Source organism: Xanthomonas sp. WHRI 8932A (genome assembly GCF_035012785.1).
Taxonomy (GTDB): Bacteria; Pseudomonadota; Gammaproteobacteria; order Xanthomonadales; family Xanthomonadaceae; genus Xanthomonas.
Map to the genome: position 1 here is coordinate 171,816 of NZ_JAYGQQ010000003.1, position 57,671 is coordinate 229,486.

A 57,671-nucleotide genomic window follows, 5' to 3' on the forward strand; every position below is an offset into this window, starting at 1 on the left:
CGCTGCAAGTACGTGTGTAGGCTCTATTGCGGCATCCATGCGCAGCAGCACGCTTGCGCAGGCGTACCGTGCGCATGCTGCTGACAATCACGCGACGCCCTCAGAAATCCAGCGAATACCCCAGCGTCAGCGTGCGGCCGCGCCCGGCGAAATAGCGCAGCGGCTCGACCAGCGCCGATTGCGAGTAGTAGGTGATGTACTGCTTGTCGAACAGGTTGGACACACCCATGCGTAGCGCACCACGCGGCAGCGCGTAGTTGAAGGTCGCATCCACCAGCGTGTAGCCGCTGAAGCGCTTGTCCGCTTCGTCGAAGGATTGGCTGAAGGCATGCTGGGCCTGCACGAACGATGAAAGCTTCGGCGTCCACTGCGCCGACCATGAAGCGATCACGCGATTGGGCGCCACGTTGAGCCCGTCCAGGCGCGCATCCAGTTGGCCATCGTTGTCGCTGTCGTAGCGGCCGCGCGTGTACGCGTAGGACAGGCGCAGGCGATGTGCGGCATCCAGGCGATAACCCAGGCTGGCGTCCACGCCCTGCACGCGGGTCTTCTCGCGGCTCATCATGAAAGCGCCGTTGATCGGCACCACGCGCGTGCCCAGATCCGAATTGGACTGGAAGTAGCTCAGATCCGCATCGAACGCGCCACGCGTGAGGCGGGTGCCGGCTTCCACGCTCTTGGTCAGGATCGGCTCCAGCGTGCTCAGGTTGGCCACACGCGTGCCCGGCGTATTGATTGCACGCAGCACCCGGCCCACATCCGGCATGCCGAAGCCTTCGGAATAGCTGGTGAAAAAGCTCACGCCTTCGACTGGTGTGTAGACCAGCCCCGTGTTGTAGAGGGTCTGGTTGAAGTCGAGCGTGCCGCCTTCGACATCGACACGGTTGTAACGCCACAAGCTCTGGTAGCTGTCGATCTTCAACTCGGCTTCTTCGCGGCGCACGCCGGCGTGCAAGGTGAGTGTGGGCAGCAGCTTGTATTCGCCCTGCACGAACAGCGACAGGTTGCGGTAGTCCGACTCGGGCACGTAGGTGCGTCCAGTGCCGTAGAGATCCTGCTTGCCGGTGTCGGCGAGCAAGTCGATGCCGCCGGTGAGTTTGAGCCGGCTGTCGAACAGATCGTCCTTGGTCAGGCTGACCTTGCTGCCCCACTTGGAGGCGACCGACCGCGATTGGTCGTACAGCGTACCGACCGGTGCGATACGCGGGTCCTGAAACGTGGACGAATTATCCGCGCCGAACAGCCCTTCGAATTCCTGGTTGAACACCATCGCGCTCAGCTGCATGCCGGCCAGGTCGTCATCGGTGTAGGACAGGCTGGAGGTCAGCACGTCGTTCCATGGCGCGGTGCCCTGCGGCGTACCGCGCACGGAGGTGGTGGGAAGGCCTTGCGCGCGGTTGCCGGCGATGCCGATGTAGTCGTTGTCGTTCTTGATGCGGTAGCGGTTGACGCTGACGCTCAGGCGCTGCGCATCGGTGAGCGCGTAACCGAGCTTGGCCAGCACGTCGTAGCTCTTGGAGGTCATCAGGTCGCCCTGGGTGTTGTCGGCACCGATCGGCCGGCCCTGTCCGTCCACATACAGGCCTTGATCGCTGTAGCTGGCCGAGAACAGGTAATCGAGCTTGTCGGTGCGGCCGTCCACGCGGTAGCGGGTCTCGACGCTTGCGGTTTCTGCACGCGTTTCCGCGGTGGGTGCGGTGGCCTGCACGTCGATGTGCTGATTGAGCTCACCGTCCTGCGGACGCCGGGTGATGATGTTGATGGTGCCGCCAGTGGCGCCCAGCCCGTTGATGGCGTTGGCGCCCTGGATCACCTCGATCCGCTCGACCATCGCGTAGTCGATGGTGTGCGCCTCGCGCCCGGTGGGACGGATCGGATTGGACTGCGGCACGCCGTCGATCAGGATCAACGGTGTGCGCCCGCGCAGGGTTTCGCCGCTACCGTTCATCTTGCCGCGGCTGGGCGTGTACGACGGAATCAGGTTGGCGAGCACGTCGGACGAGTTGCTGGAGATGGTCAGCTGCTGCTGGATCTGCGCCTTGTCGATGATCAACACCGTTTGCGGCGACTCGGCCACGGTCATGTTGGAGCGCGAGGCGGCCACCGCCACCGTATCCAGCGTATCGGCGACATCCGATTGTGCGGATGCGCTGGCAGACGCGAGCAGGCAGAGGGTCGCAACGAGCGGCACGCCGGCCGATCCGGAGAGGGGAGATTTCATGGGGCAAAGCACTCCAAAACGCGCTCGGCATCGATGCAGCAGAGGCAGGGCGACGCAAAAAAGACGACAGTCAAATGGGAATCATTATCGATAGTCTAGCAGGCGTGAGCCTCGCCGTTTGGCGCGTCAGTCCAATGCGATGTGTACATGCGCGTGCGTCGGCAGCACTGCTGCGGTGCCGGAGCGAGGCGATAGCAGTGCACGCATCGCGCATGTCCAGGCCTTTCGCATGCCCACGCATGCGGCTGCCTGCATCAAAGGGCGACGTACCGAACATGGGGTGAACACGCGCGCGATGGATTCCGCACGATCACGCGCGCGCCCGCGGCGCTTTCCGTACGAACACGCAGGTCTCTGCAGCGCGATGGGTCAGCTGCTGGCGTCCTTACCGACGCACGAAGCCCGTCACCGAATCACCCACGCCGCAGCAGCATCTGTGTCATCAGCGCGCGCAGCGCAGGCGGGCGGACCGGCTTGGACAGAAAGCCCCAGCCCAATTCCTGTGCGTGTTCGCGCAGGGCCGGGTCGGGCTCGGCGGTGACCAGGATGATGCGTGGCTCGCGCTGCCAGCGGCTCACCAATTGCGGCAGCAGCATCGGGCCGTAGTGCGTGCCCATACGCACATCCAGCAGCAGCAATTCCGGTGCTTCGTCGGCGCTGGCATGGGCCAGCGCTTCGTCCGGGCCGCCGGAAAAATCCACGCGGCATTCCCAGCGTTCCAGCAAGGCGCGGGTGGCCTCGCAGACACGCGGGTCGTCGTCCACGCACCACACCCGGCAACCGTGCAGGATGGGGTCGTTGCCGTGCTCGGCGGTGGGCGGCGGCAACTGCGTGGCGATGGCGGCGCGTTCGCCGATCGGCACGGTGACCGAAAACACGCTACCGCTGCCAAGCGTTGAATGCAGGCCGATGCGGTGGCCCAGCAGGCGGCCGATACGTTCAACAATCGCCAGCCCCAGCCCGGCGCCGCGGTCGTTGGCCACGCCATCGTCCAGACGGCGGAATTCTTCAAAGATTTCGTGCTGCAAGGCATCCGGAATGCCGGGGCCCTGGTCATGCACTTCGATGCGCAGCCAGCCACCGCGCCGACGGCAGCCGATCAGCACGCGCCCGCGCGGCGTGTAGCGGATCGCGTTGGACAGAAAATTCTGCAGGATGCGGCGCAGCAGGGTTGCATCGCTCAACACCACCGCCGATGTCGGCACCCACTCCAGCACCAGGCCGCGGTCTTCGGCCAGGATGCCGAACTCGCGCGCCAGCGTTTCCAGCAAGGGTGCCAGTGCGAAGTCGCGCACCTGCGTCTTCAGGCTGCCGGCTTCCAGGCGCGAGATGTCGAGCAGGCTGTTGAGGATGGCGTCCTGCGCGGCGAGTGCGCCGTCGATGTTGTCGACCACGCGCGCACTGCCGGGCTCGCGCACCTGCCCGCGCAACACCGACACGAACATGCGCGCGGCATTGAGCGGCTGCAGCAGGTCGTGCACCGCCGAGGCGACAAAGCGGGTCTTGTAGCGGTTGGCGCTTTCGGCCTCGCGTTTTGCGGCGGCCAGATCGCGGGTGCGCTCGGCCACGCGATGTTCCAGTGCATCGGCCAGCGAGCGCAGTTCGCGGGCGGCGTTCTTGTAGCTGGTGATGTCGGCGTAGCTGGTGACGAACCCGCCATCGGGTAGCGGGTTGCCGCGGATTTCCAGCACCGTGCCGTCTTCTTTCTCGCTTTCGCGCATGTGCGGCTTGCCGCTGCGCAGGTGATTGAGCCGCCGCTCGATGGCCGCCTCGATCGGCCCCGGCCCCAACAGGCCACGGCGGGCATTGAAGCGGAACAGGTCTTCGATCGGGCGGCCGATCTTGAGCAACTCCGGCGGGAAGCGGAACAGCTCCACATAGCGCGAATTCCACGCCACCAGATTGAGCGCCTCGTCGATCACCACTACGCCTTGCGGCAGATGTTCCAGGCTGCGGCTCAGGCCTGCGTTGGACTGTTGCGCGGCGGTGACCACGCCGTCCTGGGCGGTGCGCAGTTCTTCGGCATGCTGTTGCAACAGGGTTTCCAGCTCATGCCGGCTGCGCTGACGCAGTGCCGACAGCCGCCGGCGTTGTTGCACGAACAACCACAGCAAGGCCAATGCCAGCCAGGCACCCGCAGCGGCGATGGCTGCGGCGCGCCCGGCGGCGGCGCTGGCACGGGTGTCGTGCAGCAGATGCAGGCGCCAGCCGCTGTCCGGGACTTCCAGCGTTTGCCACAGCACTGGCGCGCCGAGTGGCGGGTCGCGCACCTCGGCCAGGACGCCACCGTTGCCGGTCTGCTCGATCAAGCGCCGACGTAGTGGCAGCAGCCCTTGATTGGCGTATTGGCGGGTGGTCTGCAGTTCGGTGCGGTCGCGCGGGGTGAGCGGCGCCAGCATGCGATAGCGCCAGCTGGCGCGGCTGGCCAGAAACACCACGCCATGCGCATCGGAGGCCAGCACGATGTCCGGCGTCTGCAGCCATTCGCGCTCCAGTGCGGCCAGCGCAATCTTGATCACCACCACGCCCTGCACCTGGCCGGCAGCATCGACGATGGCCTGCGAGAGGAAATAGCCTGGCTCGCTGGTGGTCATGCCGATGCCGTAAAAACTGCCGCTGCCGGTGGCCAGCGCCTGCTGGTAATACGGGCGGAAGGCGTAATCCACACCGACATTGCTGCGCACCGCGCGCCAGTTGCTGGCCGCCAGCGCAATGCCGCTGCGGTCGATCAGCGTCAGCGTGGACGACTGGGTGACATTGTTGGCACGTTCGAGTTTGCGATTGAGCTGCTGTACCTGTGCGGGCGACAGCGGGCCGGATACTGCGGCGCGCAGCTCCGGGTCCAGCGCCAGAATCTGCGGCAGCGTGCGATAGCGGTCGATGCGTTGTTGCAGCGCTTGCGCATACAGGCGCAGCTGCCGGCGCACGGTGGCGCTTTCCTCGCGCAGCGCGTTCTGTTCGACAAAGTGCCTGGCCGCCAGCATGGCCACGACCATTCCGCCCAGCACGATGACCAGGGTGAGCAGCAGACGGCGGCGATGCGAGACATACATGCGGCAAGTATGGCGTTCCGCTCCCGCACGCGCAGCCATCGCCCGATCGCGCGACAGATACGCGCGCCAAAACGACAACAGCCGCACCCGTGCCAGGATGCGGCCGTATCGGAACACCGGCTGCTGTCTAAGACGACAGCAGCGCGTGGATCACACCAGTGCGCGGCAGTAGATTGCCCGCGCGCTGGGTTGCGTCAGCGATGCTTAGAACTGCACCTGTGCGCGCAGCTCCATCACGTGCGGGGTTTCATGCACGCCATTGCGCGAGGAATCCACCCAGCTGTAGTTGGCCTGGAACTTGAAGTGGCTGGTGAGGTACCAGTTGGCGCCGATGGTGGTGTCGTGCTGACGGCCGCCGTGGATGTTGTTGTCTTCCAGATTCAGGCGGCTGTAGCGGGCAGTCAGTTCGACCGCGCCGTAGTCGTGTGCAGGCTTGATGTTGCCCGGCACGCCACCGGCATAGCTGCGCGACTCGCCGGTCAGCGACCAGGTGCCGTAGACGTACTGGCCCTGGGCGATGAAGTGCGGCTGGCCGGCATTACGCGCCACTTCGGCACGCAGGGCTTCGCTCTGCAGCGAGAACGGGCCGTGGATCCAGACCGCTTCCACGCCGGTGCGGATCACGTGGTCCACATCGAGGATGGTGCCGGTGTCGATCAGGCGCACGTCGGTCAGGCCGGCTTCCGGGCGGGCACGCAGGCGCACACGCGGGCTGAAGGACACGCCGCGGCCATCGCTGAAACCGCGCGGGTTTTCGACCGAGCCGGCGATGCCTAGATGCAGCACGTCGCCTTCGGCCTTGAACGGGGTCCATGCCGCATGCACGGCCTGGGTGGTGCCCGGGTTGTCGCCCTGCAGATCCTTGCCGCCATACGCGCCGGCCTGCAGCAGGTACTGCGGACGCTCCAGGGTCCATTCCACGCCGGTCCGGCGACCCTGGAACACTGCCTGCACCGGCAGGCCCAGTTCCATGAAGCTGCCCGCGCGCGAGCTCTGCACCGCTTCCAGACCCACCGGCACCTTCATGTAGCCCAGGCGCACGCGGCCGTAATCCTGGCCCAGCAGCGCCTTGGTCTCGACGCGGAAGAACACGTCCAGCCACAGCTTGGCTTCGAAGTCGAAATACACCATGGCGTCGTAGACGCCCTTCTTCTTGATGGTGGCGCCGAATTCCTTGCGGCGGAAATCGTTGCGGTCTTCCAGGCGATCGTCGCCGGAGAAGTTGTTGTCGTCGTAGGCGTAGTTGCCGGTCAGACCCAGCTCGGTGCCATCACCGAAGGTGTACTTGGTCGGCCAGTTTTCGATCGAGGTGGCTGCATTGGCAGCGGCGGGGACGATGGCGATAGCCAACGCCAGAACAAGCAGATTGAGGCGCATATGGAATGGTCTTCGGCAATGAAAGGGGTCGGGCGTCCTGCCATGGCGATCGCGGTGAACGGCTTCAGCAAGCGCGCAGGTCCGGGCTGCGACTGCACAGAAACGTCGGTGTCTGCGTTAAATGGAATTAACGGCCGGCGGCGGCGCGGCTGAAGTGTAAGGCGACGTTCAGCCCGCCGACAGTGCGTAGTACCAATGGGTTATCGGCCCTGCCTGTGACGTGCGCCCAGAATGCCTGCACCGGGTGCCTGCTCAGGCACCCTCCAGTTCCTTCGGAGTGGTGTCATGCACATCAGCAAGCCTGCCGGCCCGGTGCCGGCGTCCGTGCCCTTCTACCGCCAGCTGTATTTCCAGGTGGTGGTGGCGATCGTCCTCGGCGCCCTGTTGGGCCACTTCGAGCCGGCCTTCGCCGAAAGCCTCAAGCCGCTGGGCGACGCCTTCATCAAGTTGGTGAAGATGATCATCGCCCCGGTGATCTTCCTGACCATCGTCACCGGCATCGCCGGCATGACCCACCTCAAGACGGTGGGCCGGGTCTTCGCCAAGTCGATGACCTACTTCCTGTTCTTCTCCACGCTGGCGCTGATCGTCGGCATGATCGTCGCGCACGTGGTGCAGCCCGGCGCCGGCATGAACATCAACCCGGCCGAGCTGGACCAGAGTGCGGTCAACACCTACGTGCAGAAATCGCACGAGCTGAGCCTGGTCGGCTTCCTGATGGACATCATCCCGGCCACGCTGATCAGTGCGTTCGTCGATGGCAACATCCTGCAGGTGCTGTTCGTGGCGGTGCTGTTCGGTATTGCGCTGGCGCTGGTGGGCGAACGTGGCCGCCCGGTGCTGAGCTTCCTGGAAGCGTTGACCGCCCCGGTGTTCCGCCTGGTACACATGCTGATGAAGGCCGCGCCGATCGGTGCGTTTGGTGCGATCGCCTTCACCATCGGCAAGTACGGTGTGGAATCGCTGGTCAATCTGGCCTGGCTGGTGGGCTCGTTTTACCTGACCTCGCTGTTCTTCGTGCTGGTGATCCTGGGGATCGTCTGCCGTCTGTGCGGCTTCTCCGTGCTCAAGCTGATCCGCTACCTCAAGGCCGAGTTGCTGCTGGTGCTGGGCACCTCCTCGTCGGAGTCGGCGCTGCCGTCGCTGATGGAAAAGATGGAAAAGGCCGGCTGCGAGAAGTCGGTGGTGGGCCTGGTGGTGCCGACCGGCTATTCGTTCAACCTGGACGGCACCAATATCTACATGACCCTGGCGGCGCTGTTCATCGCCCAGGCCACCAACGTGGACCTGACCCTGGGCCAGCAGATCACCTTGCTGGCGGTGGCGATGCTCAGCTCCAAGGGTGCGGCCGGCGTGACCGGTGCCGGCTTCATCACCCTGGCGGCCACGCTGTCGGTGGTGCCGGACGTGCCGGTGGCCGGCATGGCGCTGATCCTGGGCGTGGACCGCTTCATGAGCGAGTGCCGCTCGCTGACCAACTTCATCGGTAACGCGGTGGCCACGGTGGTGGTGTCGCGCTGGGAAAACGCGCTGGACCGCGACCAGCTCAAGCTGGTGCTGGATGGCGGCGAGCCGCCGTTGCAGGCGCCGGTGGCCTCGGCCAGCGTCGTCGCCCCGATCAGCGCGCGCTGATGCTTCCTACGGCCCTGTTCTCCGTCGGTGTATCCGGCGGGGTGCAGGGCCGTTTTCGGTTCCAGCCAACACCGGCCGCAGCGTACGACGCGCTGCAGCATGCAATCTCCCTGCCGCGCTGACAGCTGCGCGACAGGCCCTTGTTCAGGCAGGAGGGTAGAATTCAGCCCTCCTGCGCCTTCGAGACTCACACAGCCGATGTCCAACGACGACTTCAAACAGGCCGCCCTCGACTATCACCGCCAGCAGCCGGCCGGCAAGATCAAGGTCACCGCGACCAAGCCGATGCTGACCCAGCGCGATCTGTCGCTGGCGTATTCGCCGGGCGTGGCCTTCGCCTGCGAGGCGATCGTCGAAGAACCCACCCAGGCCAGCGAGCTCACTGCGCGCGGCAATCTGGTGGCGGTCATCACCAACGGCACCGCCGTGCTGGGCCTGGGCAACATCGGCCCGCTGGCGTCCAAGCCGGTGATGGAAGGTAAGGGCGTGCTGTTCCAGAAGTTCGCCGGCATCGATGTGTTCGACATCGAAATCAACGAGAACGACCCGGACAAGCTGGTGGACATCATCGCCAGCCTGGAGCCGACCTTCGGCGGCATCAATCTGGAAGACATCAAGGCGCCGGAATGCTTCATCGTCGAGCGCAAGCTGCGCGAGCGCATGAACATCCCGGTGTTCCATGACGATCAGCACGGCACTGCGATCATCGTCGGCGCCGCGGTGCTCAACGCGCTGGTGGTCACCGGCAAGAAGATCGAAGAGGTCAAGCTGGCCACCACCGGAATGGGCGCGGCCGGTATTTCCTGCGTCAACATGCTGGTCTCGCTGGGCCTGAAGCCGGAGAACATCCTGGCGCTGGACCGCGACGGCGTGATCCACACCGGCCGCACCGATCTGGATCCGGACAAGCAGCGCTACGCACGCGACACCGACAAGCGCACGCTGGCCGAGATCGTCGAAGGTGCGGATATTTTCCTGGGTCTGTCGGCTGCCGGCATCCTCAAGCCGGAAATGGTCGCCACGATGGCGCGCCAACCGGTGATCTTCGCGTTGGCCAATCCCAACCCGGAGATCACCCCGGAAGCGGCCAAGGCGGTGCGTCCGGATTGCATCATCGGCACCGGCCGTTCGGACTATCCGAACCAGATCAACAACGTGCTGTGCTTCCCGTATCTGTTCCGCGGCGCGCTGGACGTGGGTGCCACCGGCATCAACGAAGAGATGAAGATCGCCTGCGTCAAGGCGATTGCGGCGATGGCGCGGCGCGAGGCCTCCGACCTGGGCGCGGCCTATGGCGGCGAGACCCCGAGCTTTGGCCCGGAGTATCTGATTCCGCGGCCGCTGGACCCGCGTCTGCTGGTGGAGCTGTCGTCGGCGGTTGCGCAGGCGGCGATGGACTCGGGCGTGGCCACGCGCCCGATCGCCGACATGGAGGCCTATCGCGACAAGCTCAGCCAGTTCGTCTACCGCACCAGCCTGATGATGAAGCCGGTCTACGACCGCGCGCGTGCCGACAAGCAGCGTGTGGTGTATGCCGAAGGCGAAGAAGAAGTGGTGCTGCGCGCGGTGCAGAACGTGGTCGACGAAGGCCTGGCCTTCCCGATTCTGATCGGCCGCCCGGACGTGATCGAAGCGCGTATCGAACGCATGGGCCTGCGCCTGACCGCTGGCGTGGACTTCGAGATCACCAATATTCTTGACGACCCCCGCTTCAACGAATACTGGCAGTACTACCACGCGCTCACCGAGCGTCGCGGCGTCACCGTCACTGCCGCCAAGGAGCTGATGCGTTCACGCCCGACCCTGATCGCCGCGGTGATGGTGGCGCGCGGCGAAGCCGATGCGATGCTGTCCGGCGTGGTGGGGCGCTTCCACAAGAAGCTGGGCTACGCCCGCAGCGTGATCCCGCTGGAGCCGCGCGTGAGTTCCACCTCGGCGATGACCGGGGTGATCAACCAGCTGGGCGTGTTCTTCTTCCTGGACACGCACGTGCAGGAAGACCCCACTGTCGAACAGGTGGTCGAAGCCACCCTGCAGGCCGCCTATCGCCTCAAGTTGTTCGGTATCGAACCCAACATCGCGCTGCTGTCGCACTCCAACTTCGGCAGCCACGACTCGCGCGACGCGCTGAAGATGCGCCAGGTGCGCGAGGCGCTGCTCAAGCGCAAGCCCGAGCTCAACATCGACGGCGAAATGCAGGGCGACACCGCCTGGGACGAAGCGCTGCGCAAGCAGATCATGCCCAACAGCACCTTGAAGGGCCGCGCCAACCTGTTCGTGCTGCCAAACCTGGAAGCGGCCAACATCGCCTACAACCTGGTGCGCGTGTTCACCGACGGCGTGGCGATCGGCCCGATCCTGATGGGCATCTCCAAGCCGGTGCACATCCTCACCACCAGCGCTACCTCGCGCCGGGTGATGAACATGACCGCGATCGCCGCGGTAGATGCGCAGATCCGCAGGCAACGCGATGCGGAAAAAGCGGCAGCTGAAAAGGGCAACGCTTGAGTTGATGCGGTAACGGCTGGGTTGTGCTGGCAAGCATTCGATCAACGGGGCAATGGTTGATCGAGTGCCAGCAGTCGGCCGCAAGGCGACGGTTATCGACGTGCTAGCAATCAGCCGACGCGGCAATGGCTGAGCGACGTGCCAACAGTCGGCCGACAAGTAGCAGTTGATCCGAAGTGCCAGCAGTCGGCCGACAAGCAACAGTTGAACCGAAGTGGCAGCAGTCAGCTGACAAGCAACAGTTGATCCGAAGTGCCAGCAGTCAGCCGACAAGGAGCAGTTGATCCGAAGTGGCAGCAGTCAGCCGACAAGCAACAGTTGAACCGAAGTGGCAAGCGCTCGGTCGACAGGGTAGCGACGGAAACCTGTCGAGAACCTTGTTGCTACAAGACATCGAGCAGCGCAACACCAAGCGTGCAGTCACTGCCTGAAAGCCCCTCTCCCCTCGGGAGAGGGGTTGGGGTGAGGGTACGATCCACCCTCAGCAGCGAATCAGCGTTGCCACCCCCCGAAACGCTGATCAACGACGCAAGCAACAACGCTAGCGATCCCGCATCACTCAAAAGCGATCACGCCAGCAAGCATCCCCTTCTCAACGCGCATCCGGAACAGCACCCAATAGCTCGATTTCGGCCAACTGCGCGCGCGCAGGCAACGTCAGTCGCAGCCGATACTCCGCATACGCGCCAGGCGTCGCAATCCGAAACGGGCGCGTCTGCAACGACCACTGAAAACGCTCGTCGCTACGTTGATCGACAACCCGCCACGCACCACCTGCATTGCGCGCTTCCAACGTCCAGCCAGCTGCAGCAATCGCCGCACTGCCATTGGTCAAGGTATATAGCGTCGCCTTGCCAGGTTCGAGCCCACTCAGCGTCAACGTCGACACGGCCGATAGCGCACTGACCGTGCCTGCATCGTCATCATGCAGCGCCGCGATATCGCGGCCATCGTCCATCACAATGCGCGCGGTAGCACCCAGCAGATCGTGCAGCGGGGCAGGGCGCTGCCCGGCCGGCGTCAACGATGGCGGCACATCCTTCGGTCCGCTCCCCCAGCGCGATGGCGTGGGGCCCATCACGAACTCCAGCGTCGCGCCCTTGGCGATGTCCGCATGCGCCAACCAGGTCTTGTGCCACGGCTTGCCGTTGAGCTTGAGCGATTGCACGTACACATTTTGCGGCGAGTTCTGCGGCGCATTGACGACAAGCGTACCGCCATCGGGTAACCGCACGCTGGCATGCTTGAACAGCGGCGAGCCGATCACGTACTCCGGTGCGCCCATGCGCAACGGATACAGCCCCAGCGCTGCGAACAGATACCATGCCGACATCTCGCCGTTGTCTTCATCGCCGGCATAGCCCTGGCCGATCTCGCTTCCCAGATACAGGCGCGACAGGATCTCCCGCGTCAGCTGCTGGGTTTTCCACGGCTGGCCAGTGAACAGATACATCCACGGAATATGGTGCGCGGTCTGGTTGCTGTGCGCATACATGCCCAAGCGCACGTCGCGCGCCTCGGTCATTTCGTGGATGGTGTCGCCGTAAGAGCCGGCGAATTTTGCCTCGGCGGTTTCCGGGGTGGCAAAGAAAGTATCCAGTTTTGCCGCCAATGCGGCGCGCCCGCCGTAGAGCGAGGCCAACCCTTCGCCATCGTGCGGCGCGGTGAACGCGAACGTCCAGCCGCTAGATTCGGTGTAGTCATTGCCCCAGACGCGCGGGTCGTAGTGCGCCGCATCCACCCGCCAGCGTCCATCCGCGTTTCGTCCCTGAAAAAAGCCGATCGCCGGATCGAATAGTGCCGAATACCCGGCCGCACGCTGGCGGAAATACATTGCCTCGGTCGCATAGCGCTCGCGCACGTTCGCGTTGGTCGCCTGCCTGGCTAATCCATCGGCCATGTTGGCGATGCCGAAGTCGTTGAGCGCGCCTTCCATCGACCACGACATGCCTTCGTGCGTATCGGTATCGGCGTAGCCGCGGAAGGTCGAACGCGCCATGCCTTTGCGGCCTACGTGACGATCCGGCGCCACCACGGTGGCGTTCTTGAGCGCAGCGGTGTACGCCTCGGTCGGGTCGAAGCCTTGCACGCCCTTGAGCCAGGCATCTGCAAACGCCACATCGGAACTGGTACCGACCATCAGGTCGGCGTAGCCGGGCGAAGACCAACGCGCAATCCATCCCCCCGCATGCGCTTGCTCGATAAAGCCTTGCACAAAGGTTCCGGCAGCGTCGGGCGCAAACAGCGCATAGGCCGGCCACGCGGTGCGAAAGGTGTCCCACAACCCATTGTTGACGTAAACCCGGCCGTCGCGGATCGGTGCAAAACTGCGCACCGCGCTGCCGTCGATGTTGTCGTCCGACCAGCTGTTCTGGCTTGCGTAACGCCAGTCGGGTGCGTCTGCATTCCCTGCGTTTTCATGCGCGGAGTTCGGGTACAGATGCAGCCGATAGAGATTGGAATACAGCGTGGTTTTCTGGTCGGCAGTCGCATCGGGCACATCGAACCGCTCCAGCAATGCGTCCCACGCGTCCTGCGCTTGCGCGGCGATCTGCTCGAAGGATGCTTGCGGTGCGATTTCCAGCGCCAGGTTGTGTCTGGCCTGTTCCAGCGAGATCAACGAGGTGGCGATGCGCATCTGCACCTGGCGCGCATCGCCTGCATCGAACTTGATCCAGCCGGTGGGTCGCCCGGTATCGATGCGACCGCTAGACGTCCACGGCCGATCGAAGCTCGCAACCACATACATGCGTGTCGCACCGGTCGACAGCCCGCTGCGCACATCGGTGTAACCGGACAGGGTCTGCGTCGCGGCATCCAGACGTAGCCCGCCGCGCGCATCCACATTGTCGAACAGCAGATTGGCATCGCCGTGATCCGGGAAGCGAAAGCGGAACAGCGCCGCATGGTCGGTCGGTGCGATCTCGGCATGCAGGCCATTGTCGAACTGCACTGCGTAGCGGTAAGGGCGCGCTATTTCATTGGCATGCGAAAACGCCAGCGCACGCTTGCTGCGATCCGCTTCGGGAACGCCCGCGGCGAGCGAGGGCATGACTTGAAAGGTCTGCCGGTCGCCCATCCACGGACTGGGTTGATGACTCAGCGCCAGCGCCTGCAGGCGTGGCCGGTTGTCGGCATCGTTCTGCTCGTTCCAGCGGTACAGCCAGGTCAGCGTTCCCGCATCGGTTACCGGCGTCCAGAAGTTGAATCCATGCGGCACCGCCGTGGCGGGGAAATTGTTGCCGCGCGAAAACGTGCCGTTGGACTGCGTACCTCGCGTGGTCAATACCCAATCCGACGGGCGTGCCGGCGTCAGTAGCGGTACATCGCCCAGCGCGATGTCGTCGATCCAGCCGGACGCTGATGCGCCCGCAGGCGGCGCGAGCTCCAGCTCGATCGCCCGCACGCGTCGCCCACGCAGGCCGGCTACCTCGCCCAGTCGCACTTCCTTGCGCGCCCACTGCTGCGGATACAAGGTCTTCGACTGCCCTTGCGCACGCGCACCTATCGCCACGCCATGCTGGTCCTGCGCCGACGTGCCGGACAACCGCGTGCCATCGTCAAAGACCAGATCCAGCGACACATAGGTCGAGGCGACATGATCGGTGCCGACGCTCTCCGGCAGCACCATCCACGACAAGGTGGTGTGCGCATCGATCACGATGTCGGTGGCAAACAAGGTGCGCCTTCCCGTACCGCTGCTGTCGTAACGCAACGCATGCGCGCCGCTGTAGCCGGCACTGGGCTTGGCCGCGTAGGGCGCGGCAGGGCCGCTGCCGACCGCGATCCGCACATCGCCAGGCATCGCTTGGACCGGCATGGGCTGCCCTTGATCGAAGGAACTGGCAAACCCGCCTGCCGCATCTGCGTGCGCAGATGCGAGTGCCAACGCAACAACCAACGGCAAACGCCGCACAACGACCGACAGACTCACGTGGTGGTGTCTCCTTGATGGCGGACCAGCAGCAGCGCGTTCATCGCCGCCCCGGTTGCGTCGCAAGGACGCTGCGCTGCAATGCCGGCAGCGGGCGAGAGGGATGCGTGCTGTTCGATCCGCACAGATTCGGGTGCCGGCCGATCGTGGACAAAACACCGAGCGCACGCAAGCGAGCTGTGCGCTGGATGCTGCGCCGCTGGGCATGCGGGAGGTGAGAGTCATCCAAATGCCGCTCTTCCATATCGACGTTTGCGCAGTCACCTCGATGAGCGCTCACCGATGACCGTTCACCATGCAAGGCACCGCACATCTCGACCGCTCCGGTTGCTACCGACAACGGCGAGACCTGCGTAACGACTCTGTGGTGGGCAAGCAGTTCTGCCTTGCATCAACGCGAGCGACCATCAATCGCGCTTCGCGTCCGGCAGCAAGGTGCATTGGTACGCGGCACCGGCCAGCGCCCGTTGGGCATCACGACTCGGTCATCCGTTCCCTGGCGGAGCCCTCCGGTACGCTTTGTTAGCGCTCCCAACCCCACGATCCCGATGCCGCCCCTGGCTCGGCAACTCACGCTCATTCATGTGGGCCACGCCCGTCTTCCCGGCTGCCAATCGCATGCGCAAGCAAAACGCCCGCAACGGCGCGGCCCTGCGCATGCAGGCAGGCTGCTAGAATCCGCGCTCTGTCTTCGTTTACCGATCGCACCGCCATGAGCCAGACCGCCACCGCGCCCGCCAATGCCGAAAAGCGTTACACCGTGCAGCGGGCAGACCTGCCGCTGAGCTGCCCGACGCCGCAGATGGCGCTGTGGAACTCGCATCCGCGCGTGTATCTGCCGATCGAAGACGAACCCAACGGCGAAGCCAAGTGCCCGTATTGCGGCTCGCTGTTCGTACTCGCCGACTGATCCTGGCTGCATGCACCGCCTGACCGTGGTGCAATTGCTGCCGGCGCTGCAGTCCGGCGGCGTGGAACGCTCCACCCTGGAAGTGACTGCCGCGCTGGTGCGCGCCGGCCATCGCGCCGTGGTCGTATCGGCTGGCGGGCGTCTGGTCCCGCAGTTGCTGGAAGCCGGCGGTGAGCACCTCACCCTGGACATCGGCCGCAAGTCGCTGCTGACCCTGCGCCACGTGGTCGGCCTGCGTCGTCTGTTTGCCGACCTCGGTGCCGACATCGTGCATGCGCGTTCGCGGCTGCCGGCCTGGCTGGGGTGGTACGCGCTGCGCGGGATGCCCGCAGCCACGCGCCCGCGCTTCGTCACCACCGTGCACGGGCTCAATTCGCCCAGCCGCTACAGTGCGGTCATGACCTATGGCGAACGCGTCATCTGCGTCTCGCAAACCGTGCGCGACTATGTCTGCACGCACTATCCGCAGACCGATCCGGCGCATCTGCGCACGATTCCGCGTGGCGTCGACATCGCCCAGTTTCCGCGCCGCTTGCGACCGGATCGGCGTGCGCGCAGCTGGGCGCAGACCCTGATGCCTGGGCTGCCGTCCGACGCACCGCTGCTGCTGCTGCCGGGGCGCGGCACGCGCTTGAAGGGCCATGCCGATGGTCTGCAACTGCTGGCCGATGTGCGCGCTGCCGGCGTGCCGGCCTGGCTGTGGCTGCCGGGTGCGCGCGAACCCGGGCGCGAGGCGTATGTGCGCGAGCTGGAAGCCGAAGCAGCGCGGTTGGGGGTGGCCGAGACGGTCGCCTTCACCGAGCCCACCACGCGCATTGCCGATGCCTATGCCGCCAGCGATCTGGTGCTGCAGCTGTCGCGCAAGCCCGAAGCCTTCGGCCGTACCGTGGTCGAGGCTTTGTCGGTGGGCCGGCCGGTTCTGGGCTGGCAGCATGGCGGCGTTGGCGAATTGCTTGCCGAGCTGCAGCCCGACGGTGCGGTGCCGGCCTTCGATGCCGATGCACTGCGCGCTCAGGCACTGCAGCTTCTGCAGCAGCCGCCAGCACCGACGGCGGTTCTCCCCTATACGTTGCAGGCCATGCAATCGGCCACCTTGAAGGTCTATGACGAACTCCGCCGCTGACGTTCCAATAAGCGCGCCCGCATTGACGCCCGATGCCGGGCGCTGGGCGCCGCTATGGGTGCTCCTGTTTGTCGCGCTGTGGCCTACGCCCGGCTTGGCCGAAACCGTGCTGTCGCTGGGCGCACTGTTTGCGGCGTATCGCTTGCTGCACGCACGTTTTCGCGGTGGCACACGCCTGCTCAGCGGTGCGGCCTGGGCGCTGACCAGTGTGTTGTTCTTTGCGTACTGGCTGCCGCAGATGCTGTCCGCGTTCGATGCGATGGATGTCGGTCGCGCGCTGCGCAAATCAGCCACCGATCTGCGCTATCTGCCTTTCATGTGGCTGTGCGCGATTGCGGTGGCCAATGCGCAGCGGCGACGCCGCACCTTCATCGGCCTGGCGGTGATCGGCGGGGTGTGGACGCTGGACGCGCTGTTGCAGGCCGCCATCGGCAGCAGTCCCTTGTTCTTCGCGCTGGATCAACTCAAGCAGCTGATCAGCGGCCACGGGCTGTGCACGCCGCAGGAGCTGGCGCTGGCCGACCGCCTCAGCGGCGTGCTGGGGCCGTGCAATCTCAAGTTCGGGCAGACCCTGGCCAGCCTGTCGCCGTTCCTGCTGCTGGCACTGGGGCGGCGCAATGTCTGGGCCTGGGCGGGCGCGGCGGCGGCGGTCGGCGTGGTGCTGGTGTTGGCGGGGTCGCGCGCCTCGTGGATCACCTACGGCGTGATCGTGCTGCTGTCCGGCTGGCAACTATTGGGCGGCCGGCGCCTGCTGGCAGTGGCGGTGGCTGGCGTGCTGCTGGCTGGTGGCGTTGTGGCGGTGGCACCACAGGCACGCGAGCGCATCCAGCGCACCACTCTGGCGTTTGGCAATGGCGAGCAGGGCGTGGATCAGGCCTTGTCCGGGCGCGGCCAGATCTGGGGCGCAGCGCTGTGCATGATCCGCGCGCATCCGCTCAATGGGGTGGGCGCGCGCGGGTTTCGACAGGCATATCCAGCCTGCAATCCGGCCCCTGCACAGGCGCCGGCCTGGGGCGATGGCCCGGCCTTCCACGCGCATCAGATCGTGCTGGAAATCCTGGCCGAAACCGGTGTGATCGGCTTGCTGCTATGGCTGGCCGGTGCGGCGCAGGCCTGGCGTGCGTGGCGCTATTCCAGCGTGGCTGCGCGCGAGCAGGCGCGGCCTGCGATGATCGCGTTGGTGGCCACCGTCTTCCCGCTCAATACCCATCTGGCGTTCTATTCCAGCTTCTGGGGCGGCTTGAGTCTGATGCTGGCCGGGTTGTATGCCGGCGCGTTGCTCAACGACGACGCGGATCAGCCGCCGCTGGGTTGAGTCGCCGGCATCGTGATCGCGGGTGCCGGGCAGGGGAGACCTGCGTGCCACACGCCATCAACGGCTCGCCACCTGCGGCGACAGCTCACTGATAGAACGCGCTGCGCCCACCCGGCTGACGCTTGAAGCGACGATGGATCCACAGGTATTGATCCGGCGCTTCGCGCACCATGTCCTCGATCGCCGCATTGACCTGCGTGGTATCGGCGATCACATCCTCCGACGGAATGCCTGCCAGCGGCGGCGCAATCTTGAGGATGTAGCGGCCGCCTTCGCGGCGATGGAAATACGGCACCACCGCGCAACCGGTCAGCCGTGCCAGCTGATGGGTGGCTGTGATGGTGGAGGCCGGATGCCCGAAAAACGGCACGAACACGGTGTCCTTGCCGCGCATGTCCTGGTCCGGCGCGTACCACAGAAAACCGCCGCGCTTGAGGTGCTTGATGGTGGCACGCAGATCCTCGTTGGCGAACATGTGCGTGGCATAGCGCAAGCGGCCGCGCTTGACCGCCCATTCAAACACCGGGTTTCGGTGCTTGCGGTACATGCCGGCCAGCGGTATGTGGTCGCACAGTAGCCGCCCGCACATTTCCAGCGTCATGAAGTGGCCGGACACCAGCAGCACGCCGCGCTTTTGTTCCTGCAGCTGCTGCAGATGCTCCAGTCCTTCGATCTGCACGCCTGGGCGAATGGCGTCGATGCTGCCCCACCACGCACGCGCAAATTCGAACAGGCCCACGCCCAGCGCATCGAAACTATCCCGCAGCAGTCGCGCTCGCCATGCATCGTCCTGCTCGGGAAAGCACAGTTTGAGGTTGACCTCTGCAGCGCGCCGACGCGTGCCCGCCACGCGCATCGCGATCCAGCCCACGCCACGGCCCACCGCGCGTTGCAGCGTCCAGGGCAGGCGCCCGGCCAGCACCATCACCGCAAGGCCCAGGTACATGGGCCAATGCTTGGGGTTGCGCAGGGAGGGGCGGACGGCGACGTTGGCGGACTCGGACATGGTGCGATTCTAAGGGATCGGGCGCATCGGGCAGCGTGCACATGCGCACGTGCAGGCGCTCCCGTATCCTGCACGCATGCGGAAAGACCCGATCGAATGGCTGTTGCGCGGGCTGTACTCGGCGCTGCTCTACCTGTTGTTGCCGGTCACGGTGTACCACCTGGTGTGGCGCGGTTTCCGCGTGCGCGAATACTTCAACCGCTGGAACGAGCGCTATGCGTCGTACACGCATGCCTGCGGCCGCCCGCGGGTGTGGGTGCATGCGGTGTCGGTGGGCGAGGTCAATGCGGCCGCGCCGCTGGTCAACGCCTTGCGCGCGCAGCGCCCGGATATTCGCTGGGTCATCACCACCATCACGCCCACCGGTTCCGAGCGCGTGCGCGCGGTGTGGGGCGATGCGGTCGACCATGTGTATCTGCCGTACGACGTGCCCGGCAGCGTAGGGCGCTTTCTGGAACATTTTCGCCCGCGGCTGGCGCTGATTCTGGAAACCGAGCTATGGCCGAACATGTTGTTTGGTTGCCGCGACCGCCAGATTCCGCTGTACATCCTCAACGCACGTTTGTCGGCGCGCTCCTTGCGCGGTTACCGCGTGCTGGCGCCCTTGATCAGCCGCGCGCTGCGTACGGTGACCTGCGTGGCGGCGCAGTCGCAGGACGATGCGGAGCGCTTCATCACCCTTGGCGCGCGTCCGGACCAAGTGGTGGCGCTGGGCAATCTCAAATTCGATATCGCCGCCCCCGAACAATTACAGGCCCTGGTCGCGCAGTTCCGTACCCATGTGCCGGCAACGCGGCCGGTGTGGATTGCCGCCAGCACGCATGAGGGCGAAGAGGCGGCGGTGGCCGATATCCATGCGCAGTTGCTGGTGCAGTTTCCGGACCTGCTGCTGCTGTGGGCGCCACGCCATCCCGAGCGGTTTCCGAAGGTCGAGGCGTTGGCGCGCGAGCGCGGCTGGCGCGTGGCGACACGCAAAGCGCAGCAGTGGCCACAAGCGCTCGATACGGTCTTCGTCATCGATACCTTGGGCGAGCTGATGAGTTTTTATGCATGCGCGCAGGTTGCTTTCGTCGGTGGCAGCCTGCAGCCGATCGGCGGGCACAACCTGCTCGAACCGGCAGCGGTTGGCACGCCGGCAGTGACCGGCCCGCATCTGCATAATTTCTCGGAAATTTCGCGGCGCATGCGCGAGGCCGATGCGGTCGCGATCTGCGAGGACGCCGACTGTGTTTATCGCGATCTTGCGCGTCTGCTGTCCGACTCCGCGCAGCGCGACGTGATGGCCGCCGCTGGCCTGGCATTGGTCGCCAATGGCAAGGGCGCAGTGGCACGCACGCTGGTGCAGATCGCGCCTGATTTGCCGCAGGTGGTTGGTGATGGTGTGGAGTCTTGAAAGATCTAACTGCGTGCGTGCTGCATCGTTGCAGAGAACCTATTGCAGTCATGCCAAGTCACGTCATCAAGCGGTATTGGCGCGACCAATCAAACGTGGCGATCGCGCGGTCGTTTCGTTAGCCACTTTTTGGCGTCATCTGGAGAGTCTCAAGCCGCATTGGTCGAGGGCGCGGTGTCCTCACAGCTCGCGGGACACGCCGTGACTCCGTCCGTGGAGGCCCGGTGGCGGCATCCATGCCGCCACACGGTCCCGCAAGTGGCGAGGACACCGCACCAGACAGGTTTGAGAAGAGCTACGCACACCGACCATCTTGATTGGTCCTTGCCCGCCCACCGTCGCAGGCTCTTACGCGGCATGGATGCCGCGTAAGAGCCTACAACTACGGATTTGCGGCGTGTCCCGCGATGGTGGGCGGGCGGCAAGGGCCCTCCAGCCAAGCGGCAGATCACCCGCTGATGCGGCAGTCATCGCAGGTATCGCACGCAGCCAGGTACGCGCTTGCATCGGACATAAAAAAGGCGGGCCTTCGCCCGCCTTTTTAGTGACCTATCCGCTCCTCGCTTTACTGCAGCGAACCGCTGCCCTGCAGCCTGGCTTCGGCATCCTGCGACAGCAGGCGATTCACATCCTGCAGGTCGGTGATGTCGAGCTTGCCGATGGCCTGGCCGAGCAGTAGGCGGTTTTGCAGGAAAGTATAGCGCGACTGCGCGTAATTGAGCTGCGCCTGGAACAGGGTGCGCTGGTTCTGCACCACGTCCAGCACGGTGCGCGTGCCGACTTCCAGACCGACCTGCGAGGCATCGTAGGCGGCTTGCGCGGAGACCACTGCCAAACGGCGCGCTTCCACTTCGCTGATACCGGCGACCACGGTCTGATAGGCATTGCGCGTATTGCGGTCCAGCGCGCGCTTCTGCTGCTCGTAGGTGTCCTGCTGGATATCGCGACGCGACAGCGCCTGACGCACGGCCGACTGCGTTGCGCCGCCAGCGAAGATCGGGATCGACAGCGTGATGCCGACCGAATCGGTATCGATATCGCGGCCCGCGGTGGTGAAGTTACCTGCGGCCTGATCGACCGTGCCCTGGCCGCCCCAACTATTGCTGCGACCGATATTGGCGCCCAGGCTCAAGGTGGGGTAATGGCCGGCACGCGCCGCATTGACCTGCGCCTCGGCTGCACTGACCTGCAGCTGCTGTGCCTTCAGCGCCGGGTTGTCGGCGATGGCGGCCGATACCAGCTGATCGACGTTGCTGTAAGCAGCCGGCACTTCCGGGCGGAAGTCTTCCGGCAGCGCACGCAGGCCGACTACCGGCTGGCCGGTCAGTTCGGTCAACGCCTGGTAGTAATCCTTCAGCGTATTGCGTGCGTTGATGCTGTCCGCACGCGCCTGGTCGTACTGCGCGCGGGCTTCGTGCACGTCGGTGATCGGCGCCAGGCCTACTTCCAGGCGCTTGTCGGCGTAGTCGAACTGCTTCTTGGCCGCCGCTTCGTTGGTTTCTGCCGCCGCCAGCGACTCGATACCGACCAACACCTGAAAATATGCCGCCGAGGTCCGGGTGATCAGGTCGTTGTTGGCCGATGCCAGCGTGAAGTCTGCGGCCTTGGCCACTTCGCGCTGCGCACGCAGGTTGGCGAACTGCGCCCAGTTGAAGATGGTCTGGCTGCCCTGAACTGTGTACTGCCGCTGCTTGGTGGTGGAGCGACCATCCACGCCTTCCAGCTCGCGATGTGCCTGGGTGTAGCCGGCGCTACCGTCCAGCTGCGGCAACAGCGCCGCACGCGCCTGCACCTGCCCCTCCCGATTCACCAGCCGCGTGGACTCGGCCACGGCCAGCTGCGGGTCGCCGTTGCGGGCCATTTCATAGACCTGCAGCAGATCGGTGGCATGCGCTGCCATCGGTGACAGGGCGGCGGCCAGGGCCAGGGCGAGGGATCGGCGGATCATCGGGGAAGCTTCCTTGGGAATCAGAATTGGAATCGGGGCGTCGGTGCGGCGCCCTGGAGATAAGCGAGATCGGTTTCGAATAACGATTCGATGCGCGGGGCGTTGACGTCGCCACGCACCAGGACCGCTTCCATCACCGGTGCGTGACCGCGCACCACAAACAACCGGCCGTTCGGGCGCAACCACTGCAGCCACTGCGTCGGCAGCGTATCGACCGCGCCGGTCACGCAGATGGCATCGAAACGACGCTCGCTCTGCCAGCCGAACACGTCGGCGGTTTCGATGCGCACATTGCTGCCCACACCGGTGCTGTCCAGATTGGCGCGTGCTGCCGCTGCCAGTGCCGGATCGATCTCCAGGCTGACCACTTCGCGCGCGAGTGCGGCCAGGCAGGCGGTGGAAAACCCGCTGCCGGTGCCGATTTCCAGCACGTCTTCGCCCGGCTGCAGATCCAGCGCCTGCAACATCCGGCCTTCGACCACCGGCTTCATCATCTTGTGACCGGCCGACAGCGGAATTTCCACGTCGACATAGGCCAGGGTCTTGTAGGCCTCCGGCACGAAGGCTTCGCGCGGCAGGCGCGCCAGCACGTCGAGCACGCGCAGGTCCAGCACGTCCCACGGCCGGATCTGCTGTTCGACCATCTTTTCGCGGGCCTGGGTGAAATCGATCGTCATGGTGCGGTTATCCAACGCGGTGGGGCGAACATTTTACCGGTGCACGGGGCAACTGGCGCATCTAGCATCGCTGCGCGCCGGCCGCTGGCGCAGTGCCGGAAGTCATCGCCACCAAAGGCCCGGGGCGATCAACGGGGCGCATACGCCCTCAAAAAGAAGTCCACGCTGGACTGAATGTGCTCATCCACCTGCGCGCGGGTGGGCTGGCCGTGCAGGCCGCACATCATCAAGGCATACAGCTCGCCCTTGAGCAGGCAGAAGAATTGCGAGGCCGCGCGCGCCAGATCGGCGATGTCGAGCTGGCCGTCGGCCACACGCGCCGACAGGAAATCCGCCAATGCCTGTTGGGTTCGCTTGGGGCCGGCTTCCCAGAACATTTCGCGCACATGCACATCGCCGGTGCCGGGCGCCATCATCATGCGGTGGGTGGAAATGGCCGACTCGGTGCTGACCATGGCAAAGAACGCATGCGCGATTTCGACCAACTGGTCGCGCAGCGCACCCTCGGGCGCGTGGTCGAACAGGTCGTCCGGCATCATCTGCTGGCATTGCGCACGGATCGCCTCGGAAAACAGGCTCTCCTTGTCGCCAAAGTGGCTATAGACGGTGAGCTTGGAGACGCCGGCCTGGGCCGCGATGCCATCCATGCTGACCCCGGCATAGCCTAGCTCCATGAACAGGGCGCGGGCAGCACCCAGGATGGCGGCACGTTTCCCAAGATCCTTGGGACGCCCAGGGCCGTTGCTCTTGGCCTTGGACTTGAGGGGGGGCGAGCTGGACATATGGTCAATACTAGACCATCGGGTTCTATATTTATACTCGACGGCCTGAATGCATCAGCGCGCAGGTGCTTCAACTGGTCGAACCTGGGAGCGACCGAGGCAACGGACTACGCCGCGGCGAAGCGACGACACTGTGGGCGCAATGCCCAACCGCCATGCCCATGATGATGGGCATTCATTGTTTCAGTTGAATGCTCCCGGTGTCATGGTTGGCCCGGCAGCTGTGGGGAATCCACCTAGGGCGGCCCGAAAACCCCGGTGATAGATTGCCTCAGGCCTGTCGGTACATACCGGCACGCATGGTCAGCGGGCACGGATGAGGGGAATGGGGAACGTGGACGGGGTCGGGGCGCAGACGCATGCAAGCTGCGTTCGCAGCACACGCGTGCTGCGGGCGGCCCTTGTGTGGCTGTGGTTTGGGCTGTGTTGCGGGATTCTGGGACTGTCCCAGGCTGGCGCACAGGCGCTCGATCACACCGCCTATCACACCGTCACGCGCTGGAACATGGACGACGGCCTGCCGCACAACCTGGTGCACGCCGTGGCCCAGGGCGAAGACGGGCTGATCTGGGTGGGCACCTGGGAAGGCGTGGCGCGCTTCAACGGCCGCGATTTCACCGTGTACGACCGCCAGAACACGCCGGGCGCCGAATTGGGCGGCGTGTTCGTGGTGGTGCGCGACAGCACCGGCGGCATGTTGTTCGGCACCGCGTTCGACGGGGTCTATCACTATCAGGACGGCCACTGGCAGCAGCTGGGGGACGCTACGGCGCGCCATCTGGCGGTCAGCGCGCTATTGCGTCGTGCAGACGGCGCCCTGTGGGTGGGCACGCCGCAGACGCTGTATCGGCTCGAAGCGGATGGCCGCCTGGTCGACGTGGGGCGTCAGACCGACCTGCCACGTGCACGCATCACCGCGTTGTCGGCCGACGACACTGGCGATCTGTGGGTGGGCACGGAGGTCGGGTTGTACCGTCTGCCCCGCAATGGCGCCGCCGCCGAGGCCTGGGGAACAATGCATGGCATGCAGGCGGTGCCGGTGCGCCGGCTTGCCAGCGATCGCCAGGGCGGATTGCTGGTCGCCGGCGATGACGGTGTGTGGTGGTGGAGTCGCGGCGGCGGGCTGCAGCGGTTTCGCCAGGGGCAGCGGGTCGATGCGCTGCTACTGGATCGGCGTGGGCATCTGTGGATGAGCATGCCCACCGGTACCTTGGTGGTGCACAGCGGGGTGGCTGTGCCGGATGAGCAGATTTCGATCACCGGCGTCGCCAGCCCGGCATTGCTGGAAGATGCCGAAGGTTTGATCTGGGTCGGCAGCACGCATGGCCTGTTCCGGATTGCCGAAGGCGCCGCGCATGGTGTGACCCATGAGGACGGCCTTGCCTCCGATTACGTGCGCACCGTGTTGCAGACCAGCAACGGCACCGTGTGGGTGGGCAGCGCGGTAGGTCTGGACCGTTGGCGCGACGATCAAATCAGCCGCATATCGCTGTCGCCGGCCGAAGGTGGCCGCGTGCTGGAGCAGTCGGTGTTGTCGCTGGCCGATGCCGGCGACGGCGGGGTCTGGGCCGGTACCTACAGTCAGGGCGTGCTGCGGCTGGATGCGCAAGGGAAGGTGCTGGTGCGCATCGGCGCGGGCGATGGCCTGCCGTCGTTGTCGGTACGCGCGGTGTTGCCCGATGGCGACGATCTGTGGATCGGCACCACCGGCGGATTGGTGCGCTGGCGGCATGGCAAGGCGCGCCGCTACACCGCCGCCGATGGCGTGCCCGACGGCTCGGTGCAGGCGCTGTATCGCGACACGCAGGGCATCATCTGGATCGGCACCGATCGCGGTATGACCGGGCTGTCGCCGGGCGGCAGCACGCGAGCGTGGCTGGGCGAACAGGACTTCCCCGGGCAGAACGCCTTCGACTTTTTGCGCGATGCCGGTGGCGATCTCTGGATCGCCAGCGATCGCGGCTTGCTGCGCCTGCAGGGCGACCACTTTCGCGTCTACGACCATCGCGTCGGATTGCCGCGCGACAAGGTGTTCCGCGTGATCGACGACGGCCACGGCTATCTGTGGTTATCCAGCAACCACGGCGTCTTCCGCATCGCGCGCAACGACTTCGACCAGATCGATGCCGGTACCCGCGAACAATTGAGTGTGGAGGTGGTGGACCGCAGCGATGGCATGCCCAGCAATCAAGGCAATGGCAGCAGCGCCCCCGCTGGCTGGCTGACACAGACCGGGCAGTTGTTGTTTCCCACCTCGGCCGGGCTGGGCGTGATCGATCCGGCGCGTGTCGGCACCTTGCAAGGCCATCGCGTGCCGATCGTGTTCGAGCGCTTGCTGGTCGACGGCATGGTGCAACCGTTGAGCGGCCCGCATCAGCTCGGCGCAGAGACCCGCCGCATTGCAATCACTTATGCCGGCCTGAATTTCCGTGGCCCGGACAAGGTGCGTTACCGCTATCGCCTGGACGGCTTCGACCCGGATTGGGTGGATGCCGACAACGCGACCGAGGCGGTGTACACCAACCTGCCGCCGGGCCGTTTTCGCTTCCGCGTGCAGGCGATGTCGCTACCGGTGGATTGGCGGCAGACCGCGCTGCTGGGGGAATCCAGTCTGGTCATCGCGTTGGCGCCGCCCTGGTGGCGCCGTGGCGAAGTGATCGCATTGGGCATCCTTGCGCTGGCGAGCCTGATCTACGGATTTTATCTGTGGCGCACGGCCAGCTATCGGCGCAGCCAGCGCCAACTCAATACCGTGATCGATAAGCGCACCCGCGAACTGAGCGACAAGAATCTCGCGCTGCAGCAGGCCAGCCAGGAGCGCGAAGCCTTGATGCGCCAGCTGGAATACCGCGCCAGCCACGATGTGCTGACCGCATTGCCCAACCGGCGCGAAGCCGAGCGCGTGCTGCAACAGTGGTTCGACGATGCGCGTAGCGGTGGTGCCGCGCTGGCGCTGGCCTTGATGGATATCGACCACTTCAAGCACATCAACGACGAGTATGGCCATGACGTCGGCGATGCGGTATTGAGCGCGCTGGGCGAGGCATTGAGCGACCAGGATCAGGCGCAGTGCTTCGCTGCGCGCCACGGCGGCGAAGAGTTTCTGCTGGCGGCCACCGGGCTGGATGCCGCGCAGGCGCGCGCGCTGTTCGAACGCATGCGGCAACGTCTTGCGGCAATCGACGTCGATGCGCAAGGCATCACGGTGCGGTGCACCGCCAGCATGGGTATGGCGATGAGCGATGAAGCGCCGACCCGACGCGAATTGCTCGCGTTGGCAGACCGTCGGCTATACCAGGCCAAGCGGCAGGGGCGCGATCGATTGGTCGATCGGTAGTGCGATGGCACGGTGGTGCGTTGAAGACCGCGCTGTGACACCGGTGCGTAAGTCTCACGCGCGTGGTGGTGTATCGAATCGTGAAGGCTGGAGAACTTATGTTGCTGCTATGGATGGTGCTTACTTATTTCGCAATCTTGGGTCTGAGCGCTGTGCTCAACAAGGCGGATTTTCGCCGGAGTCCGGAAAAGGGCGAGCGTTACAAAGTGTTGCCACTGCCTGACAAGTGGTGTTGCTGGTTCGGTGTGATTCCGCTCTGCGTCGGCACGCTCTCTGGCATGGCGCACTGTTTCTTCCTGGCTTGATTGTCTGGGCTGTGTTGGAGGGTGCTTGCATTCGGTGGTACCAAAAGGCCGGGCTATTGCCGCGCAATGATTGAGCGTTCAGCAACGCATTCGAGGTTGGTTCGGTGCCTTAAGTCCGCTCCGCCTGCGCCTGCAACAACGCAACAAACGCCTGTGCCGCCCGCGACAAGGTGCGTCCGCCATGCGTGACGCATCCCAACTCGCGCGATAGCGCCACATCGGCCAGCGGTAGCGCCACGATCTGGTGATCTATCATGCGTTCGGGCAGGACGCTCCACGCCAGCCCCACCGAGACCAGCATCTTGATCGTCTCCAGATAGTTGGTGGTCATGCGCAGGTGCGGCACCAGGCCGCGCTCGGCAAACAGGCCGGCGACGATGCGATGGGTAAACGTGCCGGGGTCGGGTAGCACCGCCGGATGCGCCACCACATCGTCCAGCGTCACCTTGCGCAGTGCGGCCAACGGGTGGTCGGGGGCCACCACGCATTGCAGGCGGTCGTGCCAGATCGGTTGCGCACGCAGCGGTGCACGCGTGTCCGGCGCCAACGTGGTCACCGCCAGTTCCACCTCGCCGCGCAGCACCGCCGCATAGGCCAGTTCAGAATCCAGAAACTGGATGTCCAGTGCGGCCTGCGGGTGTTGCGCGGCGAAGTTGCGTAGCAATGCAGGAAGCCGGTGCAGGCCGACGTGGTGGCTGGTGGCTAGACTCAAGCGCCCACCAACCGACGCGCCCAGGTGCTCCAGCACACGGCGCGTGTCTTCCAGTTCGGCAAGGATGCGTTGGGCGCGCGGCAACAAGGCTTGGCCGGCCTCGGTCAGCACCACCTGGCGGCCCAGGCGGTCGAACAGCCGTGCCGACAATTGCCCCTCCAGCAAGGCGATGCGTTTACTCACCGCGGGCTGGGTGAGATGCAGCGCTTCACCGGCCGCCGAAAAGCTGCCGCTGTCAGCAATTGCGACGAAAGCGCTGAGACTCGCCAGATCCATGCCATTCCTGAATTTCATTTGTTGAATAAACAATATGAATTTGCGTTATCGAAGGCAAGCTCCTAGCATCGAATGCAGCCAAATGGTGCACCCACCAACCGCCACTTCACCGGATCGCCGCGATGACTGCCAAGACCCTGTACGACAAATTGTGGGACCTGCATGAGGTCACGCGCCGCGACGACGGTTCGTCGCTGATCTATATCGACCGCCACATCCTGCATGAAGTGACCTCGCCGCAAGCCTTCGAAGGACTGCGTCTGGCCGGCCGCAAGCCGTGGCGCATCGACGCCAACATCGCCACACCCGACCACAACGTGCCGACCACGCGCGCCGAGCGGCAGGGCGGCCTGGAGTCGATCAGCGATGAAGTCTCGCGCCTGCAGGTACAGACTCTGGACGAGAACTGCGACGACTTCGGCATCCTCGAGTTCAAGATGAACGACGCGCGCCAGGGCATCGTGCATGTGGTCGGCCCCGAGCAGGGCGCCACCTTGCCGGGCATGACCGTGGTCTGCGGCGATTCGCACACCTCCACGCATGGCGCGTTCGGCGCGCTGGCGCACGGCATCGGTACCTCCGAGGTCGAACATGTACTCGCCACGCAGTGCCTGATCGCCCAGAAGATGAAGAACATGCAGGTGCGTGTCGACGGCACGCTGCCGTTCGGCGTGACTGCCAAAGACATTGTGCTGGCGGTGATCGGCAAGATCGGTACGGCCGGTGGCAACGGGCACGCCCTGGAATTTGCCGGGAGCGCCATTGAAGCGCTGTCGATGGAAGGGCGCATGACCATCTGCAACATGTCCATCGAAGCCGGTGCGCGCGTGGGCATGGTGGCGGTGGACGACAAGACGATCTCCTACGTCAAAGGTCGCCCGTTCGCGCCCAAGGATGCGAACTGGGATGCCGCCGTTGCACTGTGGAAGACGCTGGTTTCCGACCCGGGGGCGCACTTCGACACCGTGGTGGAGATGCGTGCCGAAGACATCAAGCCGCAAGTGAGCTGGGGCACCTCGCCGGAAATGGTGCTGGCGGTGGATCAGCAGATACCTGACCCGGCAGCCGAACAAGACCCGACTAAGCGCGACTCGATCGAGCGCGCGCTCAAATACATGGGCCTGAAGGCCAATCAGTCGATTACCGACATCCGCCTGGACCGAGTGTTCATTGGCTCGTGCACCAACTCGCGCATCGAAGATCTGCGCGCCGCCGCCGCAGTGGCCAAGGGCCGCAAGGTGGCGTCCACGATCAAGCAGGCGCTGGTGGTGCCGGGCTCGGGTCTGGTCAAGGCGCAGGCCGAGTCCGAAGGCCTGGACAAGATCTTTCTGGAGGCCGGTTTCGAATGGCGCGAGCCGGGTTGCTCGATGTGTCTGGCGATGAACCCGGACAAGCTAGGCAGCGGCGAGCATTGCGCTTCCACCTCAAATCGCAATTTCGAAGGCCGCCAGGGCGCCGGCGGACGCACCCACCTGGTCAGCCCGGCAATGGCTGCAGCGGCGGCGGTGAGCGGCCACTTTGTCGATGTGCGTGAGCTGCAGGGAATCGAGAATCGGGAATAGGGAATCGCCACGCCCCGTTTCGCTCTGCCTATTCCCTATTTCCCACTCCCAATTCCCGGCCTTTCTATGACTCCTTTCACGCAACATACCGGACTGGTGGCGCCGCTGGATCGCGCCAATGTCGATACCGACCAGATCATTCCCAAGCAATTCCTCAAGTCGATCAAGCGCACCGGCTTCGGTCCGAACCTGTTCGACGAGTGGCGTTATCTGGATATCGGCGAGCCTGGGCGCGATAACAGCCAGCGGCCGATCAACCCGGAGTTCGTGCTCAATTTCCCGCGCTATCAAGGCGCCAGCGTGTTGCTGACACGCAAGAATTTCGGCTGCGGTTCCTCGCGTGAACATGCGCCTTGGGCGTTGGACGAATATGGGTTTCGCGCGGTGATTGCACCGAGCTTTGCCGACATCTTCTTCAACAACAGTTTCAAGAACGGCCTGCTGCCGATCGTGCTGACCGAAGCAGAAGTCGACGCCTTGTTCGAGCAATGCTTTTCCACCGAGGGCTATCAACTCACCGTGGATCTGGCCGCACAACGCGTGCGCCGCCCCGATGGCGTGGAGTACAGCTTCGAGGTCGATGCATTTCGCAAACACTGCCTGCTCAACGGGCTGGACGACATCGGCCTGACCTTGCAGGACGCCGATGCAATCGGCCGCTTCGAACAAGGCCATCGCGCGCGCCAACCGTGGTTGTTCGGCGCACTGCAGTGAACGCAATTGCCAACACCGCCGATACGGGGGCGCTGGGCGAACATGTTGCTGCGCAGTTCGGGCCGCAGGCGCACGCGTATCTGCAGAGCGACGTGCATGCGCAAGGCGCCGAGTTCGCCGAGCTCCGCGCTGGCCTGGCGGGGTGTCGCAACGGTCGATTGCTCGACCTTGGCTGCGGTGCCGGGCATGTGAGTTTCCAGCTGGCGCCGCTGATGGCCGAGGTGGTGGCCTACGATTTGTCTGCCGATATGCTCAACGTCGTGGCGGCCACCGCCGCCGAGCGCGGGCTGACGCAAGTGCGCACTGTGCAAGGTGTTGCCGAGCGCTTGCCGTTCGAGACCGGCAGCCTGGATGCAGTGGTCAGCCGCTACTCGGCGCATCACTGGAGCGACGTGGGACAGGCACTGCGCGAAGTGCGGCGCGTATTGCGTCCCGGCGGTGTTGCCGCCTTTATCGATGTGGTCGCGCCGGGGTTGCCATTGTTGGACACGCACCTGCAGGCGATCGAGGTGTTGCGCGATACCAGTCATGTGCGCGACTACAGTGTTGCGCAGTGGTTGCAGATGCTGGGCGATGCCGGCTTGCAGGTGCAGCGTCATCATTGCCAACGGCTACAGCTGGACTATCTGAGCTGGGTCGACCGCATGCGCACGCCAGAGGTGTTGCGCGCAGCCATTCGCGGGTTGCAGGACGCGGCGGTAGACGAAGTACGCGATTACTTTCAGATTGCAGCCGATGGCTCCTTCAGCAGTGACGTGCTGGTGGTATGGGCAGCACGTTGATTTTCAGGTTGCTACGGCACTAACTCACGAGGATTGCATGAGCAAGCAGATTTTGATTCTTCCTGGCGACGGCATCGGCCCGGAGATCATGGCCGAAGCGGTCAAGGTGTTGACGCGGATCGACGCACAACATGGCCTGGGTTTCAGCCTGGTGTACGACGAACTGGGTGGCGCGGCCTACGACAAGTACGGCAGCCCGCTCGCCGACGAAACGCTGGAGCGCGCGCGCGCTGCCGACGCGGTGCTGCTGGGCGCCGTGGGTGGGCCGCAATGGGACAGCATCGATCCATCGCTGCGCCCGGAGCGTGGGTTGCTCAAGATCCGCTCGCAGCTGGGTTTGTTCGCCAACCTGCGTCCGGCGCTGTTGTATCCGCAGTTGGCCGATGCCTCCACGCTCAAGCCTGAAGTTGTTGCGGGACTGGATCTGCTGATACTGCGCGAGCTCACCGGCGGCATCTACTTCGGCCAGCCGCGCGGCAATCGCACGCTGGACAATGGCGAGCGTCAGGCCTACGACACCTTGCCCTACAGCGAAAGCGAGATTCGTCGCATCGCCAAGGCCGGTTTCGAGATGGCGCGTTTGCGCGGCAAGAAACTGTGCTCGGTCGACAAGGCCAACGTGTTGGCCTCCAGCCAGTTGTGGCGCGCGGTGGTGGAAGAAGTCGCCAAAGACTATCCGGACATCGCGCTATCGCATATGTACGTGGACAACGCGGCCATGCAATTGGTGCGCGCGCCCAAGCAGTTCGATGTGATCGTGACCGACAACATGTTCGGCGACATTCTGTCCGACCAGGCGTCGATGCTCACCGGCTCGATCGGCATGCTGCCTTCGGCCTCGCTGGATGCCAACAGCAAAGGCATGTACGAGCCGTGTCACGGCTCGGCGCCGGATATCGCAGGGCAGGGCATCGCTAATCCGCTCGCCACCATCCTGTCGGTGGCAATGATGCTGCGCTACACCTTCGCGCAGGCTGCCGCCGCGGATGCGATCGAGAAGGCCGTCGGCAAGGTGCTCGACCAGGGCCTGCGCACCGCCGACATCTGGTCAGAAGGCACGACCAAGGTTGGCACGGTCGCGATGGGTGATGCGGTGGTGGCTGCGCTGTAAAGCGTTGGTTGGATGTATCGTTTTGTCGAACGTACTGGCGGTCATCGTCCTGTTTGGGCGATGGCCGCTTTCGTTTTTGCGGGGTCCATCGGTGAGCGGCGCCGCATCCGGTGTCGGGACACGCCCGAAGGAAACCGATCAAAGGTCGCGGATTGAGGTCCTGACCAACACAGTTGCTACATGGACGTACTTGCGGCGTGTCCCACGGCGGCGCGCGTGCAAGCGCCCCTCAGTAAATCTTTGCTTCCGCCCGGAACTGACAGACTTCGTGTGTCGATATGCCGGTGGCGCGGTGCCGTCTCCGGTGTCGGGACACGCCGTAAATCCGTCCTTGGAGGCTCAGTGGCGGCATCCATGCCGCCACATGGTCCCGACCCCGGAGACGACACCGCGCTTTCGATTTCATTGCTGCGGATCGAAGAGCAAAAACACCTTGACTGTCGGTGCCAGCACAAGATTGAACAACCACGCATCAAGCGTTAACAGCGAGTGGGGCAAGGCTGGATACGAAACCAAACACCAAACACCAAAAAAAAACACAAAACACAAAACCCAAAACCCAAAACCCAAAACCCAAAACGGCCAGCAGATCGCTCCGCTGGCCGTCAGGTCTTTTGCAAACTGTCAGTCGGTGCGGTGTTATGCCACCGCAGCCGTCTTGCCAGCAACCACGCCGCGCTCGCGTTGGCGCAGCAGCCGGTTGGCTACATCCAGCCATGCCAGCGCGCTGGCCTCGATGATGTCCTTGCTGGTGCCGGTGCCTTCGTACTCCACACCATCGTGGCGCACGCTCAGGCTGGCTTCGCCGCGTGCATCCGCGCCGATGCCCACGCTGTGCACCTGGTAGCTGTCCAGCTCCAGCTTCACGCCGGTGGCCGACGCCAATGCACCGAACAAGGCATCGACCGGGCCATTGCCTTGTGCGGTTTCCGCTACCCGATTGCCATCCGGATCCGATAGCTCCACCAACGCGTTCGCGCGGCTGCCGACGTCGCTGATGGTCATCGAAGCCAGACGGTAGCCTTCCTGCACGGTGGCGTCCTGCATCAATGCCTGCAGATCGGCATCGGTGACCACGCGCTGCTTCTCGCACAGGGCCTTGAACTGTTCGAAGACCAGCTTGACCTCTTCCTCTTCCAGCAGATACCCCAGCGCACGCAGGCGCTGCTCGACTGCTGCGCGGCCACTGTGGCGGCCCAGCACCATCTGTGACGATTCCCAGCCCACATCTTCCGGGCGCATGATTTCGTAGGTGCCGCGGTGACGCAGCATGCCGTGCTGGTGGATGCCCGATTCATGTGCAAAGGCGTTGCCGCCGACCACGGCCTTGTTGCGCTGCACCGGCATGCCAACCAGGCGCTGCAATAACTGCGAGGTCGACACGATGCGCGGTGTGTTGATCTCCGAATCGATGTTGTAGAACGCACCGCGCACCTTCAGCGCCATGGTGATTTCTTCCAGCGCACAGTTGCCGGCGCGCTCGCCGATGCCGTTGACGGTGCATTCCACCTGACGCGCGCCGCCTTCGATGGCCGCCAGCGAATTGGCAACCGCCAGACCCAGATCGTTGTGGCAGTGCGCGCTGAAGATCACCTTGTCGGCACCTTCCACGCTGGCGATCAGCCGCGCGAACATGCCGCGGATTTCTTCCGGCGTGGTGAAGCCCACTGTGTCGGGCAGGTTGATCGTGGTGGCCCCGGCCGCAATCGCCACACGGGTGACTTCGGCCAGGAAATCTTCTTCGGTACGGGTGGCGTCTTCGGCGGAGAATTCGACGTCATCGATGTAGCCGCGCGCCAGCGTCACGTGCTTGTGCACCGACTCCAGCACCTGCTCGCGGCTCATGCGCAGCTTGTGCTCGCGGTGCAGCGGGCTGGTGGACAGGAACACATGCAGGCGCGGGTTGGCCGCAGCTTCCAGCGCCTTTGCCGAGGTTTCGATATCGGCCTGCAGGCAGCGCGACAACACCGCCAGGGTGGGGCGGCGCAGCTCGCGGCCGATCATCGCGATAGCTTCGCGGTCGGAGTGCGAGCTGGCCGGGAATCCGGTTTCGATGATGTCGACGCCGAGTTCGTCCAGCGCGCGCGCCATGACCAGCTTTTGCTGGGGCGTCATGCTGCAGCCGGGGGATTGCTCGCCGTCGCGCAGGGTGGTGTCGAAAATTCGGATACGCGGGGTCTGGTTGGATACGGTCGTGTTCACCAGGAAGACTCCTCTACGGCGATGGCGGTGACAGGCGTTGAAGCGACTGCGGATGGGCGGGAAAGAGCGTGTGTTTGGGGTGGAGGCTTGACGCTGCGTTCGTTGCGAAGTCGCTCGGTATTGCGACGCCGCGGTTTGCGTGGCGGACGCGGCCGCACCTCGGACAAGAGTGCGGCCAAAACGGTTGCGTCGATATTACCGCCAGAGACCACCGCACATTTGCGTTTGCCTGCAACACGGCGACCGGCGGCCAATGCCAGGGCGCCAGCGCCTTCGGCGATGACGTGTTCTTCCAGTGCCAGACGCACCAGGGTTTCGCGGAGTTCGGCCTCACGCACGATCACTACGTCGTCGAGCAGGCTCGCGCACAGGCGGCGTGTCAGAAAGCCGGGAATCTTGACCTTGACGCCGTCGGCCAGCGTGGCGACGGGGGTGATTTCACGGAAGTCGCCGCGCACCGCACGCGCCATCGAATCGACGCCCTCGACCTGCGCGCCAACAATGCGCACGCCTTGCGATTTCAACGCCAGCGCCACGCCGGAGGCCAGGCCGCCGCCACCGATCGGCACGATCACCACATCCGGTGCGTGCGCGGCCAGTTCGATGCCGACCGTGCCTTGCCCGGCAATCACGTCCGGGTCGTCGAAGGCCGACAGGAAGCGATAGCCGTTCTGGTCGGCCAGCTCGCGTGCAAACGCAAACGCTTCGTCATAGCTGTTGCCGTGTTGCCGCACGGTGGCGCCCCAGTGCGCGACGCCGGCGATCTTGGTTTGCGGTGCGCCGTACGGCATCACCGTGATGGCCTGCACGCCGAGCCGATACGCCGACCACGCCACACCTTGCGCATGGTTGCCGGCCGAGGCGCAGATCACCGGACGCTCGTCGCCGCGTTCCAGCCCCGCCAGCAGTGCGTTCAGTGCGCCGCGCACCTTGTAGGAGCCGGTGCGCTGCAGGTTTTCCAGCTTCAGCCACACGCCGAAACGCTCGGCGTAGTGCAGTGGCGTCGGCGACAAATATTTGCGCAGACGTGCCTGTGCGGCCAGCACGTCGGCCACGCTGACGGCCACGTCGCTTACGTCTGGTTCCTGCGAAGAGGGGCGGCTGGAATCAGGCATTGCGGCACGCGCGCGGCCGATCCGGAAGAAGACACCTCCGGATGGCAGTCTGATGGTCGCGCGAAGTCTGCATGCCCGAGGTCTGGGTGGTCATGCGGCCGCCTCGACCGTTTCCAGTGCCGTGATCACCACCGACTCGCAGTCGTAGACCTTTTCCAGCTGCAGGCGCAGTGTTTCCGGCGGCCGGCTGCTGTCCACGTCCAGCTGCAAATGCCAGCGCCCGGCATCGTCGGGCGCGGCGGCGCCCTGGATGGCGCACGGGCGAAACCCGCGGCGCTCGGTCATGCCGATCACGCGCACCAATGCGCCTTCGGCCGGCTTCAGCACCAGGTCAAGCCGGTAACGCATGTGTCGTCTCCTTGACCGCGTGTGCGGGATTGCTGTCCAGCATGGTGCTGTTGGCGTTATTGGGCGGCACCAGCGGCCACACGTTGGCGCGTGCGTCGATGGCCACATGCAGCAGGCCGGGGCCCGGCTGCGCCAGCAACTCCGCCAGCGCTGCATCGACATCGCCGCGCGCGATGATGCGCTTGGCGGGAATACCGAACACCTGCGCCAGCGCGGCGAAATCCGGGTTGTCGGACAGATCGATCTCGCTGTAGCGCTCGGCGAAGAACAACTCCTGCCACTGCCGCACCATGCCCAGCGAGCTGTTATCGAGCAGCACGATCTTCACCGGCAGCTTGCAGCGTGCAATGGTCACCAGCTCCTGCACATTCATCATGAAACTGCCGTCGCCGGAGACCAGCACCACGGTGCGATCGGGGCAGGCGAACTGCGCGCCCATCGCCGCTGGCAGGCCAAAGCCCATAGTGCCGAGCGCGCCGCTGGTGAGGTGATTACGCGGATCGTTGAAGCGGCAATGCTGGGCCACCCACATCTGATGCTGCCCCACATCGCAGGCGATGATGGTGTCGGGCGGCGCCACTTCGCTCAGGCGCTTCAGCAGCGCCGGCGCATAGATATCGGTACCGGGCGCGTCGTAACGCGCACCGAATTTTTCGCGATTGGCAAAGCAGCGCGTCCGCCATGCCTGGCAGTTGCCGCGTGCTGCGCTCAACGCCTTGAGACTGGTCGCCACATCGCCAGGTACGGCGATATCGGCAGTGCGCAGCTTGGAAATTTCATACGCATCGGCATCCAGATGGATGACACGTGCGAACGGTGCGAACTCACTCAACTTGCCGGTGGCACGGTCGTCGAAACGGGCACCGACCACCACCAACAGATCGCATTCCTGGATCGCCATATTGGCGGCCCGCGTGCCGTGCATGCCCAGCATCCCCAGGTAATCCGGATGCGCGTGCGGCAACGCACCCAGCCCGCGCAAGGTCAGCGCGGTCGGGATGCCGGTGGCTTCGACAAAGCGCCGGAATGCTTCCACCGCATCGGCCAGTGCAATCCCGCCACCGCCGTACACCACCGGGCGCTCGGCGCTGGCGATGGCTGCCAGCGCGTCGGCCAGTTTCGCGTCCGACGGTGCCGGCGGCGGCAGCACTGCGGCCGGCACATGCTCGGGCAGATGCGAGGCATCGGCGATCTGCACGTCCTTCGGCAAGTCGATCAACACCGGGCCCGGGCGACCTTCGCGCGCGATGCGAAACGCATCGCGCACGATCTCCGGCAACTGGTCCACGCTGCGCGCCAGAAAACTGTGCTTGACGATCGGCATGGTCATGCCGAACACGTCCAGTTCCTGGAACGCATCGGTGCCCAGCAAAGGCGTCGCGACCTGGCCGGTCAGGCACACCATCGGCACCGAGTCGAGCATCGCATCTGCGATGCCGGTGACCAGATTGGACGCGCCCGGGCCGGAGGTCGCCACGCACACGCCCACCTTGCCGCTGGCACGGGCGTAGCCGTTGGCGGCGAGGGCGGCGCCCTGTTCGTGACGGACCAGGATGTGCTTGAGCCTGGAATCCACCAGGGCGTCGTAGAACGGCATGATGGTGCCGCCCGGATAACCGAACAGCGTTTCCACGCCCTCGGCTTCCAGGGCCTGCGTCAGCCAGCGCGCGCCATTGCGGGGCGTGCTGTGTGCGGAGGTATTCATGCGTTGCGAACCTTCGGTGTTAAGCGGTGGGGGATGCGGCGGCGTTATGCCGCTTGTTGATTCGCCGGTGCGGCAGCGGCTTGCTGTTCGCCGTTGAGCCAGACCATCTTGGCGCGCAGTTTCTTGCCCACTTCCTCGATCGGGTGCTCCAGGTCGGCCTGCTTGAACTTGGTGTAGTTCGGCAGACCGGCTTCGTATTCGGCCACCCAGTTCTTGGTGAAGGTGCCGTTCTGGATGTCGGTCAGCACGTCCTTCATGCGCGCCTTGGTGCTGGCGTCGATCACGCGCGGGCCGCTGACATAGTCGCCGTATTGTGCGGTTTCGGACACAAATTCCAGCATGCGGGTGATGCCGCCTTCGTAGAACAGGTCCACGATCAACTTCAGTTCGTGCAGTACTTCGTAATACGCGATTTCCGGCTGGTAGCCAGCTTCCACCAGCACTTCGAAACCGGCCTGTACCAGCGACGAAGCGCCGCCGCACAGCACGGCCTGCTCGCCGAACAGATCGGTTTCGGTCTCTTCCTTGAAGGTTGTCTTGATGATGTTGGCACGTGCGCCGCCCAGGCCGCCGGCATAGGTCAGCGCAAACTGCTCGGCCTTGCCGCTGGTGTCCTGGTATACCGCATATATGCACGGCACGCCGCGGCCGATTTCATACTCGCGACGCACCAGCGCGCCCGGGCCCTTGGGCGCAACCAGCACCACGTCCAGATCGGCGCGCGGCTTGATCATGTCGAAATGCACGTTCAAACCATGCGCGAACAGCAGGCAGGCGCCTTGTTTCATGTTCGGCGCGATGACCTCTTCGTAGAGCTTCTTCTGCACCATGTCCGGGGTCAGGATCGCGACCAGGTCGGCGGTCTTCACCGCGTCGGACGGCGCCACCACGGTGAAGCCATCGGCCTGCGCCTTGGATTCGGTCGGGCCACCGGGACGCAGGCCGACGGTGACGTCGAAACCGGAATCGCGCAGGTTCAGCGCATGCGCGCGGCCCTGGCTGCCGTAGCCGATGATCGCGATTTTCGGTTGGGTGTCGTTGCTCATGAAGTAATCCTTGCGGGGTTGGCAGTGGAAAAGAGATCAGCTGGCAGCGCAGACGCTGGTCGGCCGAGCAAAGCGGGGATGAGCGAAAACGCTGCGCATGCAGACGCTTGCAGCAGCGCAATGGCTGGCGCTGATGAAAGACGGTGCGGCGATGTCAGTGATGTCGTTCATGTCATTCGAAACTTTTGGGGGTCCCTGAAACGCGAAACCCCGCGCCGTTGCCGGTGCGGGGTCTGATCGAAGCCTTGTGTGTCTGTTGCTTACACGAAGTCTCGTCCCGCATCGGTTGGCGAGGTAATAAGTACGAGCACGAGAAGCGACGCTGCCAACGCGCCGAAGGGCGCGGACATCAAAGCGTTCGAGGTGGTGGGGCGGTGCGGCATGGACTGAGATAACCATCGCCGCCGGTGAGGTGTCAACCCTTGCGGGTGAAACATCTGTATTGGCAGCATGCGCTCAGCGCGAAGCCGCATGGCAGCAGCATGGTTTCTGCTGAAACCGGATCGGTGGCATGTCAATAACGCCAACCTGCATCACCAACTGCGCGGTTTTATCGCCTCAGTGCGACCGGGATCGAACGCTGCGACGGAGGCCGCTGTTATGGTTGGTGTTTCATTCGTTGTGTCATGGGGGAGCTCTTGATCATGCGTCGCGTACCCATCTTATTGGTGTCTGCTCTGGCGCTGCTTGCGCCGCCTCTTGGCGCCGCCGACCGTGTCACCGGACAAGCCTTCGCCACCCGCTCCGAAGTGATCGCCCCGCATGCGATGGCGGCGACGTCGCAACCGCTCGCCACCCAGATCGCGTTGGATGTGATGAAAAACGGCGGTTCGGCGGTGGACGCGGCGATCGCCGCCAATGCGGCGTTGGGCTTGATGGAGCCGACCGGCAATGGGGTGGGTGGGGATCTGTTCGCTATCGTGTGGGATCCCAAGACCAGCAAGCTTTACGGCTACAACGGCTCGGGCCGTTCGCCCAAGTCGCTGACCCTGGCCGAGTTTCAGCGGCGCGGGCTGAAGGACATTCCGCCGACCGGGCCGCTGCCGGTGTCGGTACCGGGCGCAGTGGATGGCTGGTTCGCGCTGCATGAGCGCTTCGGGCGCAAGCCGATGGCGCAGAACCTGGCGCCGGCGATCCGCTACGCGCGCGAAGGCCATCCGGTGGCCGAAACCATTGCCTATTACTGGGACCGCTCGGTGCCGCGGCTATCGCAATACCCAGGCTTCAAGGAGCAGTTCACCATCGACGGGCACGCCCCGCGCAAGGGCGAGCTGTGGAAGAACCCGAACCTGGCCAACACCCTGCAGCAGATCGCCGACGGCGGCCGCGACGCGTTCTACAAGGGCCCGATCGCACGCACCATCGGCACCTACTTCAAGGCCAATGGCGGCTACCTGAGCTACGAGGACATGGCCAGCCATCAGGGCGAATGGGTGGAGCCGGTCAGCACCAATTACCGCGGCGTTGATGTGTGGGAGCTGCCGCCCAACAGCCAGGGCATCGCGGCGTTGCAGATGCTCAACATCCTGGAAGGCTACGATTTTTCCAAGATCCCGTTCGGCTCGGCCGAGCACGTGCATCTGTTCACCGAGGCCAAGAAGCTGGCCTTTGCCGACCGTGCGCGCTTCTACGCCGACCCTGCCTTCCAGCCGGCACCGCTGGCCAGGCTGGTGTCCAAGGAGTATGCCGCCCAGCGCCGGTCGCTCATTTCCATGGACAAGGCCTTGAAGGAAGTGCAGCCCGGCACGCCTAAACAGCTGGAAGAGGGCGACACCATCTACATGACCGTGGCCGATGCCGACGGCATGATGGTGTCGCTGATCCAGTCCAACTATCGCGGCATGGGCAGCGGCATGGCGCCACCGGGGCTGGGCTTCATCCTGCAGGACCGCGGCGAAATGTTCGTGTTGAAGAAGGATCACCCCAACGGCTATGCGCCGGGCAAGCGGCCGTTCCAGACCATCATCCCGGCGTTCGTCACCAAGGACGGCAAGCCGTGGCTGAGCTTTGGCGTGATGGGCGGGGCGATGCAGCCGCAGGGGCACGTGCAGATCGTGATGAACCTGGTGGACTTTCATATGAATCTGCAGGAAGCCGGCGATGCGCCACGCATCCAGCACGAGGGCTCCACCGAGCCGACCGGCCAGGCCACCGCAATGAGCGACGGCGGCGAGCTCAATCTGGAAACCGGATTCTCCTACGACACCATTCGCGCGTTGATGCGCAAAGGCCACCGGGTGATCTTTGCCGACGGCCCGTATGGCGGCTATCAGGCGATCGCGCGCGACCCGGCCAACGGCGTGTATTACGGCGCCTCGGAAAGCCGCAAGGATGGGCAGGCCGCCGGCTACTGAGCAAGCCGCCACGGATGAGTACGCCGCTCAATTCTGCCCGCCGCGCGCCGCTAACGACACTGATGGTTTAGGAATTCCCATGAGCTCGATGCAATCGCCTGACCTGCCGTCGCACACGCGTGCGGCCCTGCTTCCCGACGCGCCGGTCGCCTTGCTGCGGCTGTCGGCGGAGGCGTGTGTGGTGGCCTGCAACCGCGCCGGCCTCGACGTGCTTGGCAAGACCGCCACTGAATTGGACGGTCTGCCGGCATCCGTGCTGTGGGGATTGAGCGCCACCGATCTGGTTGGCGATGAAGGCGTGTGGGCTGCGCCGGGCGACGATCCGGCCCGGCGCGTGCGTTACGTCCGCGACCGCGAGCACGGCGGCTGGATGCTGTCGTTGCCGCATGTCGAGACCGCCATTTTGTTGCGCGAAGCCACGCGGCTGGCCGACGGTAGCCGCCCGGTGCCGATCTCCCCGCTGTTGCAGCCCTTGGTGGCACGCCTGCAGGCCGAACACGAAGACCACACCGTGCTGGAGCGCACCGCGCAGGCGTTGGCTGGCTGCGAGCTGGAACTGCTGCTCCCGCCTGGTCTGGCAGACACCGACATGGGGCGCCGGCTGCAGGCCGGCTTCGGCAATCTGGCCGAAGCGATCCGCCAGGCCGTGGCGCTGTCGGTGCAAATCGCCGCCGAAGTGCCGCCGTTGGTGGCCGAAAACGACGAGATGGTGCGCCAGTCGCAGGCGCAAACCGAGGCGCTGGACGGCGCACGCACTGCGGTGGAGCGGCTGTCGTCGAGCCTGCAGGATGTCAACGCCGAGCTGGCCCAGGTCATCGCGCTGGCCGCCAGCGCCGATGAAAGCGCGCGTCAAGGCGTGGCCGCGGCACATGCGCTGGGCCAGGCCATGCACGAAGTGGAACGCCGTGCGGCTCGTGCCGGCGAGGTCATCGAAGTCATCGACTCGGTGGCGTTTCAGACCAATATTCTGTCGATCAACGCCAGTATCGAAGCGGCGCATGCCGGCGCTGCCGGGCGCGGCTTTGCGGTGGTCGCCACCGAGATTCGCCGTCTGGCCGAACGTGCCGCTGCGGCGGCGCGCGATGTGCGCGCGATCCTGGCCGAAACCAGCGCTGCAGTGGGCGAGGGCGCTGCCTCCGCGCGCGGCACCGAGGCGGTGCTCGATGGCATCACCCGTGTGCTTGGGCAGGCCAGTAGCGCGATGACCACGGTGGCCGGGCGCATCCAGGCGCAGGACGGCGAAATTCGTGGCATCGAGCGTGCCGTGGACGGGGTGGTGGCGCTGGGCCGCAGCAATCTGCAGCACGCCGCGCACGTGGCCGAGCGCAGCGAAGCGCTGGAACGCGGCACCGAAACCTTGCGCGACTGCGTGGGCCTGTTCCGCCTGCCGGCCGATCCGCTCCAGGTGCCCAGGCACGCGCGGGTCAAGGAGCTCGCCGTCGCCACGGCGGGCAAGATCGGCATCGCATTGGCGCAGGCCATCGCGCGTGGGCAGATCGACGAAGCGGCGTTGTTCGCGCGCACCTACACCCCGATTGCCGGTGTGGAGCCGCCCAAGTTCAGCACCGACTTCGACGCAGTGTGCGATCACGTGCTGCCTCCGTTGCAGGAGCCCTTGCTGGATGCGCATCCGTGGATCGTGTTTGCGATCTGCGCCAATCCCGACGGCTACGTGCCTACCCACAATCTCCGTTTCACCCAGCCACTGACCGGCGACCCCAAGCGCGATCTGGTCGGCAACCGCACCAAGCGCAAGTTCTCCGACCGCGTTGGCCGCAGCGTCGGTGCACATACCGACCCATACCGCCTGCAGGTCTACCGCCGCGATACCGGCCAGATCATGTTCGATCTGTCTGCCCCGATCTTCGTCGGCCGCAAGCATTGGGGCGGCCTGCGGGTGGGCTATACGCTGGAGTGACGTAAGCTGGCGTTACTGCGGCGTGGGCGGCGTGGTCGGCGTGGTGCCGCCCGCCGCTGCGGTTGTCGGATTCCCCAACTGTTTGGCCAGGAAGCCTTCTAGGGTGCGGTAAAAGGCGATCTGGTTGGCGTCCTTGTAAAACCCGTGGCCTTCCTTGGGCACCGCCATCCATTCGGGCGCGTTGCCGCTACGCGTGAGCGCAGCACGCAGGCTCTTGGCCTGGGCAAAGGGCGCACGCTCATCCTCTTCGCCGTGGACCAACAGCACGGGTGCCTTGATGCGTTCGGCCAGCGAAACCGGCGAGTGCGCGGCAAGCTCGGCGGCGTCGCGGCCGATCACACGTTGCAGGTAATTGGTGCCGGACGCGCTCTGATTGATATCGCCTTTGGTGTACATCATCTGCAGGTCGTAGATGCCGGCCACCCCCACCGCGCAGCGGAACAGGTCCGGTGCCTTCACCTGCACCATCATCGCCGCGTAAGCGCCAAAACTGGCGCCGTAGCTGCAGATGCGCGATCGATCGGCCAGGCCCTGGTCAATCGCCCAACGCACGCCATCCACCAGATCGTCCTGGATCTTTTCTCCCCACTGGCGGTAGCCCGCGCGTTCGAAGGCATTGCCGCGGCCGGTGCCGCCGCGGTAATTGACCTGCAGCACCAGGTAGCCGCGGTTGGCGAGAAATTGCGCATCGGTATCGAACGCCCAACCGTCGCCGTCGGCATGCGGGCCGCCATGTGGCAGCAGGATCATCGGCAGGGGCGCGCCCTGGCCGGCCGTCGCCGGAACGGTCAGTACGCCGTCCAGCATCAGCCCGTCGCGGGCCTGGAACCGCACCATGCGCCGCTCGCTCATCAGTGCCGCTGGCAGGGCGCTACGGGCTTTGATGACGAGTTTGAGCGTATTGGTCGAGCGGTTGAAGATGTACCAGGCGCCAGCATCGCGGTCGCTATAGGCCTTCAACAGCAAGGCGCTGCCATCTTCGGTGAAGTTGACGAAATCCACGTATTGATCGGCCAAGGTCTCGCTGAGGCTGCGATGCAACTGCGCCGGTGCGCTGTCGGGCACGATATAGCGCAGCGCGGGCCGGCCCGGTCCCAGGCGGGCCGCGAACGGTGCATAGGGTGCCGGGCTCCATTGCAGATCATCCACGTCGTAGAACGGGTCGGACGCCAGCATGCTGCGCTGCTGGCCGTCCGGATCGCTGGACACCAATGCCGCCGGGCCGCCGGAGACGCTGTACCAGCCATAGACACGACCGGGCTGTTCGGCAAACGCAATCGGGCGCCAATTGGCCTGGACCTGCGTCAGTGGCGTCCAGCCGTTGCCGTTGCGGCGGAACAGCAGTGAATTGTCGTCGTCATCGGTGCCGTACGCGTACTGCGCCACATCATTGTTGTCGAGCACGAACCTCAGGCGCGGCACGTCGATGTCGGCCATCAGCCGGTGGGTAGTGGTGCTCGCGTCCACGTCGTACAGCATCGAATGGCGCGAATCCAGCGACAGCCGCCGCATGTAGAAGTGCCCGTTACGCCGGCTCGGCAGCCCTTCGATGTAGCCGAAGCCGCGCTCAAGCCCCGCATTGCGCGTGCTTTGCTGGTAGCCGTAGACGTAGCGCTGATTGCCGCCATCCAGGTCGGTGGCGATGATCTCGCCCATCGGCATAGGTTCTTCCAGCGAGCCGAGCTTGCGGCCCTTGCCGATCACCAGCCGCCGGTCGCTGACCCAGGCAATGCGCACCGGCAACTCGTAGCGCGGCAGGCGCAGCATGGTGGTGGATTGCATGTCGGCGATGCGATACACCACCAGCGCGTAGCTGCCATCCCCAAGATCGGCGCTGACCGCCAGATGCTTGCCGTCCGGCGACATCGCGGGCGAGGAGATCGGGCCGGATTCGACGAACGCTTCCGCCGGTAGCGGCTCGGCCGCTGCGCCAGGTCCCACCGTCCCGATCAGCACTACTGCGATCCACGCACACCGTTGCATCCATTGCATTCGCGTCGTCCATCCCTGTGTTTCACGCGACGATAACGAAACGTGGCCTGCGGCTGCAAGTGGCCGATAAAAAATGCCGCCGGAGTACGGCGGCAAGGGAGAGAGAGCAGTTTTCTGGTTGTTGTGCGGCCACGCTAGCCAGCCGATGTGCCGTGAACATGTCTGGGCATGTCAGCTGCACTTCTGCGTTCATCGGGCAGCTTCCGCGCTGCGCGTCAGTGCGACATCCACGCAACCGCGCATGCTGCCGGTATCGGCGATGTGGTTTAATCGCCGCCGAAGTGGGGGTACCGCAGTGCGCTGCGGTTGAGATAGTCCCTTCGAACCTGATCCGGCTCATACCGGCGTAGGGAAGCTTCGTTAGATGCGAGGGTCCGTGACTGCACGGGCACCTGAGTGTTGAGCGCCGCCGCTTCGTCCGCACTGCGACTTCTTCGCAGAGCCAGCGCCCTTGGTGCTGGTTTTCCAGCACACAGGACGAACGCCATGAATGCCGCGCCCACCGTTTTGCAACAACAAGCCCAATCGTTGTCCGAGGCTGTGACCCAGCCGATTCCCGGCTCTCGCAAGATCTTCGTTTCCGGCTCGCGTGCCGACCTGCAGGTACCGATGCGCGAGATCGTATTGACGCGCACGCCGACGCTGTTCGGTGGCGAAGACAATGCGCCGCTCAGCGTCTACGACACCTCCGGGCCATACACCGATCCGCAGGCGGCGATCGATCTTGCTGCCGGCCTCGCGCCGTTGCGTGCCGACTGGATTGCCGAACGTGGCGATACGGTGGCGCTGGACACCCTGAGCTCGCATTTCGGGCGCGGCCGCGAACACGATGCGCGGCTGGATGCGGTGCGCTTCCCCGCACGGCGCCTGCCACGGGTGGCGCGCGCTGGTGCCAATGTCACCCAGATGCATTACGCACGTCGCGGCATCGTTACCCCGGAGATGGAGTTCGTGGCGATCCGCGAGAACCAGCGTCTGGAGGCGGTGACCGACGCGATGCTGCGCAAGCAACATCCCGGTGAATCGTTCGGTGCGTCGATCCAGCAGCGCATCACACCAGAATTCGTGCGCGACGAAATCGCCCGCGGCCGCGCGATCCTGCCCAACAACATCAACCACCCGGAAAGCGAACCGATGATCATCGGTCGCAATTTCCTGACCAAGATCAACGCCAACATCGGCAACAGCGCGGTGTCGTCGGGCATTGCAGAAGAAGTGGAAAAACTGGTGTGGTCGATCCGCTGGGGCGGCGACACGGTGATGGATCTGTCCACCGGCAAGCACATCCATGAAACGCGCGAGTGGATCATCCGCAACTCGCCGGTGCCGATCGGCACGGTGCCGATCTATCAGGCGCTGGAAAAAGTCGATGGTCGTGCGGAGGAACTGACCTGGGAGATCTTTCGCGACACCTTGATCGAGCAGGCCGAGCAGGGCGTGGACTACTTCACCATCCACGCCGGTGTGCTGTTGCGCTATGTGCCGCTCACTGCGAAGCGGGTGACGGGCATCGTGTCGCGTGGTGGATCGATCATGGCCAAGTGGTGTCTGGCGCACCACAAGGAGAACTTTCTCTACACGCACTTCGAAGATATCTGCCAGATCATGAAGGCGTACGACGTGGCGTTTTCGCTGGGCGATGGGTTACGTCCGGGTTGCATCGCCGATGCCAACGACGCCGCGCAATTCGGTGAGCTGGAGACGCTGGGCGAGTTGACCAAACTGGCGTGGAAGCACGACGTGCAGACGATGATCGAAGGGCCTGGGCATGTGCCGATGCAGTTGATCAAGGAAAACATGGACAAGCAGCTGCGCGAATGCGGCGAGGCGCCGTTCTACACCTTGGGGCCGTTAACCACGGACATCGCGCCCGGCTACGACCACATCACCAGCGCGATCGGCGCGGCGATGATCGGCTGGTTCGGTACCGCGATGCTCTGCTATGTCACGCCCAAGGAGCATCTGGGCCTGCCCAATCGGCAGGACGTGCGCGACGGCATCATGGCCTACAAGATTGCCGCGCATGCGGCCGATCTGGCCAAGGGACATCCAGGCGCACAGGTGCGCGACAACGCCCTCAGCAAGGCGCGCTTCGAGTTCCGTTGGGACGACCAGTTCCATCTCGGGCTGGATCCGGAAAAGGCCAAGGAGTTTCACGACGAAACCCTGCCCAAGGACGCGCACAAGCTGGCGCACTTCTGTTCGATGTGCGGGCCGCACTTCTGTTCGATGAAGATCACCCAGGATGTGCGCGACTACGCGGCCGAACATGGCATGGGCGAAGAGCACGCCTTGTCGGCTGGCATGGAAGAGAAGGCCTCGCAGTTTCTGGCGCAGGGCGCGCAGGTCTATCGCGCCTCCTAGTCCGCAGACCTGCATTGGGTTGCCCGTAGCGCACGGCCCGCTTATCAAAAATTCAGCTTTGGTTGACCAGATCGCATCGCTGCGCGCAAGTGCCGCGATGCGATCGCGCTGCAAGCGGTTACAACAGATAAGGCTTTGCGGCGTTTTAGCTGAATCGCAGATAAAAAAATCGCGCCAGAAGGCGCGAAGGGAACATCGTAATTATTTGAATTCGTCGGCGAGAGAGAGAGAGCCTGACGTCGCCGCCTGTCATAGGAAGCAACGAGGCATAGAGTAAAATTTGCACCAATTGGATGCATGACACAGTTGGTCGTGGTCCTTTGCTGAATTTGGCGTTTCGCACTCAGTGCGATGCGTCTTTGTAGTCCTTGCATGCCGATGCGTGTCTTTGCCGATGAGTGTTCCTCCTGCTACTGCAATGTCATCTGGCCGGCTGCGTGTCGGGCCGTGTGTGGTCGACGTTGCCTCGCGCGAAGTGCACGCACCGGGCGCGCGGCGGGCGTTGCGGTTGCCTCCCAAATCGTTGGCGGTGCTGCTGACCCTGGCACGACAGCCAGGGCAGGTGGTTACGCGCGAGCAGCTGCTCGCCGAGGTGTGGCCCGATACCCTGCCCACCAACGATGTCGTGACCCAGGCGGTGACGCAGCTGCGCAAAGCGTTTGCCAGCAGCGGCAGTCAGCGTTCCGAGTACATCGAGACGATTGCCAAGACCGGGTACCGCCTGATGGCGCCGGTGGCGTGGGAGGCGTACGCGGATCTGCCGGCGATGCAGGCGCAGACTGCATCCACGCCGGCGTCGCCTGGCGTGCAGCAGTCCATGCAGAACGCGCCGTTCGCTATAGATGCGGTGAGCACTGCGGCTGAGGCCAGTCATCGCACGCCGGAACAAGCTGCAGCGCCGTTGCCTGCTGCAGCAATGACGCCGCGCCGACGCCGCTGGATGACGCTGGCTGTGGCCAGCCTGGCGCTGGTGGTGGTGCTAGGCCTCGCGGCACGCACGCTGTGGCTGCGTGCCCCGGCAACCGAGGGCGCAACGCCGGCAGCTGTTCCGGGCAGCCCCAAGCGGCCGTATCAGGTCATCACCGCAGGCGGCGGATTCGACCTCACGCCCAGCCTCTCGCCCGACGGCAGCAGGGTGGCCTACGCCTCGCTGACCAGCGATCGGCAGGGGACCTCGATTCTGGTCAAGACGACCGACAACGCGTATCCGCGCGTGCTGGAAGCGCCTGCGCCCGGCATCTCGGATCGACTGCCCGCCTGGTCGCCGGATGGGCGCGAAATCGCGTTCTCCCGGCAATCGCCGGATGGAAGTTGCAGGATCATGATCGCTGCTGCGGCAGGTGAGTCTGCAGCCCGCGAGGTGGTGCGCTGCGATGGCGCGGACATGCTCAGTTTCAGCTGGTCGCCCGACGGCCGCGCGTTGTTGTTCGGCAGCATGACCGGCCCGCAAGGCGCAGCGCGAATCCGGCGTCTGGATCTTGAGACCGGGCAATGGCAGGGATTGACGTACAGCGCGCAACCGACCGACTTCGACTACGCACCGCGCTATTCCCCGGACGGGCAATGGATTGTGTTTCTGCGCAATCCGCAGCTGGGTGATTTGTGGCGGATACCCGCGCAAGGCGGCAGCGCGGAGCGATTGACGCACGACAATGCCGATATCCGTGGTTGGAGCTGGTTGCCGGATGGCAGTGGGCTGATCTTCGGGCGTCGCGTAGATAGCGAAGCGCGTTTGTATCGGCTCGATCTGGTCGCTCGTAGCCTGCACGATGTGGGCGTGGACGATGCGCAGGCGCCGGACGTGGCGCACGGGCATCTGGTCTTTGTGCAGCGCAAGCCGCAATTCGGTGTGTATCAGGTCATCCACGACCCCATGAATGGTGGCTACATCCGGCGTCGCCTGTTTCCCTCCAATGGGCGCGACGATCAACCGATGATTGCGCCCGACGGGCGTCAGCTCATCTTCGCGTCCAATCGCTCCGGTGCGTATGGGTTGTGGTGGGGCGATGTCACCAATCCTGGCTCGGTGCGGTTGATCGAAGGGATCCGCCCGGATGCGCGACAGGCTGCCGATTGGTCGGCCGATTCGCAGCAAGTGCTGGTCAGCGGCAGCGACGCGGATGGACACGCTGCGCTCTTTGAAGTGACTCCGAGCACCGGCAAGACGGTACGCCTGCCGGTACCGCAAGCGCGGCCATTGCAGGCGATCCATCTTCCCGATCCCAACCGATTGCTGGTCGTGGCTGCGGCCGACGATGGACATACCTTTGCCACACTATACGACCGCAGCAGTAGCCCCTGGCGCGCGCTGGCCACGCTGCAGGATGTCTCGCAACTGCGCCTGGATCGCATCAGTGGGCAGGTGCTGTTCACGCATCTGAGTGGGGCAGGGCTGTGGCAGGTTGCGCCAACCCTGGCCGCCGATACCGTGCAGCCGGTGGACGCGCAGCAACCATCGCGTTGGCGCTATCGCAGCTGGGCACCGGGAACCCAGGGTCAGGTGCATTACCTGTCGTCCAATGACAGTTGCGCCACGCACGACAGTGCGCTCGGTGGTGGTCGCGCGCAGTGCCTGGACGCGGCGAAGTTCACCACCATCAACGGTTTCAGCCTGGATCAGCGCAGCGGTGCGATGTATGTGGCGCTGGCCGAAGAAGACGGCAGCGCGATCGCCTACATGGCATTGCCGGAGCAGCCATCGGTGTCCGTCGGCTTCATCTCCAACCTGTTGATGGTGTTGAGAAAAATAGCCTCGTAACTCCTTCGGAAAGGCTTCGTGGCAATTTCGGCAGAGCTTCGTCGAAACGTCCTGACTCACGCCAGATTCGGCAAAACACTACGCCCTCTTTTGTAAAAGGGGCTACCAACATGCAACAGGTCATCACTGCCGATCGCGGGCTCGCACTCTGCCTGGACGGTGCCAGCGACTCGACATCGACCACCTGTCTGGCCGTCTCGCGTCTGGGTAGCATCCGTACCGCCGCTGCGACATTCACCTTGTGGGTGCAGTTGCGGGGTCGTGCCTGGGTGGAGTCCAAGGAAGGCCGTTTCCGGCTGCGCGCCGGCGACTGGATCGCCTTCGATAAGGACTCGCATCCCACCGTGCAGGCAGATCGCAGCGCGCTGTGCGTTGGCGTCAGCCTGGATGGCACCAGCTTGCAGTCGTTGGCCGAGTTGACCGACGCCACGCTGTACCCGGGCCGTAGTCAGTTGTCGCGCAGCGACCTGCGCATTGCGCTGCGGCTGTGGCGTAACGCGGCACTGCAGAGCGGCAGCGCATCGGCGCGCCCGTTGTTGCTGCATCTGGCGGCGATGCAGCGCGACTTCGTCGAGCAGGAGCAGCGTTGCCCGGGTCGCTCGCGTAGCCGCCGCCGTCAAGTGTTCGGCCGCATGCAGCGCGCCCGGCTCTATCTGGAAGGCAACAGCGACCGCGTCGTGCGCATCAGCGAACTGGCACAGCTGACCAACTTCTCCAGTTGGTACGTCTCCAAGACATTCCAGAGCCTGTACGAAGAAAGCCCGCAGGCATTGTCGGCACGTTTGCGGTTGGAGCGAGCCTCCGACTTGCTGCGCGATACCTCGATGATGATCGGTGAGGTTGCGGCCGCTAGCGGGTTCGACAATTGCTGCAGCTTCGCACGCGCATTTCGTGCGCGTTTTGGCGTCTCTGCATCGCGTTATCGCGAGCAGACGACCAATCCGCCAGATTCGGCAAAGCTACGGAACGTGACGCGCAAAGCGACGGCGTTCACGCAAACGTAATTTGCACGGGGGCGCTTAACGCGCCACTAACGAACCCTGGAGAGATTGATGAACCTTCGCACCTCCGCAGTGCGGCTGGGCCTGTTGCCCGCCGGTATTGCGATCGCGTTGACGCCGGCTTTTGCCGCCAACGCACAAGAGCAGTCCGCCCCGTCGACCACGACGCTGGACCGCATCGAAATCACCGGCTCGCGCATCCGCTCGGTCGACGTCGAAACCGCACAGCCGGTCTTCACCGTCTCCCAGCAGGACATTCAGAAGTCCGGCCTGGTGAGCGTTGGTGACATCCTCCAGAACCTGTCGATTGCCGGTACGCAGACTTACAGCAAGGCTGCTGTGCTGACCTCCGATCCGGAACAGGGCGGCCAGTACGTCAACCTCTACAACCTGGGTGAGAACCGTACCCTGGTGTTGGTGAACGGCAAGCGTTGGACCAGCAGCCTGAACGGCCTGACCGACATGTCCACCATCCCGAGCTCGCTGATCGAGCGCATCGAAGTCCTGAAGGACGGCGCCTCGGCGATCTACGGCTCCGACGCTGTGGCCGGTGTGGTCAACATCATCCTGCGTCAGAACTACGACGGTGCGGAAGCCTCGGCGTACTTCGGCCAGAACGGTCGTGGCGACGGTTCCAAGGAGCAGTACTCCTTCACCGCCGGCACCACCACCGACCGCGCCTCGCTGGTGTTCGGCGTCAACTACACCAACGAAGACCCGGTGTGGGCCAAGGACCGCGCGCTGACCCGTTACTCGGCCGGCCCGAACCACATCGAAGATGGTCTGAGTGCAACCGGCCCGTGGGGTCGCTTCACCTCCAACGACCAGACCTACATCCTCAATCACACCGGTTCGTTCGACGGCCGTGGCGTGGGTGCGGATTCGCGCAACCTCGCCAACTACCACAACGACATCACCACCGACGACTACTTCAACTCCGTCGACCAGATGATGTTGCAGCAGTCCAGCCGCAACAAGTCGATCTTCACGACCGGCAGCTACAACCTGACCGACAGCGTGACCTTCAAGTCGACCGCGATGTACTCCGAGCGCGACTCGAACCGTCAGATCGCCGGCTACCCGCTGCAGGCTTCTTCGCAGCCGCAGTTCCCGGTTGCGATCAGTGGCAGCAGCTACTACAACCCGGTTGGCCAGGACATCAACAGCTGGTTCCGCCGTACGGTTGAGTTGCCGCGTACCACCGAAAGCAACGTCAAGACCCTGCACTTCGATGCAGCGCTGGAAGGCGTGTTCGACGTCGGCAGCCACGGCTGGAACTGGGACGTTGGATTCAACTACAACAAGTACGATGTGACGCAGGTTTCGCGCGGCAACATCAACTTGCTGGCGCTGCAGAAGGCACTGGGCCCGTCGTTCCTCAATGCACAGGGTCAGGTGCAGTGCGGTACCGCAGCGGCTCCGATCGCGCTAGGTACCAGCAATGCGCTGGGCCAGTGCACCCCGTTCAACATCCTGGGTGGCCCGTCGGCCTCCACGCCGAACGCGCTGCAGTACATCAATGCGCTGGGTCAGGCCACGCAGCAGAGCCTGAGCAAGCAGTGGACCGCCAACGTCACCGGTGGTCTGTTCGATCTGCCGGCCGGTGAGCTGGGCTTCGCCGCAGGCGTCGAGCACCGCGAAATCAGCGGTTACGACTATCCGGATCAGCTGTCCAGCGCCGGTTACACCACCGACCTGGCGGCACAGGCCACCGAAGGTCGCTACCAGACCAACGAAGCCTACCTGGAGCTGTTGATTCCGGTGCTGAAGGATCTGCCGGGCGCCAAGGAACTGTCGTTCGACGTGGCCGCCCGTTACAGCAACTACAGCCGCTTCGGCGATACCACCAACAGCAAGTTCAGCTTCACCTGGAAGCCGATCGACGACCTGCTGGTGCGCGGTACCTACGGCACCGGTTTCCGTGCGCCGACCCTGTCGGACACCTTCGGTGGCGGCTCGCAGACGTTCGATACCTTCACCGATCCGTGCGACGCCACCTTTGGCTCGCTGGGCAACGCGGGCGTGGCAGCACGTTGCGCTGGCGAAGGCTTGCCGGCTGGCTTCCGTCAGACCGATACCGCGGGCAACGCGGTCACGCGTCGCGACGTGCAGGGCAACGCACCGTTCAACTCTGGCGTGGGCAATGCCGAACTCGAACCCGAGTACAGCATCACCCGCACCGTGGGCATGGTCTACAGCCCGCATTGGGTGCAGGGCCTGGACTTCTCGCTGGACTGGTACCGCATTTCGATCTCCAACATCATCACCGCCCTGTCGGCCAATGATGTGTTGAACAACTGCTACCTCAACAATCTGGCCAGCTACTGCGCCGACTATGGTCGCGACGCGGTCACCGGCCAGGTCACCACGCTGAGCCGCGGCAACGTCAACCTGGGCCGTCTGGAAACCGAAGGCTATAACTTCGGTGTGCGTTACCGCATGCCGGAAACCGCGTACGGCAAGTTCGCTGTCAACCTGGACACCAACTACCTGGCGACCTACAAGTCGCAGGCAGAAGCCGGTGCCGAGTGGGCAAACTCTGCCGGCTACTGGAACTTCCCGCGCGTGCGTGCCACCTTGGGTCTGGACTGGTCGCTGGGCGCGTTGTCGGCCAACTGGAACCTGCGTTACTACGGCGGCTTCCGCGATTACTGCTGGGATGCAGCGGCAGGCATCGAGTGCAACAACCCGAACTACCAGACCCCGAATCCGGGCTGGGGCGGCGGTACCGGTTCCAACAAGAAGGGCTCGATCTCCTATCAGGACGTCTCTGTCACTTGGCAGGCTCCGTGGGATGGCAGCGTGACCGTTGGTGCCCGCAACATCTGGAACAAGCAGCCGCCGGTGACCTACTCGATCACCAACAGCAGCACTGCGGCGATCGATCCGATGCTGGATTACGACCGCTTCCTGTTCGTGCAGTACAACCAGCGCTTCTGATCATCGAAGCGTCGTAACGAAAAGCGGGCCGAAAGGCCCGCTTTTTTTATGTCCGTCATTCCTGGTGCCGGGATGCGACGAACGCAGCGCTCCTGCATTGTGTCGTGCGCCAGCGCTGCGTAGAAACCTGGCATAGCCACCTGGAAGGCGCATCCCGTTGTTGAGGGCAACCATGCGAACGCTGCACGCTGCAAAGGGCTGCTGCACCCCTCCGCGCTATCTGCAGCGCCAACGAAAAAGGCGCGAATCTCTCGCGCCTCTATCGTTTCACTATTCGCACCAAGTGGTGCGGTCACTCACGCCTCGGCAAGCCCCAGCAACGTCTCGGCCTGCTCGCGCCAGGTCGGCAGTCGGGAAATGACGCCGACTTTGGACAGATACTCTTCGTCCACCGTCTCGCCGCTGGCCAGTGCCGTGGCGACGTGCACCGCACCGGTCACCCAGAAACTGCGCAGGCTGGAACGCTGCGGATGGCGATGGAACGCCACCGCTTCGATGATCGGCATTGGCAGGCCCCACAGGCCAAGCAGATACGCGCCGGCTTCGGTATGGCCCAGGCGCTCGTCGCCGCCTTCCAGTGGCGGTTCGCGCTCGTCGCGCACGCCCGGCAACAGCAGGCCGATGTCGGCCAGCAAGGCGGCGGTGGAGCCGAGTTCAGCGCTGGTGGGTGGCAACACTTTCGCCGCCAGTCGCGAAGAGAGCAGGGCGCGGCGCTGCATCGCGCTACGCTCGGCCGGGGTCAGCGTCTGTACCGAGAACACTTCGCTGGCCAGCACCAGGTCGCGCAGCGTCGCCACACCCAGGCGGGTGACCGCCGTGCGCAGGTCGGTGATGCTGCGCCCGCCGGAGAAGAACGCCGAATTGCACAGCTGCAGCACCTTGGCCGCAATCGCCGGGTCGCCGGCGATGAGCTTGGCGATGTCGGCCGCATCGGCGCCATCGTCTTCTTCCAGCGCATGCATCAGGCTCAGATACAGATGCGGCGGCGAGGGCAGCTTTTCGATACGCCCGATCGCCGCACGCAAGCGCGGATTGCTGAGCAGGTCGCGCAGTTCTTCCAGGCTGGTGACGGCCTCGAGCAGCACTTCCGGCGCCAGCGGCATCGGCAGGAAACGATGGGCCACGCCGATGATGCGGGCCGGCGGCGTCCGCTGGCCGTCCTGGGCATCGATCAGCGCGATGCGGATCGTATCCGGGCGCAGCGTGCGGATCTGCCCCAGCAACGTGGCAGCAGTCAGGTCCGGCAACACCGGGGCAACGATGACGGCATCGAATGGCGACAACGCGGCAGCTTCGATCGCCGAATTTCCATCGGCCACCTGCTGCGCCTGCCACTGGTCGCCGAGATCGGCGACGTAGTCGACCAGGTCGGACGGAAGACTGGCTTCGTCCCCAACAAACAGAATACGCAAGACACTTCCCCAGAAGTCACCGGCGGTAGACGCCGGCCAAACGCAACTCGGCAATGTACCCAATCTACCGGCGGCGGTCACCGGGATCACGGCAAAAGCGTGATCCCGGTCGCTCCGCAAGTGCGGAGCAGTGTTACGGCCAACGGCTCAGGGCGCGTCGGAATTATAGCGTTCCACCGATTCGACCAGGATGCGCTTGGCCTCGGCCGCGCCGCCCCAACCGTCGAGCTTGACCCACTTGCCCTTCTCCAGATCCTTGTAATGCTCGAAGAAGTGACCGATGCGCTCCATCCAGTGGCTGGACACCTGGTTGATATCTTCGATATGCGCGTAGCCGGAGAAGATCTTCTCGATCGGCACCGCCAGGATCTTTTCGTCGCTGCCGGCCTCGTCGCTCATGCGCAGCACGCCGACCGGACGGCAGCGCACCACCGACCCCGGGACCAGCGGCAGCGGCAGGACCACCAGTACATCGGCCGGATCGCCGTCGCCGCACAGGGTGTTGGGCACGTAGCCGTAGTTGCAGGGGTAACGCATCGGGGTCGACAGGATGCGGTCGACAAAGATCGCGCCGCTGGCCTTGTCCACTTCGTACTTGACCGGCTCCGAATCCTTGGGGATTTCGATGACGACGTTGATTTCTTCCGGCAGATTCTTGCCAGAGGTGACCAGTTCAAGGCCCATGCGGGTAGCTCCGAAGCGTCAGCAGTGTGTGGAGCGCGATTCTACGCGTTCGGCTGTTGCGCTGCAGCGACACTGAATGGGCAATCTTCTGAGGGTCCGGTGCGGCATAGCCTGCATTCATCACGGGTGGCTCGCTGATCGCGGCTCCTCTGGGCACCGGGCACGCTGCAGGCTCATCCACTGCTCGGGAAACGCCATGTCCAGGCTCGCACGCTTGCTCGTCGTACTGCTGCTGTCCCTCACGGCCCAGGTGGCTGCTGCCGCAGCGCCACTGCCCACTTACGTGGATGCGGTGGACTGGCCGGCCAATGGAGAGGGCTGGGAGGCCTTCGTCGATCTGGAGCAGCGGTTGGACCGTGATTTCGACAATATTTGCGGCGACACCTTCTGCGGAGGCGAATTCAGCGACTACCAGCCGCTGCGCTTTCGTTGCTCGGTCCACCGCGTCACCGGCGTGGTGCGCAGCTGCATCTGGACCTTCGGTGCGAGTGAGATCAGCGTCGACCCGCGTAGCGGCTATCTCCGCTCCGACAGCCGGGTCTGGCGCTGCACGGCGCCCCTGAAAGCCGGCACGCGCCTGGACGAGATGTACCGTGTGCTTGCGGTGACCAACCCCTTGTTCGAGCCGTTGCCGGGCGGCGCGCCGCCGATTTACGATGGCCTGATTGGCTGTCTTTGAGAGATGGCAAAGGCGGGTGTCGTTGCTGCCACGTTGTCGCCTATGACGGCGCGTGCTGGCAGCGTCGCAAAGACGCCAAATGACCGCCAATACGTTCGCTGCGAAGACAGTGACGTCAGTATTGTCCGACGCGATAGCCAGCTTTCCCGCGCAATGACCTGCGGCCATATGGCCGCAGGTCCCGAGATCCCTGCGGGCATGCCGTGCTACAACAGCGGCACCAGCAGCAGCGCCACGATGTTGATGATCTTGATCAACGGATTGATTGCCGGCCCTGCGGTGTCCTTGTACGGGTCGCCGACGGTGTCGCCGGTGATCGCCGCCTTATGCGCTTCGCTGCCCTTGCCGCCGAAATGGCCGTCTTCGATGTACTTCTTGGCATTGTCCCAGGCCCCGCCGCCGGTGGTCATCGAAATGGCCAGGAACAGCCCGGTCACGATGGTGCCGATCAACAATCCACCCAGTGCCCGTGGCC

At 64.5% G+C, this 57,671-nt stretch carries 37 protein-coding genes and 1 riboswitch (1 of these 38 only partly in view); of the genes, 19 read left to right on the forward strand and 18 right to left on the reverse strand.

Going from position 1 to position 57,671, the window contains the following annotated elements; translation table 11 throughout:
• Positions 1-100 precede the first annotated feature (100 nt).
• From VC212_RS05905 to VC212_RS05915, 3 genes are all read right to left on the reverse strand, one after another.
• Positions 101-2,221, reverse strand: a complete 2,121-nt coding sequence (locus tag VC212_RS05905; RefSeq protein ID WP_323514711.1) for a TonB-dependent receptor — start codon at positions 2,219-2,221, stop codon at positions 101-103.
• Between the two features lie 413 nt (positions 2,222-2,634).
• A complete protein-coding gene (locus VC212_RS05910; RefSeq protein ID WP_323514710.1) occupies positions 2,635-5,274 on the reverse strand; it encodes a PAS-domain containing protein in 2,640 nt (879 codons plus the stop codon).
• Positions 5,275-5,478: 204 nt separating this feature from the next.
• Complete coding sequence (locus VC212_RS05915) at positions 5,479-6,651, reverse strand: OprO/OprP family phosphate-selective porin (RefSeq protein WP_055848380.1); 1,173 nt, start codon at positions 6,649-6,651, stop codon at positions 5,479-5,481.
• Between the two features lie 285 nt (positions 6,652-6,936).
• Between VC212_RS05915 and VC212_RS05920 the strand changes: the two genes are divergently transcribed.
• Both VC212_RS05920 and VC212_RS05925 read left to right on the forward strand, forming a co-directional pair.
• Positions 6,937-8,283: a dicarboxylate/amino acid:cation symporter gene (locus VC212_RS05920; RefSeq protein ID WP_323514709.1), complete on the forward strand. Its 1,347-nt coding sequence runs from the start codon at positions 6,937-6,939 to the stop codon at positions 8,281-8,283.
• A gap of 198 nt (positions 8,284-8,481) precedes the next feature.
• Positions 8,482-10,791, forward strand: coding sequence for an NADP-dependent malic enzyme (locus VC212_RS05925; RefSeq protein WP_055848385.1), 2,310 nt, complete (start codon positions 8,482-8,484; stop codon positions 10,789-10,791).
• Between the two features lie 592 nt (positions 10,792-11,383).
• Here the strand turns inward: VC212_RS05925 and VC212_RS05930 are convergent.
• Complete coding sequence (locus VC212_RS05930; protein ID WP_323514707.1) at positions 11,384-14,725, reverse strand: GH92 family glycosyl hydrolase; 3,342 nt, start codon at positions 14,723-14,725, stop codon at positions 11,384-11,386.
• Between the two features lie 712 nt (positions 14,726-15,437).
• Between VC212_RS05930 and VC212_RS05935 the strand changes: the two genes are divergently transcribed.
• The 3 genes from VC212_RS05935 to VC212_RS05945 are packed head-to-tail and all read left to right on the forward strand — an operon-like array spanning position 15,438 to position 18,073.
• Positions 15,438-15,635 carry a zinc-finger domain-containing protein gene (locus VC212_RS05935; protein ID WP_055848389.1) on the forward strand — a complete coding sequence of 66 codons (198 nt, stop codon included), beginning with the start codon at positions 15,438-15,440 and terminating at the stop codon, positions 15,633-15,635.
• A gap of 10 nt (positions 15,636-15,645) precedes the next feature.
• Positions 15,646-16,758 (forward strand): glycosyltransferase, encoded by a 1,113-nt coding sequence (locus tag VC212_RS05940; RefSeq protein ID WP_323514706.1) that lies wholly within the window; start codon positions 15,646-15,648, stop codon positions 16,756-16,758.
• Positions 16,739-18,073 (forward strand): O-antigen ligase, encoded by a 1,335-nt coding sequence (locus VC212_RS05945; RefSeq protein WP_323514705.1) that lies wholly within the window; start codon positions 16,739-16,741, stop codon positions 18,071-18,073. The genes VC212_RS05940 and VC212_RS05945 overlap by 20 nt, the downstream gene beginning before the upstream one ends.
• Positions 18,074-18,158: 85 nt before the next feature.
• Here VC212_RS05945 and VC212_RS05950 read toward each other — a convergent pair whose 3' ends face one another.
• Positions 18,159-19,079 carry an LpxL/LpxP family Kdo(2)-lipid IV(A) lauroyl/palmitoleoyl acyltransferase gene (locus VC212_RS05950; RefSeq protein ID WP_115554552.1) on the reverse strand — a complete coding sequence of 307 codons (921 nt, stop codon included), beginning with the start codon at positions 19,077-19,079 and terminating at the stop codon, positions 18,159-18,161.
• A 76-nt stretch (positions 19,080-19,155) separates the two neighbouring features.
• On the opposite strand from VC212_RS05950, the gene waaA reads away from it, so the two are divergent.
• A complete protein-coding gene (waaA, locus tag VC212_RS05955; protein ID WP_323514704.1) occupies positions 19,156-20,472 on the forward strand; it encodes a lipid IV(A) 3-deoxy-D-manno-octulosonic acid transferase in 1,317 nt (438 codons plus the stop codon).
• A 565-nt stretch (positions 20,473-21,037) separates the two neighbouring features.
• On the opposite strand, the gene VC212_RS05960 is transcribed toward waaA, so the two are convergent.
• The 3 genes from VC212_RS05960 to VC212_RS05970 form a co-directional block, all read right to left on the reverse strand.
• Entirely contained in the window at positions 21,038-22,420 is a 1,383-nt protein-coding gene (locus tag VC212_RS05960; RefSeq protein WP_055848408.1) for a TolC family outer membrane protein, read from the reverse strand.
• A gap of 20 nt (positions 22,421-22,440) precedes the next feature.
• Positions 22,441-23,097: a protein-L-isoaspartate O-methyltransferase gene (locus VC212_RS05965; protein ID WP_055850279.1), complete on the reverse strand. Its 657-nt coding sequence runs from the start codon at positions 23,095-23,097 to the stop codon at positions 22,441-22,443.
• A gap of 128 nt (positions 23,098-23,225) precedes the next feature.
• Positions 23,226-23,879: a TetR/AcrR family transcriptional regulator gene (locus tag VC212_RS05970; RefSeq protein ID WP_055848412.1), complete on the reverse strand. Its 654-nt coding sequence runs from the start codon at positions 23,877-23,879 to the stop codon at positions 23,226-23,228.
• Positions 23,880-24,213: 334 nt separating this feature from the next.
• Here VC212_RS05970 and VC212_RS05975 point away from each other — a divergent pair, with 334 nt between their 5' ends.
• Positions 24,214-27,216, forward strand: a complete 3,003-nt coding sequence (locus VC212_RS05975) for a two-component regulator propeller domain-containing protein (RefSeq protein ID WP_323514823.1) — start codon at positions 24,214-24,216, stop codon at positions 27,214-27,216.
• Between the two features lie 98 nt (positions 27,217-27,314).
• Positions 27,315-27,521, forward strand: coding sequence for a hypothetical protein (locus VC212_RS05980; RefSeq protein WP_323514702.1), 207 nt, complete (start codon positions 27,315-27,317; stop codon positions 27,519-27,521).
• A 109-nt stretch (positions 27,522-27,630) separates the two neighbouring features.
• Here the strand turns inward: VC212_RS05980 and VC212_RS05985 are convergent, their stop codons facing one another.
• A complete protein-coding gene (locus VC212_RS05985; protein ID WP_323514701.1) occupies positions 27,631-28,509 on the reverse strand; it encodes a LysR family transcriptional regulator in 879 nt (292 codons plus the stop codon).
• Positions 28,510-28,631: 122 nt separating this feature from the next.
• On the opposite strand from VC212_RS05985, the gene leuC reads away from it, so the two are divergent.
• The 4 genes from leuC (at position 28,632) to leuB (ending at position 32,678) form a co-directional block, all read left to right on the forward strand.
• Entirely contained in the window at positions 28,632-30,071 is a 1,440-nt protein-coding gene (gene leuC / locus VC212_RS05990) for a 3-isopropylmalate dehydratase large subunit (RefSeq protein ID WP_055848422.1), read from the forward strand.
• Between the two features lie 66 nt (positions 30,072-30,137).
• Positions 30,138-30,785: a 3-isopropylmalate dehydratase small subunit gene (gene leuD, locus VC212_RS05995; protein WP_115513830.1), complete on the forward strand. Its 648-nt coding sequence runs from the start codon at positions 30,138-30,140 to the stop codon at positions 30,783-30,785.
• Entirely contained in the window at positions 30,782-31,567 is a 786-nt protein-coding gene (locus tag VC212_RS06000) for a class I SAM-dependent methyltransferase (protein WP_323514700.1), read from the forward strand. The genes leuD and VC212_RS06000 overlap by 4 nt, the downstream gene beginning before the upstream one ends.
• Positions 31,568-31,604: 37 nt before the next feature.
• Positions 31,605-32,678, forward strand: a complete 1,074-nt coding sequence (gene leuB / locus VC212_RS06005) for a 3-isopropylmalate dehydrogenase (protein WP_115528856.1) — start codon at positions 31,605-31,607, stop codon at positions 32,676-32,678.
• A gap of 639 nt (positions 32,679-33,317) precedes the next feature.
• Here the strand turns inward: leuB and VC212_RS06010 are convergent.
• The 5 genes from VC212_RS06010 to ilvC all read right to left on the reverse strand — a co-directional run bounded on the left by VC212_RS06010 (position 33,318) and on the right by ilvC (position 39,094).
• Positions 33,318-34,880, reverse strand: a complete 1,563-nt coding sequence (locus VC212_RS06010) for a 2-isopropylmalate synthase (RefSeq protein WP_115528854.1) — start codon at positions 34,878-34,880, stop codon at positions 33,318-33,320.
• A complete protein-coding gene (locus VC212_RS06015) occupies positions 34,877-35,995 on the reverse strand; it encodes a threonine dehydratase (RefSeq protein ID WP_323514699.1) in 1,119 nt (372 codons plus the stop codon). Before VC212_RS06015 ends, VC212_RS06010 begins: the two co-directional genes overlap by 4 nt.
• A 90-nt stretch (positions 35,996-36,085) precedes the next feature.
• Complete coding sequence (locus VC212_RS06020) at positions 36,086-36,343, reverse strand: ACT domain-containing protein (RefSeq protein ID WP_055848439.1); 258 nt, start codon at positions 36,341-36,343, stop codon at positions 36,086-36,088.
• Positions 36,327-38,048 (reverse strand): acetolactate synthase 2 catalytic subunit, encoded by a 1,722-nt coding sequence (ilvG, locus tag VC212_RS06025; protein WP_055848442.1) that lies wholly within the window; start codon positions 38,046-38,048, stop codon positions 36,327-36,329. The genes VC212_RS06020 and ilvG overlap by 17 nt, the downstream gene beginning before the upstream one ends.
• Before the next feature lie 44 nt (positions 38,049-38,092).
• On the reverse strand, positions 38,093-39,094 hold the full coding sequence (gene ilvC, locus VC212_RS06030) for a ketol-acid reductoisomerase (protein WP_115528851.1): 1,002 nt from the start codon (positions 39,092-39,094) through the stop codon (positions 38,093-38,095).
• Between the two features lie 644 nt (positions 39,095-39,738).
• Here ilvC and ggt point away from each other — a divergent pair.
• Together ggt and VC212_RS06040 are read left to right on the forward strand one after the other, a co-directional pair.
• Complete coding sequence (gene ggt, locus VC212_RS06035) at positions 39,739-41,448, forward strand: gamma-glutamyltransferase (RefSeq protein ID WP_323514697.1); 1,710 nt, start codon at positions 39,739-39,741, stop codon at positions 41,446-41,448.
• A 79-nt stretch (positions 41,449-41,527) separates the two neighbouring features.
• Positions 41,528-43,366: a methyl-accepting chemotaxis protein gene (locus VC212_RS06040; protein ID WP_323514695.1), complete on the forward strand. Its 1,839-nt coding sequence runs from the start codon at positions 41,528-41,530 to the stop codon at positions 43,364-43,366.
• Positions 43,367-43,378: 12 nt separating this feature from the next.
• On the opposite strand, the gene VC212_RS06045 is transcribed toward VC212_RS06040, so the two are convergent.
• Positions 43,379-45,358 carry a prolyl oligopeptidase family serine peptidase gene (locus VC212_RS06045; protein WP_323514694.1) on the reverse strand — a complete coding sequence of 660 codons (1,980 nt, stop codon included), beginning with the start codon at positions 45,356-45,358 and terminating at the stop codon, positions 43,379-43,381.
• Between the two features lie 273 nt (positions 45,359-45,631).
• A riboswitch (TPP riboswitch) is annotated at positions 45,632-45,729 on the forward strand.
• A gap of 115 nt (positions 45,730-45,844) precedes the next feature.
• On the opposite strand from VC212_RS06045, the gene thiC reads away from it, so the two are divergent.
• The 4 genes from thiC (at position 45,845) to VC212_RS06065 (ending at position 54,421) form a co-directional block, all read left to right on the forward strand.
• Positions 45,845-47,722, forward strand: a complete 1,878-nt coding sequence (thiC, locus tag VC212_RS06050; RefSeq protein WP_323514693.1) for a phosphomethylpyrimidine synthase ThiC — start codon at positions 45,845-45,847, stop codon at positions 47,720-47,722.
• A 418-nt stretch (positions 47,723-48,140) separates the two neighbouring features.
• Entirely contained in the window at positions 48,141-50,480 is a 2,340-nt protein-coding gene (locus VC212_RS06055; RefSeq protein WP_323514692.1) for a winged helix-turn-helix domain-containing protein, read from the forward strand.
• A 110-nt stretch (positions 50,481-50,590) separates the two neighbouring features.
• Positions 50,591-51,484 carry a helix-turn-helix transcriptional regulator gene (locus VC212_RS06060; RefSeq protein WP_323514691.1) on the forward strand — a complete coding sequence of 298 codons (894 nt, stop codon included), beginning with the start codon at positions 50,591-50,593 and terminating at the stop codon, positions 51,482-51,484.
• 48 nt (positions 51,485-51,532) lie between these two features.
• Positions 51,533-54,421 (forward strand): TonB-dependent receptor, encoded by a 2,889-nt coding sequence (locus VC212_RS06065; protein WP_323514690.1) that lies wholly within the window; start codon positions 51,533-51,535, stop codon positions 54,419-54,421.
• A 296-nt stretch (positions 54,422-54,717) separates the two neighbouring features.
• On the opposite strand, the gene VC212_RS06070 is transcribed toward VC212_RS06065, so the two are convergent.
• A complete protein-coding gene (locus VC212_RS06070) occupies positions 54,718-55,833 on the reverse strand; it encodes an HDOD domain-containing protein (protein ID WP_055848462.1) in 1,116 nt (371 codons plus the stop codon).
• A 147-nt stretch (positions 55,834-55,980) separates the two neighbouring features.
• A complete protein-coding gene (gene ppa / locus VC212_RS06075) occupies positions 55,981-56,517 on the reverse strand; it encodes an inorganic diphosphatase (protein WP_005990841.1) in 537 nt (178 codons plus the stop codon).
• Positions 56,518-56,713: 196 nt separating this feature from the next.
• Between ppa and VC212_RS06080 the strand changes: the two genes are divergently transcribed.
• On the forward strand, positions 56,714-57,196 hold the full coding sequence (locus VC212_RS06080) for a hypothetical protein (RefSeq protein ID WP_323514689.1): 483 nt from the start codon (positions 56,714-56,716) through the stop codon (positions 57,194-57,196).
• A gap of 206 nt (positions 57,197-57,402) precedes the next feature.
• On the opposite strand, the gene VC212_RS06085 is transcribed toward VC212_RS06080, so the two are convergent.
• Positions 57,403-57,671 carry the 3' portion of a sodium-translocating pyrophosphatase gene (locus VC212_RS06085; RefSeq protein WP_115513819.1) on the reverse strand. Its footprint extends 1,759 nt past the window's final position, so only the last 269 of its 2,028 coding nucleotides appear in the window; the start codon falls outside the window, past its right edge; its stop codon occupies positions 57,403-57,405.

Coding starts and splice junctions, on each gene's coding strand:
- VC212_RS06055 (WP_323514692.1), top strand. CDS start 48,141: ATGTCATCTGGCCGGCTGCGTGTCGGGCCGTGTGTGGTCGACGTTGCC.
- VC212_RS06080 (WP_323514689.1), top strand. CDS start 56,714: ATGTCCAGGCTCGCACGCTTGCTCGTCGTACTGCTGCTGTCCCTCACG.
- VC212_RS06060 (WP_323514691.1), top strand. CDS start 50,591: ATGCAACAGGTCATCACTGCCGATCGCGGGCTCGCACTCTGCCTGGAC.
- leuC (WP_055848422.1), top strand. CDS start 28,632: ATGACTGCCAAGACCCTGTACGACAAATTGTGGGACCTGCATGAGGTC.
- VC212_RS05915 (WP_055848380.1), bottom strand. CDS start 6,651: ATGCGCCTCAATCTGCTTGTTCTGGCGTTGGCTATCGCCATCGTCCCC.
- VC212_RS05935 (WP_055848389.1), top strand. CDS start 15,438: ATGAGCCAGACCGCCACCGCGCCCGCCAATGCCGAAAAGCGTTACACC.
- VC212_RS05940 (WP_323514706.1), top strand. CDS start 15,646: ATGCACCGCCTGACCGTGGTGCAATTGCTGCCGGCGCTGCAGTCCGGC.
- VC212_RS05985 (WP_323514701.1), bottom strand. CDS start 28,509: ATGGATCTGGCGAGTCTCAGCGCTTTCGTCGCAATTGCTGACAGCGGC.
- VC212_RS05920 (WP_323514709.1), top strand. CDS start 6,937: ATGCACATCAGCAAGCCTGCCGGCCCGGTGCCGGCGTCCGTGCCCTTC.
- leuD (WP_115513830.1), top strand. CDS start 30,138: ATGACTCCTTTCACGCAACATACCGGACTGGTGGCGCCGCTGGATCGC.
- ggt (WP_323514697.1), top strand. CDS start 39,739: ATGCGTCGCGTACCCATCTTATTGGTGTCTGCTCTGGCGCTGCTTGCG.
- VC212_RS05970 (WP_055848412.1), bottom strand. CDS start 23,879: ATGTCCAGCTCGCCCCCCCTCAAGTCCAAGGCCAAGAGCAACGGCCCT.
- VC212_RS05905 (WP_323514711.1), bottom strand. CDS start 2,221: ATGAAATCTCCCCTCTCCGGATCGGCCGGCGTGCCGCTCGTTGCGACC.
- thiC (WP_323514693.1), top strand. CDS start 45,845: ATGAATGCCGCGCCCACCGTTTTGCAACAACAAGCCCAATCGTTGTCC.
- VC212_RS06045 (WP_323514694.1), bottom strand. CDS start 45,358: ATGCAATGGATGCAACGGTGTGCGTGGATCGCAGTAGTGCTGATCGGG.
- VC212_RS06015 (WP_323514699.1), bottom strand. CDS start 35,995: ATGCCTGATTCCAGCCGCCCCTCTTCGCAGGAACCAGACGTAAGCGAC.
- VC212_RS06040 (WP_323514695.1), top strand. CDS start 41,528: ATGAGCTCGATGCAATCGCCTGACCTGCCGTCGCACACGCGTGCGGCC.
- VC212_RS05945 (WP_323514705.1), top strand. CDS start 16,739: ATGACGAACTCCGCCGCTGACGTTCCAATAAGCGCGCCCGCATTGACG.
- waaA (WP_323514704.1), top strand. CDS start 19,156: ATGCGGAAAGACCCGATCGAATGGCTGTTGCGCGGGCTGTACTCGGCG.
- ilvG (WP_055848442.1), bottom strand. CDS start 38,048: ATGAATACCTCCGCACACAGCACGCCCCGCAATGGCGCGCGCTGGCTG.
- leuB (WP_115528856.1), top strand. CDS start 31,605: ATGAGCAAGCAGATTTTGATTCTTCCTGGCGACGGCATCGGCCCGGAG.
- VC212_RS05960 (WP_055848408.1), bottom strand. CDS start 22,420: ATGATCCGCCGATCCCTCGCCCTGGCCCTGGCCGCCGCCCTGTCACCG.
- VC212_RS05910 (WP_323514710.1), bottom strand. CDS start 5,274: ATGTATGTCTCGCATCGCCGCCGTCTGCTGCTCACCCTGGTCATCGTG.
- VC212_RS06065 (WP_323514690.1), top strand. CDS start 51,533: ATGAACCTTCGCACCTCCGCAGTGCGGCTGGGCCTGTTGCCCGCCGGT.
- ppa (WP_005990841.1), bottom strand. CDS start 56,517: ATGGGCCTTGAACTGGTCACCTCTGGCAAGAATCTGCCGGAAGAAATC.
- VC212_RS05925 (WP_055848385.1), top strand. CDS start 8,482: ATGTCCAACGACGACTTCAAACAGGCCGCCCTCGACTATCACCGCCAG.
- VC212_RS05980 (WP_323514702.1), top strand. CDS start 27,315: ATGTTGCTGCTATGGATGGTGCTTACTTATTTCGCAATCTTGGGTCTG.
- VC212_RS06020 (WP_055848439.1), bottom strand. CDS start 36,343: ATGCGTTACCGGCTTGACCTGGTGCTGAAGCCGGCCGAAGGCGCATTG.
- VC212_RS05965 (WP_055850279.1), bottom strand. CDS start 23,097: ATGACGATCGATTTCACCCAGGCCCGCGAAAAGATGGTCGAACAGCAG.
- ilvC (WP_115528851.1), bottom strand. CDS start 39,094: ATGAGCAACGACACCCAACCGAAAATCGCGATCATCGGCTACGGCAGC.
- VC212_RS05950 (WP_115554552.1), bottom strand. CDS start 19,079: ATGTCCGAGTCCGCCAACGTCGCCGTCCGCCCCTCCCTGCGCAACCCC.